General features: G+C 52.4%; 46 protein-coding genes, 1 tRNA gene and 3 rRNA genes (1 of these 50 only partly in view). 23 read left to right on the plus strand and 27 right to left on the minus strand.

The genetic code is table 11. From position 1 onward, the window contains the following. Both RIN69_RS22000 and RIN69_RS22005 read left to right on the plus strand, forming a co-directional pair. Window positions 1-856, plus strand: partial view of a nucleobase:cation symporter-2 family protein gene (locus RIN69_RS22000; RefSeq protein WP_313854598.1) — the 3' portion only. It extends 533 nt beyond the left edge of the window; 856 of the gene's 1,389 nt are visible here — the last part of the coding sequence; the start codon falls outside the window, past its left edge; the stop codon is at window positions 854-856. 142 nt (window positions 857-998) lie between these two features. Next, window positions 999-2,672, plus strand: coding sequence for an AsmA family protein (locus tag RIN69_RS22005; RefSeq protein ID WP_313854599.1), 1,674 nt, complete (start codon window positions 999-1,001; stop codon window positions 2,670-2,672). Window positions 2,673-2,715: 43 nt separating this feature from the next. On the opposite strand, the gene fabY is transcribed toward RIN69_RS22005, so the two are convergent. The 5 genes from fabY to typA form a co-directional block, all read right to left on the minus strand. Further along, the gene (fabY, locus tag RIN69_RS22010; RefSeq protein WP_313854602.1) at window positions 2,716-3,654 is read right to left on the minus strand and encodes a fatty acid biosynthesis protein FabY; all 939 of its coding nucleotides are present in this window, start codon (window positions 3,652-3,654) and stop codon (window positions 2,716-2,718) included. Between the two features lie 56 nt (window positions 3,655-3,710). Continuing rightward, on the minus strand, window positions 3,711-4,148 hold the full coding sequence (dtd, locus tag RIN69_RS22015) for a D-aminoacyl-tRNA deacylase (RefSeq protein ID WP_313854603.1): 438 nt from the start codon (window positions 4,146-4,148) through the stop codon (window positions 3,711-3,713). Further along, complete coding sequence (locus tag RIN69_RS22020; protein WP_313857839.1) at window positions 4,145-4,978, minus strand: virulence factor BrkB family protein; 834 nt, start codon at window positions 4,976-4,978, stop codon at window positions 4,145-4,147. Before RIN69_RS22020 ends, dtd begins: the two co-directional genes overlap by 4 nt. A 41-nt stretch (window positions 4,979-5,019) precedes the next feature. Continuing rightward, window positions 5,020-5,616: a glucose-1-phosphatase gene (yihX, locus tag RIN69_RS22025; protein ID WP_313854604.1), complete on the minus strand. Its 597-nt coding sequence runs from the start codon at window positions 5,614-5,616 to the stop codon at window positions 5,020-5,022. 203 nt (window positions 5,617-5,819) lie between these two features. Next, window positions 5,820-7,643: a ribosome-dependent GTPase TypA gene (gene typA, locus RIN69_RS22030; RefSeq protein WP_313854606.1), complete on the minus strand. Its 1,824-nt coding sequence runs from the start codon at window positions 7,641-7,643 to the stop codon at window positions 5,820-5,822. Window positions 7,644-8,077: 434 nt separating this feature from the next. On the opposite strand from typA, the gene glnA reads away from it, so the two are divergent. From glnA to glnG, 3 genes are all read left to right on the plus strand, one after another. Then, the gene (gene glnA / locus RIN69_RS22035) at window positions 8,078-9,487 is read left to right on the plus strand and encodes a glutamate--ammonia ligase (RefSeq protein WP_052902242.1); all 1,410 of its coding nucleotides are present in this window, start codon (window positions 8,078-8,080) and stop codon (window positions 9,485-9,487) included. A 140-nt stretch (window positions 9,488-9,627) separates the two neighbouring features. Beyond that, entirely contained in the window at window positions 9,628-10,677 is a 1,050-nt protein-coding gene (glnL, locus tag RIN69_RS22040) for a nitrogen regulation protein NR(II) (protein WP_313854610.1), read from the plus strand. 7 nt (window positions 10,678-10,684) lie between these two features. Next, on the plus strand, window positions 10,685-12,094 hold the full coding sequence (glnG, locus tag RIN69_RS22045) for a nitrogen regulation protein NR(I) (protein WP_313854612.1): 1,410 nt from the start codon (window positions 10,685-10,687) through the stop codon (window positions 12,092-12,094). 33 nt (window positions 12,095-12,127) lie between these two features. Here glnG and hemN read toward each other — a convergent pair whose 3' ends face one another. After that, complete coding sequence (gene hemN / locus RIN69_RS22050; protein WP_313854614.1) at window positions 12,128-13,501, minus strand: oxygen-independent coproporphyrinogen III oxidase; 1,374 nt, start codon at window positions 13,499-13,501, stop codon at window positions 12,128-12,130. A gap of 248 nt (window positions 13,502-13,749) precedes the next feature. After that, window positions 13,750-14,277, minus strand: a complete 528-nt coding sequence (gene yihI / locus RIN69_RS22055) for a Der GTPase-activating protein YihI (protein ID WP_313854616.1) — start codon at window positions 14,275-14,277, stop codon at window positions 13,750-13,752. A 553-nt stretch (window positions 14,278-14,830) separates the two neighbouring features. Here yihI and yihA point away from each other — a divergent pair. Continuing rightward, window positions 14,831-15,466 carry a ribosome biogenesis GTP-binding protein YihA/YsxC gene (gene yihA, locus RIN69_RS22060; RefSeq protein WP_313854618.1) on the plus strand — a complete coding sequence of 212 codons (636 nt, stop codon included), beginning with the start codon at window positions 14,831-14,833 and terminating at the stop codon, window positions 15,464-15,466. A 122-nt stretch (window positions 15,467-15,588) separates the two neighbouring features. On the opposite strand, the gene RIN69_RS23060 is transcribed toward yihA, so the two are convergent. The 5 genes from RIN69_RS23060 to RIN69_RS22080 form a co-directional block, all read right to left on the minus strand. After that, entirely contained in the window at window positions 15,589-15,636 is a 48-nt protein-coding gene (locus RIN69_RS23060) for a spot 42 RNA, inhibition of DNA synthesis (RefSeq protein ID WP_071892919.1), read from the minus strand. 265 nt (window positions 15,637-15,901) lie between these two features. Next, window positions 15,902-18,685 carry a DNA polymerase I gene (gene polA, locus RIN69_RS22065; protein WP_313854620.1) on the minus strand — a complete coding sequence of 928 codons (2,784 nt, stop codon included), beginning with the start codon at window positions 18,683-18,685 and terminating at the stop codon, window positions 15,902-15,904. 439 nt (window positions 18,686-19,124) lie between these two features. Further along, window positions 19,125-19,754 carry a thiol:disulfide interchange protein DsbA gene (gene dsbA / locus RIN69_RS22070; RefSeq protein ID WP_313854622.1) on the minus strand — a complete coding sequence of 210 codons (630 nt, stop codon included), beginning with the start codon at window positions 19,752-19,754 and terminating at the stop codon, window positions 19,125-19,127. A gap of 26 nt (window positions 19,755-19,780) precedes the next feature. Further along, the gene (locus RIN69_RS22075) at window positions 19,781-20,767 is read right to left on the minus strand and encodes a serine/threonine protein kinase (RefSeq protein WP_313854624.1); all 987 of its coding nucleotides are present in this window, start codon (window positions 20,765-20,767) and stop codon (window positions 19,781-19,783) included. Window positions 20,768-20,848: 81 nt separating this feature from the next. After that, complete coding sequence (locus tag RIN69_RS22080; RefSeq protein WP_313854626.1) at window positions 20,849-21,118, minus strand: YihD family protein; 270 nt, start codon at window positions 21,116-21,118, stop codon at window positions 20,849-20,851. A gap of 76 nt (window positions 21,119-21,194) precedes the next feature. Here RIN69_RS22080 and mobA point away from each other — a divergent pair, with 76 nt between their 5' ends. Both mobA and mobB read left to right on the plus strand, forming a co-directional pair. Further along, window positions 21,195-21,791 carry a molybdenum cofactor guanylyltransferase MobA gene (mobA, locus tag RIN69_RS22085; protein WP_313854629.1) on the plus strand — a complete coding sequence of 199 codons (597 nt, stop codon included), beginning with the start codon at window positions 21,195-21,197 and terminating at the stop codon, window positions 21,789-21,791. 4 nt (window positions 21,792-21,795) lie between these two features. Beyond that, window positions 21,796-22,308: a molybdopterin-guanine dinucleotide biosynthesis protein MobB gene (gene mobB, locus RIN69_RS22090; RefSeq protein WP_313854631.1), complete on the plus strand. Its 513-nt coding sequence runs from the start codon at window positions 21,796-21,798 to the stop codon at window positions 22,306-22,308. A gap of 53 nt (window positions 22,309-22,361) precedes the next feature. On the opposite strand, the gene rrf is transcribed toward mobB, so the two are convergent. The 4 genes from rrf to RIN69_RS22110 all read right to left on the minus strand — a co-directional run bounded on the left by rrf (window position 22,362) and on the right by RIN69_RS22110 (window position 27,411). Continuing rightward, window positions 22,362-22,477: ribosomal RNA gene (gene rrf, locus RIN69_RS22095) — 5S ribosomal RNA — on the minus strand. Window positions 22,478-22,587: 110 nt separating this feature from the next. After that, window positions 22,588-25,496, minus strand: a 23S ribosomal RNA gene (locus RIN69_RS22100). A 209-nt stretch (window positions 25,497-25,705) separates the two neighbouring features. Then, window positions 25,706-25,780 (minus strand) — tRNA-Glu (locus RIN69_RS22105). Window positions 25,781-25,868: 88 nt separating this feature from the next. Beyond that, window positions 25,869-27,411: ribosomal RNA gene (locus RIN69_RS22110) — 16S ribosomal RNA — on the minus strand. Together the 16S, 23S and 5S rRNA genes with 1 tRNA gene alongside form the textbook arrangement of a ribosomal RNA operon. 548 nt (window positions 27,412-27,959) lie before the next feature. Here RIN69_RS22110 and mdtD point away from each other — a divergent pair. Continuing rightward, complete coding sequence (gene mdtD, locus RIN69_RS22115; protein ID WP_313854633.1) at window positions 27,960-29,363, plus strand: multidrug transporter subunit MdtD; 1,404 nt, start codon at window positions 27,960-27,962, stop codon at window positions 29,361-29,363. Here the strand turns inward: mdtD and rbsR are convergent. The 8 genes from rbsR to budA form a co-directional block, all read right to left on the minus strand. Further along, entirely contained in the window at window positions 29,360-30,361 is a 1,002-nt protein-coding gene (rbsR, locus tag RIN69_RS22120; RefSeq protein ID WP_313854636.1) for a ribose operon transcriptional repressor RbsR, read from the minus strand. The two genes, mdtD and rbsR, sit on opposite strands and share 4 nt — an antisense overlap. Window positions 30,362-30,366: 5 nt before the next feature. Further along, window positions 30,367-31,296: a ribokinase gene (rbsK, locus tag RIN69_RS22125; protein WP_313854638.1), complete on the minus strand. Its 930-nt coding sequence runs from the start codon at window positions 31,294-31,296 to the stop codon at window positions 30,367-30,369. A 63-nt stretch (window positions 31,297-31,359) separates the two neighbouring features. Continuing rightward, the gene (gene rbsB, locus RIN69_RS22130; protein ID WP_313854639.1) at window positions 31,360-32,241 is read right to left on the minus strand and encodes a ribose ABC transporter substrate-binding protein RbsB; all 882 of its coding nucleotides are present in this window, start codon (window positions 32,239-32,241) and stop codon (window positions 31,360-31,362) included. A 29-nt stretch (window positions 32,242-32,270) separates the two neighbouring features. Beyond that, window positions 32,271-33,242: a ribose ABC transporter permease gene (rbsC, locus tag RIN69_RS22135; RefSeq protein ID WP_313854640.1), complete on the minus strand. Its 972-nt coding sequence runs from the start codon at window positions 33,240-33,242 to the stop codon at window positions 32,271-32,273. Then, window positions 33,239-34,750, minus strand: coding sequence for a ribose ABC transporter ATP-binding protein RbsA (rbsA, locus tag RIN69_RS22140; protein WP_313854641.1), 1,512 nt, complete (start codon window positions 34,748-34,750; stop codon window positions 33,239-33,241). Before rbsA ends, rbsC begins: the two co-directional genes overlap by 4 nt. 7 nt (window positions 34,751-34,757) lie before the next feature. Further along, complete coding sequence (gene rbsD, locus RIN69_RS22145; protein WP_313854642.1) at window positions 34,758-35,177, minus strand: D-ribose pyranase; 420 nt, start codon at window positions 35,175-35,177, stop codon at window positions 34,758-34,760. A 160-nt stretch (window positions 35,178-35,337) separates the two neighbouring features. Then, window positions 35,338-37,017 (minus strand): acetolactate synthase AlsS, encoded by a 1,680-nt coding sequence (alsS, locus tag RIN69_RS22150; protein WP_313854644.1) that lies wholly within the window; start codon window positions 37,015-37,017, stop codon window positions 35,338-35,340. Between the two features lie 20 nt (window positions 37,018-37,037). Next, window positions 37,038-37,820 carry an acetolactate decarboxylase gene (budA, locus tag RIN69_RS22155; RefSeq protein WP_313854646.1) on the minus strand — a complete coding sequence of 261 codons (783 nt, stop codon included), beginning with the start codon at window positions 37,818-37,820 and terminating at the stop codon, window positions 37,038-37,040. A 104-nt stretch (window positions 37,821-37,924) separates the two neighbouring features. On the opposite strand from budA, the gene RIN69_RS22160 reads away from it, so the two are divergent. After that, entirely contained in the window at window positions 37,925-38,818 is an 894-nt protein-coding gene (locus RIN69_RS22160; RefSeq protein WP_313854648.1) for a LysR family transcriptional regulator, read from the plus strand. A 25-nt stretch (window positions 38,819-38,843) separates the two neighbouring features. Here the strand turns inward: RIN69_RS22160 and RIN69_RS22165 are convergent, their stop codons facing one another. Further along, complete coding sequence (locus tag RIN69_RS22165; RefSeq protein WP_313854650.1) at window positions 38,844-39,239, minus strand: YgiW/YdeI family stress tolerance OB fold protein; 396 nt, start codon at window positions 39,237-39,239, stop codon at window positions 38,844-38,846. Between the two features lie 226 nt (window positions 39,240-39,465). Here RIN69_RS22165 and qseB point away from each other — a divergent pair, with 226 nt between their 5' ends. After that, window positions 39,466-40,128, plus strand: coding sequence for a quorum sensing response regulator transcription factor QseB (qseB, locus tag RIN69_RS22170; RefSeq protein ID WP_313854651.1), 663 nt, complete (start codon window positions 39,466-39,468; stop codon window positions 40,126-40,128). After that, window positions 40,125-41,477, plus strand: a complete 1,353-nt coding sequence (gene qseC, locus RIN69_RS22175; RefSeq protein WP_313854652.1) for a quorum sensing histidine kinase QseC — start codon at window positions 40,125-40,127, stop codon at window positions 41,475-41,477. Before qseB ends, qseC begins: the two co-directional genes overlap by 4 nt. A 43-nt stretch (window positions 41,478-41,520) precedes the next feature. Here the strand turns inward: qseC and kup are convergent, their stop codons facing one another. Continuing rightward, entirely contained in the window at window positions 41,521-43,389 is a 1,869-nt protein-coding gene (kup, locus tag RIN69_RS22180; protein WP_313854653.1) for a low affinity potassium transporter Kup, read from the minus strand. Between the two features lie 255 nt (window positions 43,390-43,644). Between kup and ravA the strand changes: the two genes are divergently transcribed. The 4 genes from ravA (at window position 43,645) to asnC (ending at window position 49,400) form a co-directional block, all read left to right on the plus strand. Continuing rightward, window positions 43,645-45,138, plus strand: coding sequence for an ATPase RavA (gene ravA / locus RIN69_RS22185; protein WP_313854654.1), 1,494 nt, complete (start codon window positions 43,645-43,647; stop codon window positions 45,136-45,138). Next, window positions 45,135-46,595: an ATPase RavA stimulator ViaA gene (gene viaA / locus RIN69_RS22190; protein WP_313854655.1), complete on the plus strand. Its 1,461-nt coding sequence runs from the start codon at window positions 45,135-45,137 to the stop codon at window positions 46,593-46,595. Before ravA ends, viaA begins: the two co-directional genes overlap by 4 nt. Window positions 46,596-46,669: 74 nt before the next feature. After that, window positions 46,670-48,814, plus strand: a complete 2,145-nt coding sequence (gene ovoA, locus RIN69_RS22195) for a 5-histidylcysteine sulfoxide synthase (RefSeq protein WP_313854656.1) — start codon at window positions 46,670-46,672, stop codon at window positions 48,812-48,814. A gap of 124 nt (window positions 48,815-48,938) precedes the next feature. Then, a complete protein-coding gene (gene asnC / locus RIN69_RS22200; protein ID WP_313854657.1) occupies window positions 48,939-49,400 on the plus strand; it encodes a transcriptional regulator AsnC in 462 nt (153 codons plus the stop codon). A gap of 76 nt (window positions 49,401-49,476) precedes the next feature. Here asnC and RIN69_RS22205 read toward each other — a convergent pair whose 3' ends face one another. Then, the gene (locus tag RIN69_RS22205; RefSeq protein WP_313854658.1) at window positions 49,477-51,117 is read right to left on the minus strand and encodes a glycosyl hydrolase family 18 protein; all 1,641 of its coding nucleotides are present in this window, start codon (window positions 51,115-51,117) and stop codon (window positions 49,477-49,479) included. Between the two features lie 279 nt (window positions 51,118-51,396). On the opposite strand from RIN69_RS22205, the gene mioC reads away from it, so the two are divergent. The 7 genes from mioC (at window position 51,397) to atpF (ending at window position 57,670) form a co-directional block, all read left to right on the plus strand. Continuing rightward, window positions 51,397-51,837 carry an FMN-binding protein MioC gene (gene mioC / locus RIN69_RS22210; RefSeq protein WP_313854659.1) on the plus strand — a complete coding sequence of 147 codons (441 nt, stop codon included), beginning with the start codon at window positions 51,397-51,399 and terminating at the stop codon, window positions 51,835-51,837. A gap of 461 nt (window positions 51,838-52,298) precedes the next feature. After that, the gene (mnmG, locus tag RIN69_RS22215; protein ID WP_313854660.1) at window positions 52,299-54,188 is read left to right on the plus strand and encodes a tRNA uridine-5-carboxymethylaminomethyl(34) synthesis enzyme MnmG; all 1,890 of its coding nucleotides are present in this window, start codon (window positions 52,299-52,301) and stop codon (window positions 54,186-54,188) included. 78 nt (window positions 54,189-54,266) lie between these two features. Then, on the plus strand, window positions 54,267-54,884 hold the full coding sequence (gene rsmG / locus RIN69_RS22220) for a 16S rRNA (guanine(527)-N(7))-methyltransferase RsmG (protein WP_313854662.1): 618 nt from the start codon (window positions 54,267-54,269) through the stop codon (window positions 54,882-54,884). 711 nt (window positions 54,885-55,595) lie between these two features. Beyond that, complete coding sequence (gene atpI, locus RIN69_RS22225) at window positions 55,596-55,976, plus strand: F0F1 ATP synthase subunit I (protein ID WP_313854663.1); 381 nt, start codon at window positions 55,596-55,598, stop codon at window positions 55,974-55,976. Between the two features lie 8 nt (window positions 55,977-55,984). Continuing rightward, on the plus strand, window positions 55,985-56,803 hold the full coding sequence (gene atpB / locus RIN69_RS22230; RefSeq protein ID WP_313854664.1) for a F0F1 ATP synthase subunit A: 819 nt from the start codon (window positions 55,985-55,987) through the stop codon (window positions 56,801-56,803). A 49-nt stretch (window positions 56,804-56,852) separates the two neighbouring features. Then, on the plus strand, window positions 56,853-57,092 hold the full coding sequence (gene atpE, locus RIN69_RS22235; protein ID WP_003849523.1) for a F0F1 ATP synthase subunit C: 240 nt from the start codon (window positions 56,853-56,855) through the stop codon (window positions 57,090-57,092). Window positions 57,093-57,199: 107 nt separating this feature from the next. Continuing rightward, complete coding sequence (gene atpF, locus RIN69_RS22240; RefSeq protein WP_313854665.1) at window positions 57,200-57,670, plus strand: F0F1 ATP synthase subunit B; 471 nt, start codon at window positions 57,200-57,202, stop codon at window positions 57,668-57,670. The last annotated feature ends 1 nt before the right edge of the window (window position 57,671 follow it).

Consider the following 57,671-nt stretch of genomic DNA (forward strand, 5'->3'; position numbering starts at 1 on the left):
GACGTCTATCGGCGGTGGCTTTGCCGCGATGAACGATCACACTTTCGGCGCGCCTAAAAATCTGCTGCTGGCCGGTGCGGTGCTGGCGGTTATTATCCTGCTGAATCGCCAGCGCAATGCTTATCTGCGCGTCGCCTCACTGGTAATCGCCATGGCGGTCGGCTATCTGCTGGCCTGGGCGCTCGGCATGTTGCCGCAGAATATTGCGGCAACCGAAAGTCCGGTGGTGGCGATACCGACTCCGCTTTATTACGGCCTCGGCTTTGACTGGAATCTGCTGATTCCGTTAATTCTGGTGTTTATGGTGACCTCGCTGGAAACCATCGGCGATATTACCGCTACCTCCGATGTGTCCGAGCAGCCGGTAAGCGGCCCGCTGTATATGAAGCGTCTGAAAGGTGGCGTGCTGGCAAATGGCCTCAACTCCTTTGTCTCGGCACTGTTTAATACCTTCCCCAACTCCTGCTTTGGTCAGAACAACGGTGTAATCCAGCTTACCGGCGTCGCCAGTCGCTATGTCGGATTTGTCGTCGCACTGATGCTGATCGTACTCGGTCTGTTTCCGGCGGTGAGCGGTTTCGTGCAGCATATCCCGGAACCGGTACTGGGCGGCGCGACTATCGTGATGTTTGGTACCATCGCCGCATCCGGCATACGCATCGTTTCGCGCGAACCGTTAAACCGCCGCGCGATAATGATTATTGCCTTATCTCTGGCAGTGGGCCTTGGCGTTTCGCAACAACCGCTGATTCTGCAATTCGCCCCTGACTGGCTGAAAACCCTGCTCTCTTCCGGTATCGCCGCAGGCGGTATTACCGCCATTATGCTGAATCTGATTTTCCCGCAAGAGAAGTAACCCCGCCCGGGCGAGGCTGACCTCGCCCACAATTCTTATCGACTTTTCATTGAGTTTGTCTGACTTTACACCCAGGATGTTGAGCTGGGTGAGTAATTCAGGCATAACAAACGGATACCGGAAATTCATAGGGAAAGGTGCGATGAAATTTATCGGAAAATTTTTTCTGACGCTGCTGTTACTGGTGCTGTTAGTGCTGATAACACTGTTTTTACTGCTGCAGACCCGTTGGGGTGCTGACTGGACCAGTCGCTGGATAAGCGATCGTACCGACTATCACTTGTCTGTGGCTAAAGTTGATTATCAGTTATCTTCGCCTTCGCATCTGATACTGAATAACGTTACCTTTGGCCATGATGGCCAGCCTGCGGTACTGGTAGCCGAACGCGTAGATCTCGGCTTTGCGCTGCGCCAGTTTAGCGAGCCGCTGCATTTTGATAGCGTTGAGCTTAACGATGGCACCATGAACGTTTCCGACAGCAGCGTCGCATGGCCAATGCAGGCTAACCGTCTGCAGCTAAACAATATGGCGATCGCCAGCCCACATAGCGTGCTGCCAGTCAGCGCAGAGCGGGTTAACGGCGGCGTAATGCCGTGGCAGCCAAAAGTCGGTAATGTGCTGGGCGATACCACCAGCTTCCAGCTGAGCGCCGGCTCGATGGCGCTCAATGGCGTTACCGGTAATAACGTTTTACTACAGGGGCGCATCGACAATAAGCGTCTGGTGTTCAGCAATATCGGTGCAGACCTGTCGCGCGGTTCAATGACCGGAAACGCCGAGCGCGATGAGCAAGGTAATTGGCGCATCGCCAATCTGCGGCTGAATGATATTCGTCTGCAATCCAGCCAGTCGTTAACTGCGTTTCTCGCCCCGCTGCTCGCTCTGCCCTCGGTGCATTTTGAGCGGGTTGATATCACCAATGCTCGGGTGCAGGGGCCAGACTGGGCGGTTACCGATCTCGGCCTGTCGCTGAAAAACCTGACTCTGCGCGACGGCGACTGGGAGAGCAATGGTGGTTCGCTGTCGATGAACGCCAGCAGCTTTATCAATGGTCAGCTGCAATTCGATGATCCGATTGCTAACCTCGAATTTTCACCGCAGGGCATCCGCATTTCCCAGTTCAGCTCCCGCTGGGCAAAAGGTTTAATCCGCACGCAGGGCGAGTGGGATCGCAGCCAGAAACGGCTGGCGCTGGATGAACTGGTGATTGCCGGGCTGGAGTATACCTTGCCAGACAACTGGCGCGACCGCTGGATGCAGCAGCTTCCCGACTGGTTAAGTAGCGTTACGGTTGATCGCCTTTCCGCCAGCCGTAATCTGATTATTGATATCAATCCTGCCTTCCCTTTCCAGATGACCTCGCTGGATGGCAACGGCAGTGACCTGATGCTGGCGCGCAATCATCAATGGGGCGTCTGGTCCGGAAAACTTAATCTTAATGCGGCAGAAGCCACCTTTAACCGCAGCGATGTGCGTCACCCTTCACTGGCGTTAACCGCCGATGATAAGCAGATTAACGTCACTGAAATGAGCGCCTTTGCCGGTGAAGGTATGGTGGAAGGCACTGCCACAGTATCGCAGCAGCCAGCGCGTGCGCTGTCGTTGACTCTGAATGCGCGCTCGGTTGCCACGGATATGCTGCATAACTGGGGCTGGCCAGCGGTTCCGCTGGAAGGCAAAGGCAATATGCAGCTGAAACTGAATGCCAGCCTGGCTGCCGGTACGCCGTTGCGACAGAGCGCCAGCGGCACCCTTTCAGTAACGGCTAATGAGCAAAATGTGCAGCAGACGATGGTTCATGGCGAGGTTGATTAATCCTTAGTGCCGGGCGGTGTTGACACCGCCCGCAGAGATAAGCTCAGGAGCCGGAGCCACCCTCTTCCAGCGGCCCGTCGGGATCGGCGGGCAGCACGATAAACACCCCTTCAAAAACCGCCCCCAGCAGATCGTTACCGAACAATTCAACTTCAAGCTGCACGCGTGCTTTACGTCCACGCGCCAGTCGATCGAGATCGCCACTTAGCGATCCAAGATTTGCCACCGCTCCCGGTTTACCGGTAATCGCGTGGCTGTAACGAATATGCGCATCGGCAAGGATAATCGTTCCCCCCAGATGGCGTTCGCGCAGCAGCAACCAGATCAAGCCCCATCCGGTCAGCGTCGCCAGCGAGAACAGGCTGCCGGCAAACAGCGTGTGGTGTGGATTCTGGTTGCCGGTCTCCGGCATGGTAGTGATAAATTTCTGCCCGGTGTACTGAGTAATACGCACACCCATTTTTTCGCTTAACGGAATATGTTCGTACCACGCTTGCTGCAACTGACCGCACCAGTCGGCGCGATGCAAAATATCATCCAGTGTCACAACCGGTTTGATCATCAGAAAGTGGCGCACCGGTGTGGTCTGTGGCGCAGTAATTTCACCCTGATTGATGTAACCCAGCTTGGCGAAGAACTCCACCGCATCCTCACGCGCGCTGCATACCACGCGCTTAACGCCTTCCTGCCGCGCCACCGACTCCAGCGTCATCGCCACCAGCGTGCCGAGTCCCTTCCCTTGCACTGAAGGATGCACCGCCATAAAGCGTATCGCTGCTTCGTTATCGCCATTGATATAGAGGCGACCAATGGCTACCGGTTTTCCCTGCTCATCGACCACCATCTGATGGTGCGCCATCGCGTCCCATGCATCGCGTTCAGAACCCTGCGGCTGGTGCAGTGGCTTGCGCAGCATCTCCCAACGAAACTGATAATAGATATCCAGCTCTTCTGCTGTTTCAGGTACACGGAGGTGATACATAAAGTGATTCTCTCTTTCAGAGCTCGCCGCTGTCCATTGCCGCTCGGCTAATTGCTTCACACCTGTAACCAAAAGGTGACCGGGCCGTCATTCACCAGCGAGACTTTCATATCCGCCGCGAAGCGGCCAGTTTCCGTTGCGATGCCTTTTTCCCGGCAGCATCCGACGAAATAGTTGTACAGCCGCTCAGCCTCAGCGGGATCGGCTCCGCCGGAAAAGCTGGGGCGCATACCTTTGTTAGTGTCGGCGGCGAGGGTGAATTGCGAAACCACCAGCACACTGCCACCCGCCTGCTGAACGTTAAGATTCATCTTGTCGTTTTCATCGCCGAAGATGCGATAGCCTAAAACGCGTTCACACAGACGCACAGCTTGCTGTTCAGTATCGCCTTTTTCCACACCCAGTAAGATCAGCAGTCCCGGTCCGATTTCACCGGTGGTCTCTCCCGCCACCGTGACGCTGGCGCTCAACGCCCGCTGTATTAACGCAATCATGGTTCCTCGCCTGCCTGTTCTTGTTCTTTCCGTCGCAGCTGGCGGTATTCATCCAGCGATACGGTAATCTCTGCCCCCAAAAGCACGATACACCAGGTCCAGTAAACCCATAAAAAAAGAATGGGAATAACCGCCAGCACACCGTAAATCAATTGGTACGATGGAAACATCGTAACATAGAGCGCGAAGCCTTTTTTACCCAGCTCAAAAAGTAGCCCGGCGACCAGTGCACCAATTAGCGCATCACGTGGCGGCACCCTGGTGGTCGGCACCGTGCTGTAAAGCAGCCAGAACGCCAGCCACGACAGTAACAGTGGGAAAATACGCAGCAGTTGATCTACCAGCGTTGTCACGCCGGTCACCTCTACCCAGCGCATCGACAGCAGATAAGAGCTGATCGCCAGACTGGCTCCCGCCAGCAGCGGTCCGAGCGTCAGAATCATCCAGTACACGGCAAAAGAGTAAACCAGCGAGCGCTTTTTGCTGCTGCGCCAGATGGCGTTAAGCGCGGTATCGACCGAATACATTAACAGCAACGCGGTAACGATCAGCCCTACCGCACCAATCGCCGTCATTTTATTGACGTTAGCAACAAACTGCTCAAGATAGCGCTGAATGGTGTTCCCGGCCGCCGGCACAAAGTTAGAGAAGATAAAATTCTTTAACTGAATGCTGATATCAGAGAACACAGGGAAAGCGGCGAACAGCGCAAATATCACCGCAATCAGCGGCACCAGCGCCAGCAGCGAAACGTAGGCAAGATTACCGGCGTGGGTTGTCATGCCATCATTCTCTATGCGCCGCCACAAGAGTTTCAGCCAGGCCATCATCACCCGTGCGCCATAACGCGTGCGTTTAGTCACAACCGACCTCAGCGCTGCTGAGCAAAGTAGGCAGGAATTATGCTCGCATCCGTCACATGGATGCTGGTAATCCCCAGCGCGCGCGCCGCTTCAATATTTGGCAGATTATCATCGAAGAATATCGCCTGGTCAGCGGGAATACCTTCCTGTTGCAGCAACTGCTGATAGATAGCCGCCTCTGGCTTGCGCGCACCCATCTCTTGCGACAGATAGAGACGATCGGCAGCCTGCTGCACCTGCGGATACTGCCCCGGCCAGTAGAGACAATGTAAACGGTTAGTATTCGACAGGATTACCACCCGATGCCCCTGCTGACGCAGCTGATGCATCAGCGTCAATACCTCAGGGCGAACACTGACAAATACCGCCTGCCAGCCAGCTGCAAACTGTTCGAAACTCAGCGCGATATCCAGCTCATCACAGATGGCTTCAGCGAACTGCTCATCACTGATTTCCCCGCGTTCATGCTGTTCAAAGCTTTCGCCCATACGGAAGCGGCTCTGCAATGTCGCCAGCGGCACACGCCCGAGATCACTCCATACGCCCAGCACACGGTTGAAATCAATATCAACAATGACGTTACCTAAATCAAAGATATACAGCATGGCCATCTCCTTTTGTTCCGGTGAGCTATTCACTCTAGCGGTAAAAATCGACACTGAACAGCCAGCATGAGACAGGAAGTGCAAAATCGGTATCGGCAGCAAAAAATTTGCGCGCGCAGTGGGGCGAACTTAGAGGTGGAAGATAAGCAGATAAAAAAATGGCCCCGGTAACGGAGCCATTTATTGTTCACGCTAAGCGAGAATTAAACGTCTTTGCTTCCACGAGAAGCACGCTTACGATCGTTCTCAGTCAGGTGACGTTTACGGATACGTACGGAGGTAGGGGTAACTTCTACCAGTTCGTCGTCATCGATAAACTCCAGCGCCTGCTCCAGTGACATTTTCACTGGTGGAACCAGGGTGGTGGCTTCATCCGTACCAGAAGCACGCATGTTGGTCAGTTTCTTACCGGTCAGACAGTTAACAGTCAGGTCGTTAGAACGACTGTGAATACCGATGATCTGGCCTTCGTAAACTTCTGCACCGTGACCCAGGAACAGCTTACCGCGGTCCTGCAGGCTGAACAGAGCAAATGCCACTGCTTTACCCTGGCCGTTAGAGATCAGCACGCCGTTCTGACGCTGGCCGATTTCGCCCGGACGCACGTCGTCGTAGTGGCTGAAGGTGGAGTACAGCAGACCGGTACCGGAAGTCATGGTCATGAATTCGGTACGGAAGCCGATCAGGCCACGTGCCGGGATCAGGTAATCGAGACGAATACGACCTTTGCCATCTGGCACCATGTCTTTAACGTCACCTTTACGCTCACCCATCGCCTGCATCACAGCACCCTGGTGCTGTTCTTCGATGTCCAGCGTCACGTTCTCGAACGGTTCCTGGTTGCGACCGTCGATAACACGGTTGATAACTTTCGGGCGCGATACTGCCAGCTCGAAGCCTTCACGACGCATGTTTTCGATCAGTACAGACAGGTGCAGCTCACCACGACCAGAAACACGGAATGCATCCGCATCTTCAGTTTCGTCAACGCGCAGTGCCACGTTGTGCACCAGCTCTTTGTTCAGACGGTCAAGGATCTGACGTGAAGTCACATACTTACCTTCTTTACCACAGAATGGCGAGGTGTTGACGTTGAAGAACATGGTAACGGTTGGCTCATCAACGCTCAGGGCTGGCAGCGCTTCCACATTCTGCGGGTCGCAGATGGTGTCAGAGATGTTCAGCTCACCCAGACCGGTGATAGCAATGATATCGCCAGCTTCAGCAACGGTCGCTTCGATACGCTCCAGACCCATGTGGGTCAGTACTTTACCGACTTTACCGTTACGGGTTTTGCCTTCGCTATCAATGATAGTGACTTGCTGGTTAGGTTTAACCACACCGCGCTTGATACGACCGATGCCGATAACGCCAACGTAGTTGTTGTAGTCCAGCTGAGAAATCTGCATCTGGAATGGCGCTTCCATTTCTACCTGTGGAGGAGAAACGTGGTCAACGATAGCCTGATACAGCGGGGTCATGTCATCAGCCATATCGGTATGGTCAACACCGGCAATACCGTTCAGGGCTGATGCATAAATAATTGGGAAATCCAGCTGCTCGTCGGTCGCGTCGAGGTTAACGAACAGGTCAAATACCTGGTCGACAACCCAATCTGGACGTGCGCCCGGACGGTCAACTTTGTTGATAACAACAATTGGCTTCAGACCATTAGCAAAAGCTTTCTTGGTCACGAAACGAGTTTGCGGCATCGGGCCATCCATTGCGTCGACAACCAGCAGAACTGAGTCAACCATTGACATCACACGCTCAACCTCGCCGCCGAAATCGGCGTGTCCTGGGGTATCCACGATGTTGATGCGGTAGTCTTTCCAGTTAATGGCGGTGTTTTTGGCGAGGATGGTAATCCCACGCTCTTTCTCCAAATCGTTGGAGTCCATTACGCGTTCGGTTGCTTCGGTGCGGGCATCAAAGGTCCCGGACTGCTGCAGCAACTTATCAACCAGGGTAGTTTTACCGTGGTCAACGTGGGCAATAATGGCGATGTTACGCAAATTTTCGATCACAGCTTTGCCTCAGGCATTAGAAATAGCGCGCTATTGTACACGGATTAATCGAAGGACTGAACAGGATCACAAATTTCATATAAAGATTACTGTCAGGATTGCTTTTGCAGGCATTTACAGTGCAAAGATTGCACTCCGTCGAGAATTTGCACCAAAATAGTGCCCATTAATCATTCAAAAGCACCAAAATGGTGCGCGACATCCATCATGGTGCATCTCTCGTCTCACGAGAGAGCGCATAATAGCGCCTTTTTACCCAAATAAAAAAGTTGGCATAGATTTCGCTTTAGTCTGACTAAGCGAAAACGGCAGTTTCCACAACGGTTGATAGCTTGTCTGAGATCTTTATTATCAGGTGTACGCGACAATTTACGCGTACCGAACGATGAAGTTCTCGAACCACGACAACAATGAAAATTCCAGGAGAGTTAAGTATGTCCGCTGAACACGTTCTGTCGATGATTAACGAGCATGAAGTGAAATTTGTTGATCTGCGTTTTACCGATACCAAAGGTAAAGAACAACACATCACTATCCCAGCTCACCAGGTAAATGCTGACTTCTTCGAAGAAGGCAAAATGTTCGATGGCTCCTCCATCGGCGGATGGAAAGGTATCAATGAATCAGATATGGTTCTGATGCCAGATGTCAGCACTGCTGTTCTGGACCCATTCTTCGCAGACCCAACTCTGATCATCCGTTGTGACATCCTTGAGCCAGGCACCATGCAGGGCTATGACCGTGACCCACGTTCAATCGCCAAGCGTGCAGAAGATTTCCTGCGCTCTTCCGGTATCGCAGATACCGTGCTGTTTGGACCAGAACCAGAATTCTTCCTGTTTGACGACATCCGTTTCGGCAGCAGCACTTCCGGCTCGCATGTTGCTATCGACGATATCGAAGCAGCGTGGAACACCGGTAAAGAATACGAAGGCGGTAACAAAGGCCATCGTCCAGGTCTGAAAGGCGGTTACTTCCCGGTGCCACCAGTCGATTCAGCACAGGACATTCGTTCTGCCATGTGTCTGACCATGGAGCAGATGGGCCTGGTCGTCGAAGCGCATCACCACGAAGTGGCTACCGCTGGTCAGAACGAAGTGGCTACCCGCTTCAACACCATGACCAAAAAAGCTGACGAAATTCAGATCTACAAATACGTCGTGCACAACATTGCTCACGCCTGGGGCAAAACTGCCACCTTTATGCCAAAACCAATGTTCGGTGACAACGGTTCAGGTATGCACTGCCATATGTCCCTGTCCAAAGGCGGCACCAACCTGTTCGCTGGCGACAAATACGGCGGCCTGTCCGATATAGCTCTGTACTACATCGGCGGTGTTATCAAGCACGCTAAAGCGATTAACGCCCTGGCGAACCCAACCACCAACTCTTACAAGCGTCTGGTTCCGGGTTATGAAGCTCCAGTTATGCTGGCTTACTCTGCGCGTAACCGCTCTGCTTCAATCCGTATCCCAGTTGTTGCCAGCCCGAAAGCACGTCGTATCGAAGCTCGCTTCCCGGATCCAGCGGCTAACCCATACCTGGCATTCTCTGCGCTGCTGATGGCTGGCCTCGACGGCATCATCAACAAGATCCATCCTGGCGATGCGATGGATAAGAACCTGTATGACCTGCCGCCGGAAGAAGAAGCTGAGATTCCAAAAGTAGCGGGCTCTCTGGAAGAAGCGCTGAATGCACTGAACGAAGACCGTGAGTTCCTGACTCGTGGCGGCGTATTCACCGACGACACTATCGATGCTTACATCGAACTGCGTAAGTCTGAAATGGACCGCGTTCGTATGACTCCGCATCCGGTAGAGTTCGAGCTGTACTACAGCGTTTAATAAGTTTGACGTTTTTTGTTGCCGTGGAAACTTTCAGCCCATCTTCGGATGGGCTTTTTTCTCCACTCATTCACCGTGCGGACTAACGCGTAACCGGCTCCGGGACTATAATGCACTAAAATAGTGCAGGGGAACGCTGTATGGTAACTGGCACGCTGCCCGATGCTGGGCAGATTCTCAACTCTCTGATTAACAGTATTTTGCTGGTCGATGACGAACTGGTGGTGCATTACGCCAATCCGGCAGCACAGCAGCTACTGGCGCAAAGCTCTCGAAAGTTATTTGGCACACCGCTGCCGGACTTAATGGGCTATTTCTCGCTGAATATCGACGTGATGCGGGAAAGCCTTGATGCGGGTCAGGGGTTTACCGACAGTGAAGTGACGCTGGTGGTCGACAGCCGCGCGCATATTATGTCGCTGACGGCACAACGTCTGCCAGAAGGTTTAATCCTGCTGGAGATGGCGCCGATGGATAATCAACGCCGCCTCAGTCAGGAACAGATTCAACACGCTCAGCAGGTTGCCGCGCGTGATTTAGTACGCGGTCTGGCACATGAAATAAAAAATCCGCTGGGTGGATTACGCGGTGCGGCGCAGCTACTGGCGAAAGCCCTGCCCGACCCGGCATTAACCGAATACACCAAAGTGATCATTGAGCAGGCTGATCGGCTGCGCAATTTAGTTGATCGCCTGTTAGGGCCGCAACAGCCCGGAATGCATGTGACGCAAAGCATTCATCAGGTTTCCGAACGGGTGGTGAACCTGGTATCAATGGAATTGCCGGACAACGTGACGCTGGTGCGTGATTACGACCCAAGTTTACCTGAATTAGCGCATGACCCCGATCAGCTTGAGCAGGTGCTGCTGAATGTGGTGCGCAACGCGCTACAGGCGCTGGGTGAAACTGGTGGAACCATCACTTTACGTACGCGCACAGCCTTTCAGCTGACACTGCATGGCGTACGTTATCGCCTGGTGGCACGCATCGATATTCAGGATGACGGCCCCGGCATTCCGGCACAACTACAGGATACGCTGTTCTATCCGATGGTCAGCGGGCGCGAGGGTGGCACCGGTTTGGGATTATCCATTGCCCGTAGCCTGATCGATCAGCACTCAGGAAAAATCGAATTTAACAGTTGGCCTGGTCATACCGAATTTTCGGTTTATCTGCCTATTCGCCAGTGAGGTTTCTATGCAACGAGGGATAGTCTGGATCGTCGATGACGATAGCTCCATCCGCTGGGTGCTTGAACGTGCGCTCACTGGAGCCGGTTTAAGCTGCGCGACGTTTGAAAGCGGCAACGAGGTGCTGGATGCGCTCGCAACCAAAACCCCGGACGTTTTATTATCTGATATTCGCATGCCAGGCATGGATGGTCTGGCGCTACTTAAGCAGATCAAACAGCGCCACCCGATGCTTCCGGTCATCATAATGACCGCGCACTCCGATCTGGATGCCGCCGTCAGCGCCTACCAACAGGGTGCATTTGACTATCTGCCGAAACCGTTTGATATCGACGAAGCGGTCGCGCTGGTTGAGCGCGCTATCAGCCACTATCAGGAACAACAGCAACCGCGTAATCAGCCGGTTAATGGCCCGACTACCGATATTATCGGTGAAGCGCCAGCCATGCAGGATGTGTTTCGTATTATTGGCCGCCTGTCGCGCTCCTCGATTAGCGTGCTGATTAACGGCGAATCCGGCACCGGTAAAGAGCTGGTAGCGCATGCCCTGCATCGCCACAGCCCACGCGCCAAATCGCCGTTTATCGCGCTGAATATGGCGGCAATTCCCAAGGATTTGATTGAGTCAGAACTGTTTGGCCATGAGAAAGGGGCTTTTACCGGCGCGAATCAGATCCGCCAGGGCCGCTTTGAACAGGCCGATGGCGGCACGCTGTTTCTCGACGAAATTGGCGATATGCCACTCGACGTGCAAACCCGCCTGCTGCGCGTACTGGCTGATGGTCAGTTCTACCGCGTCGGCGGCTATGCGCCGGTTAAAGTGGATGTGCGCATCATTGCCGCTACCCACCAGAATCTTGAGCTGCGCGTGCAGGAAGGTAAGTTCCGTGAGGATCTGTTCCACCGCCTGAATGTTATCCGCGTTCATCTGCCGCCGCTACGTGAACGTCGTGAAGATATTCCGCGTCTGGCACGCTACTTCCTGCAGGTTGCGGCGCGTGAGTTAGGCGTTGAAGCGAAAATTCTGCATCCGGAAACCGAAACCGCATTAACCCGCCTGCACTGGTCAGGTAACGTGCGCCAGCTGGAAAATACCTGCCGCTGGTTAACGGTGATGGCCGCAGGCCAGGAAGTATTGATTCAGGACTTGCCGCCGGAGCTGTTTGAAACCTCGACGCCGGACAGCCCGGTGCACTCGCTACCGGACAGCTGGGCAACACTGTTAGCGCAGTGGGCCGATCGTGCCTTGCGTTCCGGTCATCAAAACCTGTTATCCGAAGCGCAACCGGAAATGGAAAGAACGCTGCTGACCACTGCTCTGCGCCATACGCAGGGGCACAAGCAGGAAGCCGCACGATTGCTCGGTTGGGGCCGGAATACCCTGACGCGTAAGTTGAAAGAGCTGGGAATGGAATAATACGCCGCGGGCGGCGTCTTGCCGCCCGATATTTCAGATTACCCGTGAAAATTGCTGCATACGCGCCTTCTGACGCAGATAGCTGTCAAAGCACATGCAGATATTCCTGATCAGTAATCGTCCTTTAGCGGTGACCTGAAGGCCCTTCTGATGGCGATCCACCAGCCCGTCGTTAATCAGCGGCTGCAATAATGCTAAATCCTGCGCAAAGTAGTGCTCAAAATCGATCTGCCAGGCCTGTTCAATCGGTTCAAAATCGAGAGCAAAATGACAAATCAGCGTTTTGATAACGTCACGACGCAGGCAGTCATCCGCAGTTAACGCCAGCCCGCGCCATAGCGCATGCCCCTGCTGACTGACGCTGTCAGTGTAATCCTTCATCACTTTCTGATTCTGAGCATAACTGTCGCCGATCATACTAATCGCCGAAACGCCCATTCCCAGTAAATCGCTGTCGCCCTGCGTGGTATAGCCCTGGAAATTGCGGTGCAGTTTGCCGTCCCGCTGAGCTATCGCCAGTTCATCGCCTGGCCGGGCAAAGTGGTCCATACCAATAAACTGATAGCCTGCGCGGGTCAGGGTATTGATGGTTTGCTGCAATATCTCAAGTTTTTGCCGCGCATCCGGCAGTTCCTGCTGTTTGATTTTACGCTGAGCGGCAAACAGCGTCGGCAGATGCGCATAGTTAAATACGCTAAGTCGGTCGGGATTCAGCTCCGCCACCCGCTCTAAGGTGAACGCAAAGCTTTCTGGCGTCTGCAGCGGCAGACCATAGATCAAATCAATATTGGTGGAGGTAAAACCCAGTTCACGCGCACGTTGCATCAGCGAAAAGATAAACGCTTCATCCTGTACGCGGTTTACCTTCTCCTGAACCTGCTTATTAAAATCCTGCACGCCCATACTCAGGCGGTTAAACCCGGCGGCGCGCAGATGGTCCAGCACGTCCAGCTCAATTTCGCGCGGATCAACTTCTATCGACTGCTCAGCATCAGCGCTAAAGTTAAAACTGGCGCGCAGCAGATCGTTCAGCCGGGTAATTTGCTGTTTATCAAGGAAGGTTGGCGTACCGCCGCCCCAGTGCATTTGCCCTACGATGCGACCAGAGAATAGCGGCGCACGCGCCCGAATCTCCTGCTCCAGCACATCGAGGTAGTGATCGGCTTTGTGCTGCTGGCGCGTGACGATTTTATTGCAGCCGCAGAAGTAGCACAGGCGATGACAGAAAGGGATGTGGATATAGAGCGACAGCGGGCGTTCGGGATAACGTTGCGCCGCCAGCTGAAAGGAGGCCTCGGTATAGTTCTGATTAAACTCAAGCGCGGTCGGATAGGAGGTATAGCGTGGCCCGGAATAGTTATATTTCTCAATCAGGGCCAGATCCCATTCAATCGTTGGCGTGGACATGATCACTCCTTCCAGTTACGTCGGTTGGTTGACCGTCGCGAGGGAGGACGCTGTCTCAGCTGCCGTTTGACGGTATCGCGGCGCAACCGGGATTTCAGTCGCGTCAGACGCCGTAGTTTAACGAATAACCAGATCAGATAACATGTAAGAAGAAAGGCGAAAATTGATCCAGGCCAAAGCATCGGCTTAAACCTCTTAACCCGGCACTCCGCAAAGGGAATGCCGGAGCAGACATCAGCAAAAAGCGATCAATTGCCGCCTTTCAGCAGGCGATACATATCTTCTTCTGCTTCATCACCGTCTTCATCGTCACCAAGCTCAATGCCCAGTTGCTCCATCAGCACGTCGATGCGATCAAGCGTTTGATCAAGCCATGCCTGCTCTTCAGCAGACAACACTTCACCATTTTCCAGGCGATCCAGCAGCGCATCGAGACGCTCATTGTTTTCCAACGCCGACAGCTCTTCTTGCGGGCTAAGCTTCGGCTGTTTCTCAGCCGCAACTTTCTTCACTTTCGCCGGTTTGGGTTGGCTCTGCTGGCCTTCAACACCCAGCGGAATCGGTTTTTTGCTGCCGATACGCGGGTCTTTAGCCTGATTGTCATTGCCTTTGTTCTGATTTGGCGCGACGGGATTGGCGCGGCTGCCGGAAGCATTGCCACGATGTTTTTTCTCGTTTTTGCGGTCGCGCGCTTTTTGGTTCAGATCTTCGCGTGACTTACGTTTGTCTTTTGGCGCTTTGGTTTTACTCTGCGGCGCACGTGCAGGTTGCTTCATAATAGTGTCTGCTCTCTGGAATTATCTATTCAGTATAGAATTGCGGCGAAATCTAGCAGAAAGCGGACAAAGAAAAAAGGCGGCAGGTCACCCTGTCGCCTTTTTTCGCACCTTCCGTAGAAGGACAGTCTTCCTTTACATCCATTTATGCAATCAACATCCCGGTTTTTCCTTGTGCCGTCCACTCATCCCGAGTGCTTCCCTTTCCATTAGGGTTCTGGTCCACTGAACCTGATTCCTTCATTCCCTCACTCTTTGTCATCCTGACATTCCCTGAGCGCTTCATCCTGAAGTAAGTCATCCAGACTCTGTGCACTACTTTAGACTAAATCGTCAAACTGACAAGGTAAGGGAAAAAATAGTTATACTTTTGTTCAGGGGTGCATATTTAACAGATTGATTTAAATGACAATAAAATTTTCTGTTTTTTGCAAAAATCGTTAATCGCTGCCAGTAATTATGGCAGATATCTTACAAAATCAGCTGTCGGGCGCTTTGGACGTTTTACAGGTATAATCACGCCATCGCCACATTGTCCTTCGGAGTTTCTATTTTGTCTGGCTGGAATTATCACGTAACGCATTTTGTCACCAGCGCCCCCGACATTCGTCACCTTCCTGCCGATACCGGCATTGAAGTTGCGTTTGCTGGCCGTTCTAACGCCGGTAAGTCCAGCGCGCTGAATACTCTCACCAATCAGAAAAGCCTTGCCCGTACCAGTAAGACGCCCGGGCGTACGCAGCTGATTAACCTGTTTGAAGTTGAAGAAGGCATTCGCCTCGTCGACTTACCGGGCTATGGCTATGCCCAGGTTCCGGAAGAGATGAAGAAGAAATGGCAGCGCTCGCTGGCAGAGTATCTGCGCATGCGCCAGTGTCTGAAAGGACTGGTGGTACTGATGGATATTCGCCACCCGCTGAAAGATCTCGATCAGTCGATGGTGCAGTGGGCAGTTGAAAGCTCGATTCCGGTGCTTATCCTGCTGACTAAAGCCGATAAACTGGCCTCCGGTGCGCGTAAAGCCCAGCTGAATATGGTGCGCGAAGCCTCGATGGCATTTATGGGCGATGTCCAGGTTGAGATGTTCTCATCGCTGAAAAAGATTGGCGTCGATAAGCTACGTCAGAAACTGGATTACTGGTACAGCGAGATTCCACCCGCGACTGAAGACGATATCGCGGAAGAATAAACCACCGGCCGTAAGGGCGGCGTTCTCGCCGCACCTGCAGGATGGGCGAAAAATCCGGCAAAATCCTGACTCGCGCCCAATAAAAAACGCCCCAGTCATAAATGACTGGGGCGGCTAAATATTCAGCCAAATCCGATTACGTGAAGTAAAAGGTCTGAAAGATAGAACATCTTACCTCTGTACCCTACGTCTTGAACTCTACATGATTTTTTCTGACCAAAAAAGCGTTTTTTGTAGTTAATTTTCATAAATCTACATTGATTTGCCAACACTCGTCACAAAAAAAGGCCAACTCTGTAGCTTAATTACAAAGAAAATGCTTAGCCGATAGAAACTTAGCTGAATATCTCACTGACATCCTTGTCAGTTCAGGTGCTGAAGCGATTAACCCAAGATCTTCATTAATCGCTACACTATCGGACCACTGAGTAAGGATTAGTGAGCCTGATCCCAGTTATCGCCAACCCCAACATCAACACGCAATGGCACGTCCAGCGCCATGCTGTTTTCCATCAGCTCACGGATCTTTTTGCTGGCGCTCTCAACGGCATCTTCCTGCACCTCAAACACCAGTTCATCGTGTACCTGCATAATCATCTTCACGTCTGGAGAGTTTTGCGCCAGCAACCACTCGTCTACCGCAATCATTGCACGCTTAATGATATCCGCAGCCGTACCCTGCATCGGGGCGTTGATAGCCGCACGTTCGGCAGCTTTACGGCGTATTGCGTTGCTGGACTGGATATCCGGCAGATAGAGACGACGGCCATCCAGCGTCGAAATATAGCCTTGTTCTGAGGCCTGCTGACGGGTACTTTCCATATATTGCAGCACGCCAGGATAACGCTCAAAGTAGAGATCCATATACTTCTTCGCTTCGCCGGCACCGATATTCAGCTGTCGCGACAGACCAAATGCGCTCATGCCATAGATCAGACCAAAGTTTATCGCTTTGGCGCTGCGGCGCTGCTCGCTGGTCACTTTGTCCAGCGGCGTACTGAATACTTCTGCTGCGGTGGCTCGGTGAATATCCTGACCTTCAGCAAACGCTTTCAGTAGCCCTTTATCCTGCGACAGGTGCGCCATAATGCGCAGCTCGATTTGAGAATAGTCAGCGGCGACGATGCGATGGCCCGCAGGCGCGACAAATGCCTGACGGATTCGACGCCCCTCCTCATTACGCACCGGAATATTTTGCAGGTTTGGATCGCTGGAAGACAGACGCCCGGTTGCGGTCACCGCCTGATGATAGGAGGTATGAACGCGCCCGCTGTGCGGATTGATCATCAGCGGTAACTTATCGGTGTAAGTTGATTTCAGCTTCGACAGACCACGATGCTCAAGAATAATCTTCGGCAATGGGTAGTCGAGTGCCAGTTCTGCCAGCACTTCTTCACTGGTCGACGGCGCACCGCCCGGTGTCTTCTTGGTCGGTTTGATACCCTGCTTTTCAAACAAGATGGTTTGTAGCTGTTTGGTCGACGAGAGGTTAAACGGTTCGCCTGCCAGCTCATGCGCTTTCAGCTCCAGTTCGGCCAGGCGGGAAGTCAGCTCTTTCGAGTGGGCTGCCAGAATGCTCTGATCGATAAGTACGCCGTTACGCTCCACGCGGGAAATCACCGTAACCAGCGGCATTTCGATAGTTTCGAAGACGTTTTTCGGCCCGGCCTGTTGTTCCAGCTCAGGCCACATCTTCTGATGCAGTTGCAGAGTCACATCCGCATCTTCAGCGGCATAATGAGCCGCCTGCTCCAGCGCAATCTGGTTAAAGGTCAGCTGATTTTTACCTTTACCGGCAATTTCGGTAAAGGTCACCGTTTTATGATTCAGCCAGCGCGATGCCAGCGTATCCATATCATGCTTGCCAGCCACGCTGTTCAGCATGTAAGACTCGAGCATCGTGTCGAACTTGATGCCCTGTAGCTCGATACCATAGTTCTTCAGCACGCCGCGATCGAACTTAAGGTTTTGCCCTACTTTCAGCGCTTTTTCGTCTTCCAGCAGCGGCTTCAGGCGCGCCAGAACCGCATCACGGTCAAGCTGTGGCGGCGCATCAAGATAATCATGAGCAACCGGCAGATAAGCCGCATCGCCCGCTGATACCGCAAATGAGAGGCCGATAATATTGGCACTGAGGGTATCCAGCGCGTCGGTTTCCAGATCAAAGGCAAAAACGTCACTGGCCTGCAATTTCTTCAGCCACTGTTCGAAGGTTTCTTCATCCAGAATAGTGACGTAGCCATCGGCTGACAGCACACTGGCGACGTCCGGCTGTTCCGTTTTTTCAACCACTGCTTTCTGTGCCGCAGGATGACTTTTTTTACCCTGCAACCAGACGCCTTCTTCCAGATCGCTAATCCAGCGCTTAAATTCGTAATGCCTGAACAGGCCAAGCAACTCTTCCACTTGTGGTTCATTGACGTTCAACTGGTCGTAAGTCACTTCCAGCTCAACGTCGGTTTTAATCGTTGCCAGCTGATAAGAGAGGAAGGCCACCTCTTTATTTTGCTCCAGCTTGGCCGACATGGTTTTGGCACCGCGGAATGACAGGTCAGCCACTTTATCCAGATTGTCATAGATGGTCTTTATGCCACCCAGCCCCTGCAGCAACGCCTGCGCGGTTTTCTCACCGACACCCGGCACGCCGGGAATGTTGTCCGACGAATCGCCCATCAGCGCAAGGAAATCGATAATCAGCTCGGGCGGAATACCATACTTGTCATTGACCTCTTCCGGCCCAAGGATGGCGTTATTCATGGTATTGATTAACGTTACGTTAGGCGTCACCAGCTGGGCCATATCTTTGTCGCCGGTGCTGATCAACACCGGGCGGCCGACTTTCTCCGCCTGCAATGCCAGCGTGCCAATCACGTCATCAGCCTCTACGCCACTGACTGCCAACAGCGGTAAACCCATGGCTTTCACCATTTGATGCAGCGGTTCGATCTGCGCACGCAGATCGTCCGGCATCGGTGGACGATGAGATTTGTAGTGTTCAAATAACTCGTCGCGGAAGGTTTTACCTTTGGCATCGAAAACCACCGCAACATGGCTCGGCTTATATTGCAGCAGCAGGCTGCGCAGCATATTGAGCACGCCATACATCGCACCGGTCGGTTCACCGACGCTATTGGTCAGCGGGGGAAATGCGTGATAAGCGCGATAGAGATAAGAGGAACCATCTACCAGAATCAGCGGATTTTCTGCAATTTGTGCCATAGGTTGTCACATTCTTCGTTAGTCATTTGAATGGGCTTAAGGATGCCACAGCTCGGGCATAAAGTTGAAATAACTCAGCCGATAAAGCAGTAAAGATTTCTGAATTGAGGAGTCGCTTCCAGCAAACAAGCTGTGGATAAGTTTGTGTGTAAGTTTGCTAACTTATTGTTATTTACAATAAACGACAATAAAATACAGTATAAAAGACATATATTTCAGTCAGTTAACAGTTAATCATCGATAATCTTTTTAAATATCGAAAAAATATTTAGTGTGGATACAAATATTTCCGCTTCGTCATTAATCCTTACTCGGTGGCCAGATTGTGGGAGTAATCAAAGCTAATTATTCTTTGCGGAAAAAGGGGAGATTTAAACAAGGATCGGTGGCGGGAAAATAAAAAAACGCCGGAGAAACCGGCGTTTAAGATTAGCGTAAGTTACTTTTTGCTGACGAGGAATTTAACGACGTTAGCGTATTGCTGTACGAAGTTTTCCATTGAGCTGGTATCCAGACCGCCGTTGTTAACCATATATTTGCCGTTAACAAATATCGCCGGAACACCGCGCAAATCTAAATCAGCTGCGGCTTTTTCCTGCTGTGCTACCAGCGATTTGACCACAAAGCTGTTCCAGGCAGCATCATACTCATCTGGAGTGATGCCCGCTGCTTTAACAAAAACGTCTTTCAGATTGGCCGGAGTATTGATGGTCTGAGTTTTCTGAATACCTTCAAAAATCGGTGCGGTGACTTTATCTTCAACGCCCAGCGCCATTGCCACTGCCCATGCCTGAGTGACCGCTTTACCCATCTCGCCGCCTAAAAACTCGACGTGATATTTGGTGACTTTAACGTTTTCTGGCAGGTTTTTCTTAACCGCTTCGCTAACGTGATAAACACGTTCAAACTGATAGCAGTGTGGGCAGTAGAATGAGAAAAACTCAAGAACCTGAGGCTCACCGGCAGCCGGCTTATCAAGCGTGACATACTGCTGACCATCAGTAAACTGCGCAGCGGATGCGCTGAATGCCATAACCAGGCCGACGAGCGCGAACCAAATCTTTTTCATGTTAACTATTTCTCCTGAATACAACCTCAAAACGCAGGCATTAACTGCAGCGGTGGCTCCTGCAACAGCTTGTCCTGCTCATCAAAAATCGATATCTGTCTGTGCCAGAAATCTTCATCCGTCATCCACGGAAAACTTCTCGGAAAAGCAGGATCCTGCCAACGGCGAACAATCCATGCCAGATAATAAACCATCCGCATAGCGCGTAAAGGTTCAATCAGTGACAATTCGTGTGAATCAAAGTCGCTGAACTCACTATAGGCTTCCAACAGAATATCCCACTGGATGCGCTGTTCCTGACGATCGCCGTTTACCAGCATCCATAAATCCTGTACCGCCGGGCCATTGCGCGCGTCATCGAGATCGACAAACAGTGGGCCGTCACGCCACAGAATATTACCCGGATGGCAATCACCATGCAGACGCAAACTGGTCCAGTCATTGTGCCAGCGCCCTTGTAAGGTATTGCTCATCCGATCGAGGCTTTGCAACAATCTGATCTTAAGCTTTGCCGGGATAAGGTTAGTCTCTTCCAGCACCTGCCGTGGCTCTACGATATATTCCTGCAGGCCAATGGTCGGACGCTCGGTAAACAGCTTTTTTTTGCCGGTCTGATGAATACGGCCAAGAAACCGCCCCACCCACTCCATATGATCGTAATTATCAGTTTCGTACTGGCGACCACCGAGACTCGGGAATACCGCAAAATAAAAGCCATCATGCTGATGTAACATCTTATTCTGCAACACCAGCGGCGCAGCTATCGGTACTTCATCAGACAGCAGTTCGACAGCAAACTGATGCTCTTCATCTATTTGCGCCGCCGTCCAGCGCTGAGGGCGATAGAACTTCACCACATAACGCTTTTTGTCTTCGTCTGAGAACTGATACACCCGGTTCTCGTAACTGTTTAAAGCCGTCAGGCCGGACTCTACACGCAAGCCGGTATCCCAAAGCGCATCAACTATTGAATCGGGATTTAACGTCTGGAAGTTAAAGGCTGCCTGGTTCATAGTGCAGATTCGCTATTTCGCTGTGAGTAAGCGGCAAAGAATATCATTAAAAGACAGGCACTTTGGCCAAAGGTTCAGATTTTAATCTTTAATCACACCACGAGCGCGCAGTAATGCGGTCTTAAAATCCACTTCATAATCTTTTTTAATGCCGGGAATCACTGCACTTTTATCTGTATCGCGCATTTTCAGGTGATAAATCAGAATATCGTCAGTGAGCTGCTCAATTGGCCCAGTGAAACCTGACTCCTCGGCCAGTTTCTGCAAGAATTGCAGTAGATTCAGATCGGGTTCCTGTTGCCATGCAGGCTGTAATAGTGAAATCAGTTCATTAACACGATGACATTTCATAGCAGTTTGTCCTTAACGGTTTGTATTCCGCTACGTTAACAGGGTTATTCCCACAATAAAAGAGAGGTCAAAACCGATGCAGCAGCAAATGACCATACCGCGCGCTGAGGTCACCGGAGTCGTTCTTGCCGGAGGACGCGGCAGCCGTATGGGGGGCGAAGATAAAGGGCTGATGGTACTCAACGATCTTCCACTTTATCAGCACGTTCTGCAGCGCTTGCAGCCACAGGTTTCGGATCTTTGCATTAGCGCTAATCGCAACCTCGCACGCTATCAGCATAGCGGCTATCCGGTAATCAGCGATACCTTTAGCAATTTTGCAGGTCCACTGGCGGGTATGCTGGCTGCGCTCCGTGCAATTGATAGCCCGTGGGCGGCTTTCGTCTCATGCGACACGCCTTTTATCCCGTCCAATCTGGTTGCTCATTTATGGCAAAACCGTGGGACAGATGACGCCGTTTGGGTACGTAGCGGAGAACGAGATCATCCCACCCTTGCTTTGATTCATCGGCGCGTTGCCGATCGACTTGAAAAGTTTTTAAATCGTGGCGATCGCAAACTGATGCTATTTATGCAGGAGATAGACTCACATTCCGTCCCTTTTACAGAGGATCGGCCATTTTTTATCAATATAAATACACCAGAAGATCTGCGCAACTGGCATGAGGTTTAGTCATATGCTTCCACTTATCGCCTTTGCCGCCTGGAGCGGTACCGGTAAAACTACGCTGCTTAAGCAGCTTATTCCGTTGCTGAAGCAGCGAAATATACGGCCCGGGCTGATCAAGCATACTCATCACCGTATGGATATCGACACGCCCGGCAAAGACAGTTATCAACTGCGCAAAGCCGGCGCGGATCAGGTATTGGTAGCCAGTCAGCAGCGCTGGGCACTAATGACCGAGACGCCGGATAATGCTGCCAGCCCCGATCTTTATTTTCTCGCCAGCCGGATGGACGCATCTTCACTGGATGTCATTCTGGTTGAAGGCTTTAAAGACGAATCCGTGCCGAAAATAATTGTCTGGCGCGAGGCAACGGGTGGAAAACTTAGCGAGTTACTCGATAAAGATGTAATTGCGGTGGCCAGTGACAGGCCCTTAGCGGTGGAAATGCCTTGCCTGGATTTAAATCAGCCGGAGCAAATCGCAGATTTTGTAATCGACTGGCTGAAGAATGGAAAAATATAATAGCCTTAACGCAAAAAACCCCCAGCTTACGCTGGGGGTTATCGCAATTTGATGCCTGGCAGTTCCCTACTCTCGCATGGGGAGACCCCACACTACCATCGGCGCTACGGCGTTTCACTTCTGAGTTCGGCATGGGGTCAGGTGGGACCACCGCGCTAAAGCCGCCAGGCAAATTCTGTTATCCGCGCCGCCCTGCGGGCCACGCGAATCAATCCGTTTCGAACAAGCTGAAATTGATGGTTCTCTCACACACAACCACCAAAACACTTCTGGCGTTGTAAGGTTAAGCCTCACGGGTCATTAGTACCGGTTAGCTCAACGCATCGCTGCGCTTACACACCCGGCCTATCAACGTCGTAGTCTTCAACGTCCCTTCAGGACCCTCAAGGAGTCAGGGAGAATTCATCTCGAGGCAAGTTTCGCGCTTAGATGCTTTCAGCGCTTATCTTTTCCGCATTTAGCTACCGGGCAATGCCATTGGCATGACAACCCGAACACCAGTGATGCGTCCACTCCGGTCCTCTCGTACTAGGAGCAGCCCCTCTCAATTCTCCAGCGCCCACGGCAGATAGGGACCGAACTGTCTCACGACGTTCTAAACCCAGCTCGCGTACCACTTTAAACGGCGAACAGCCGTACCCTTGGGACCTACTTCAGCCCCAGGATGTGATGAGCCGACATCGAGGTGCCAAACACCGCCGTCGATATGAACTCTTGGGCGGTATCAGCCTGTTATCCCCGGAGTACCTTTTATCCGTTGAGCGATGGCCCTTCCATTCAGAACCACCGGATCACTATGACCTGCTTTCGCACCTGCTCGAGCCGTCACTCTCGCAGTCAAGCCAGCTTATGCCATTGCACTAACCTCACGATGTCCGACCGTGATTAGCTGACCTTCGTGCTCCTCCGTTACTCTTTAGGAGGAGACCGCCCCAGTCAAACTACCCACCAGACACTGTCCCCACGCCGGATTACGGCGCCAGGTTAGAACATCAAACATTAAAGGGTGGTATTTCAAGGTTGGCTCCACGCAGACTGGCGTCCACGCTTCGAAGCCTCCCACCTATCCTACACATCAAGGCTCAATGTTCAGTGTCAAGCTGTAGTAAAGGTTCACGGGGTCTTTCCGTCTTGCCGCGGGTACACTGCATCTTCACAGCGAGTTCAATTTCACTGAGTCTCGGGTGGAGACAGCCTGGCCATCATTACGCCATTCGTGCAGGTCGGAACTTACCCGACAAGGAATTTCGCTACCTTAGGACCGTTATAGTTACGGCCGCCGTTTACCGGGGCTTCGATCAAGAGCTTCTCCTTGCGGATAACCCCATCAATTAACCTTCCGGCACCGGGCAGGCGTCACACCGTATACGTCCACTTTCGTGTTTGCACAGTGCTGTGTTTTTAATAAACAGTTGCAGCCAGCTGGTATCTTCGACTGGCTTCAGCTCCGGGAGCAAGTCCCTTCACCTACGCGCCAGCGTGCCTTCTCCCGAAGTTACGGCACCATTTTGCCTAGTTCCTTCACCCGAGTTCTCTCAAGCGCCTTGGTATTCTCTACCTGACCACCTGTGTCGGTTTGGGGTACGATTTCGTGTTACCTGGAGCTTAGAGGCTTTTCCTGGAAGCATGGCATCAGTTACTTCACCACCGTAGTGGCTCGTCATCACGCCTCAGCCTTAGAGCATTCCGGATTTGCCTGGAATGCAAGCCTACACGCTTAAACCGGGACAACCGTCGCCCGGATAACCTAGCCTTCTCCGTCCCCCCTTCGCAGTAACACCAAGTACAGGAATATTAACCTGTTTCCCATCGACTACGCTTTTCAGCCTCGCCTTAGGGGTCGACTCACCCTGCCCCGATTAACGTTGGACAGGAACCCTTGGTCTTCCGGCGAGCGGGCTTTTCACCCGCTTTATCGTTACTTATGTCAGCATTCGCACTTCTGATACCTCCAGCAGACCTCACAGTCCACCTTCGACGGCTTACAGAACGCTCCCCTACCCAACAACACATAGTGTCGCTGCCGCAGCTTCGGTGCATGGTTTAGCCCCGTTACATCTTCCGCGCAGGCCGACTCGACCAGTGAGCTATTACGCTTTCTTTAAATGATGGCTGCTTCTAAGCCAACATCCTGGCTGTCTGTGCCTTCCCACATCGTTTCCCACTTAACCATGACTTTGGGACCTTAGCTGGCGGTCTGGGTTGTTTCCCTCTTCACGACGGACGTTAGCACCCGCCGTGTGTCTCCCGTGATAACATTCTCCGGTATTCGCAGTTTGCATCGGGTTGGTAAGCCGGGATGGCCCCCTAGCCGAAACAGTGCTCTACCCCCGGAGATGAGTTCACGAGGCGCTACCTAAATAGCTTTCGGGGAGAACCAGCTATCTCCCGGTTTGATTGGCCTTTCACCCCCAGCCACAAGTCATCCGCTAATTTTTCAACATTAGTCGGTTCGGTCCTCCAGTTAGTGTTACCCAACCTTCAACCTGCCCATGGCTAGATCACCGGGTTTCGGGTCTATACCCTGCAACTTAACGCCCAGTTAAGACTCGGTTTCCCTGCGGCTCCCCTATACGGTTAACCTTGCTACAGAATATAAGTCGCTGACCCATTATACAAAAGGTACGCAGTCACCCTGATAAATCAAGGCTCCCACTGCTTGTACGTACACGGTTTCAGGTTCTGTTTCACTCCCCTCGCCGGGGTTCTTTTCGCCTTTCCCTCACGGTACTGGTTCACTATCGGTCAGTCAGGAGTATTTAGCCTTGGAGGATGGTCCCCCCATATTCAGACAGGATGTCACGTGTCCCGCCCTACTCATCGAACTCACAGCAAGTGCAGCTTCGTGTACGGGGCTATCACCCTGTATCGCGCCACTTTCCAGAGGCTTCCACTGCTGCACAAACTGATTCAGGTTCTGGGCTGTTCCCCGTTCGCTCGCCGCTACTGGGGGAATCTCGGTTGATTTCTTTTCCTCTGGGTACTTAGATGTTTCAGTTCCCCAGGTTCGCCTCATTAAGCTATGTATTCACTTAATGATAATGCAACGAATTGCATTGGGTTTCCCCATTCGGGTATCGACGGTTGTAGCGCCTCATATCGGCTTACCGTCGCTTATCGCAGATTAGCACGCCCTTCATCGCCTCTGACTGCCAGGGCATCCACCGTGTACGCTTAGTCGCTTAACCTCACAACCCACAAGTGTTTCCACTGCGGTTGCAAGCATTTGAGAGACTCGAACACATCGCGATTCATTTCTTATTACGGAGAAATGAGACGACGCGTCGTTTCAATTTTCAGCTTGTTCCGGATTGTTAAAGAGCAATATCTTAAAACCTGACTCGAAAGTCAGCTTTAAGATATTTTCAGCGACACCTTTCACCTGTCACCAAGCAAGTGGCGTCCCCTAGGGGATTCGAACCCCTGTTGCCGCCGTGAAAGGGCGGAGTCCTAACCGCTAGACGAAGGGGACACGGGGTGTCGCGACTTCGCAGGCGCCTTGCTCATTACTTTTTCATCAGACAATCTGTGTGGGCACTACGCGGGTATCTTCACATAGGTAAGGAGGTGATCCAACCGCAGGTTCCCCTACGGTTACCTTGTTACGACTTCACCCCAGTCATGAATCACAAAGTGGTAAGCGCCCTCCCGAAGGTTAAGCTACCTACTTCTTTTGCAACCCACTCCCATGGTGTGACGGGCGGTGTGTACAAGGCCCGGGAACGTATTCACCGTAGCATTCTGATCTACGATTACTAGCGATTCCGACTTCACGGAGTCGAGTTGCAGACTCCGATCCGGACTACGACGCACTTTATGAGGTCCGCTTGCTCTCGCGAGGTCGCTTCTCTTTGTATGCGCCATTGTAGCACGTGTGTAGCCCTGGCCGTAAGGGCCATGATGACTTGACGTCATCCCCACCTTCCTCCGGTTTATCACCGGCAGTCTCCTTTGAGTTCCCGACATGACTCGCTGGCAACAAAGGATAAGGGTTGCGCTCGTTGCGGGACTTAACCCAACATTTCACAACACGAGCTGACGACAGCCATGCAGCACCTGTCTCACGGTTCCCGAAGGCACTAAGGCATCTCTGCCGAATTCCGTGGATGTCAAGGCCAGGTAAGGTTCTTCGCGTTGCATCGAATTAAACCACATGCTCCACCGCTTGTGCGGGCCCCCGTCAATTCATTTGAGTTTTAACCTTGCGGCCGTACTCCCCAGGCGGTCGACTTAACGCGTTAGCTCCGGAAGCCACGCCTCAAGGGCACAACCTCCAAGTCGACATCGTTTACGGCGTGGACTACCAGGGTATCTAATCCTGTTTGCTCCCCACGCTTTCGCACCTGAGCGTCAGTCTTCGTCCAGGGGGCCGCCTTCGCCACCGGTATTCCTCCAGATCTCTACGCATTTCACCGCTACACCTGGAATTCTACCCCCCTCTACGAGACTCAAGCTTGCCAGTTTCAAATGCAGTTCCCAGGTTGAGCCCGGGGATTTCACATCTGACTTAACAAACCGCCTGCGTGCGCTTTACGCCCAGTAATTCCGATTAACGCTTGCACCCTCCGTATTACCGCGGCTGCTGGCACGGAGTTAGCCGGTGCTTCTTCTGCGGGTAACGTCAATGACGAAGGTTATTAACCCTCATCCCTTCCTCCCCGCTGAAAGTACTTTACAACCCGAAGGCCTTCTTCATACACGCGGCATGGCTGCATCAGGCTTGCGCCCATTGTGCAATATTCCCCACTGCTGCCTCCCGTAGGAGTCTGGACCGTGTCTCAGTTCCAGTGTGGCTGGTCATCCTCTCAGACCAGCTAGGGATCGTCGCCTAGGTGAGCCGTTACCCCACCTACTAGCTAATCCCATCTGGGTTCATCCGATGGTGTGAGGCCCGAAGGTCCCCCACTTTGGTCTTGCGACGTTATGCGGTATTAGCTACCGTTTCCAGTAGTTATCCCCCTCCATCGGGCAGATCCCCAGACATTACTCACCCGTCCGCCACTCGTCACCCGGGGAGCAAGCTCCCCTGTGCTACCGTTCGACTTGCATGTGTTAGGCCTGCCGCCAGCGTTCAATCTGAGCCATGATCAAACTCTTCAATTAAAAAGCTTGATGCTCAAAGAATTAAAACTGTTATTCGTAATGAATATAGTAGTCACTCTTGAGACTTGATATTTCAAATTTTTTCCATCCGAGGATGGTTTGCGATATCAACCCTGCGAGTGCCCACACAGATTGTCTGATAAATTGTTAAAGAGCAGTGCAATCAGCGATTTGGCTTGCTGTTGCGAGGTGGCGTATATTACGCTTTCCTCCTTCAGAGTCAACCTCTTTTTCAGAAGTTTTTCTCCGGCGGTCCATCTTACCGAACCTTCTGACCCGGTGGCCTGTAAGCCGTTGTTCCGTGTCAGTGGAGGCGCATTATAGGGAGTTTCTGACGGGTGACAAGTGTTTATTGAAAAAAACTTTCTGACTGATTTAATTTCCATCAAACGCTGTAAAAACGCGCTATTCCAAACTAATAATCAACCAATATACTGTTTGATGCAGAGAATTACGGACAATAATGCCGAAAAGTAAGATGCTATTCTTAATAATATGACTGATATCCCAGCCCCTGATGCTTTATATAGAAAGAATAAGGATGATCAATGATCAAATCCGCGCGCAGTATGGCCGGCCTTCCCTGGATTGCCGCAATGGCATTCTTTATGCAGGCACTGGATGCCACTATCCTGAACACTGCCCTACCGGATATCGCGCGGAGCCTTAATCGTTCTCCGCTGGCAATGCAGTCTGCCGTTATCAGCTATACGCTGACGGTAGCCATGTTAATCCCGGTCAGCGGCTGGCTTGCCGACCGTTACGGTACGCGCAAAGTATTTATCGTCGCGGTCTCTCTGTTTACTTTAGGGTCGCTGTCCTGCGCGCTGTCAGGCTCGTTGAGTATGTTGGTGGTTTCCCGCGTGGTGCAGGGCATCGGCGGGGCGATGATGATGCCAGTCGCCCGACTCGCACTGTTACGGGCTTATCCGCGTAGTGAACTGCTGCCAGTGCTCAACTTTGTTACGATGCCGGGTCTGGTCGGGCCAATTCTTGGGCCGTTACTTGGCGGCTTGCTGGTGACTTACGCCACCTGGCACTGGATTTTCCTGATTAATATTCCGATTGGTATCGCCGGCATTATCTGTGCTCGCAAATATATGCCGGACTTCACCACCCCCCGCCGTCGTTTCGACCTTCTCGGTTTCTTCCTGTTCGGTTTAGGTCTGGTGCTGATCACCAGCGGAATCGAGCTACTGGGTGAGAGGATTGTCGCCGGATGGATTGCGGCATTGGTGCTGGTGAGTGGTATTTTACTGCTTCTCTTCTATATACAGCATGCGCGTCGCCATCCGATGCCGCTGATTGGTCTGCCGATGTTTAAAACCCGCACTTTCTCGGTCGGTATCATCGGCAACATCGCCTCGCGGCTGGGGACCGGCTGTATCCCGTTTCTGATGCCACTGATGCTGCAAGTCGGTTTTGGCTATTCGGCTATTCTGGCGGGTTGCATGATGGCCCCCACCGCGATCGGCTCAATAATAGCGAAATCTACCGTTACCCAAGTCTTGCGCTGGTTTGGCTATCGCAAGACGTTGGTTACCATCACCGTTATCATTGGCCTGCTGATTACCACTTTCTCGCTGCAGACTCCGGGAATGGGGATACTGATGTTAGTCATACCACTGTTTGTCTTAGGTATGGCGATGTCGACACAGTTCACCGCAATGAACACCATCACCCTGGCAGATCTGACCGATGAGAATGCCAGTAGCGGCAACAGCATGCTGGCGGTAACTCAGCAGCTGGCGATCGGCTTTGGCGTTGCAGTCAGCGCTGCGGTATTGCGGATGTATGAAAGTTTTGGCGATTCCACCGTGCAAAACTTCCATTATACCTTCGTGACTATGGGTGTGGTGACCGTACTGTCGGCGCTGGTCTTTATGTTGCTGAAGCCCGGCGATGGCCGCCATCTGATTGCCGATCGTGAAAAACGCAGCAAAAAAGCTTAACGCTCAGCAACCGAGGCACGCTCAACCAGTTCCGGCGTCAGCACCAGCATTTGCTGACTGGCGTCGGGATCGGCAAGCCGGTGAATCAGCGTATCAATAGCCAGTTCACCCAATTCATCTTTAGGCTGATGAATTGTCGTTAGCGGCGGCGTCAGATAGCGCGCCAGTTCAATATCATCGTAACCGATGACTGCCACATCTTGCGGCACTGATAATCCAGCCTGATACAACGCATGATAAACCCCGACGGCCATCGCATCGTTGCTGGTAAATACCGCCTGTGGCACTTCATTCAGCGTCAGTAACTGATTCATGGCGTTATAGCCGCCCTGAAACTCAAAATCACTGTCGACGATATAACCCGGCAGAATCGGTAGCCCTGCGGCCGCCATTGCCCGCTTATAGCCTTCAAGACGCAATCGCGCCGGGGTTTTGTCCAGTGGACCCACAATGCAGGCAATACGGGTATAGCCGCGTGAGATCAGATAGTCGGTGGCCATTTCGCCGCCCAACAGCGAGTTATCCTGAATAATATCGCTGCTGCCTTCAAACGGTGCCCAGTCCATCATCACAGAGGGTATGGTCGGATAGCGATTCAGGATCTCAGCGGAAGGGAGATGACTTTCTGTACACATAATCAGCAGGCCATCGACGCGCTTTTGCAGCAATGTTTCCAGGCTACGGTTCATCCGCTCTTCGTCGCCCGCGGTATTACACAGCACCAGGCTATAGCCGCGCTCGTAGCAACTATTTTCTACCCCTCGCACCACTTCGGCATAAAAAGGGTTACTACTGGCGGTCAGTAACATGCCGATGGTACGGGTTTGATTGAGCTTCAGGCTGCGCGCCAGCGCCGAAGGCGCATAGTTCAGTTGCCTGATAGCGGCATCAATTTTTTCGCGAACCGCGTCACTAACAAAACGATTGTTATTAATGACGTGAGATACCGTGGAGGTAGAAACGCCCGCTAAGCGAGCGACATCTTTCATCGTGGCCAACGAGCTTACCCCTGCTGCTGCAAGAAGCTGTCGATCTCTTCACGCCATGGAACGGAAGGCTGTGCGCCATGACGCGTAACCGCAATCGCTGCCGCTGCATGGGCAAAACGCACGGCTTTTGCCATCGGCTGCTGTTCCAGTAGCGCGGTAATCAACGCGCCATTAAAGGTATCGCCTGCGGCAATGGTATCCACGGCTTTTACCCGGAAGCCTTCAATACGCTGACCCTGCCGGTTATCACTTAACCAGACTCCGCGACTTCCCAGCGTAATCAGCACGTTACTGATACCTTTATCGTGGAGTACCGCAGCGGCACGCGCGGCATCATCGTCAGTGCTGATATGAATACCAGTAAGAATCTCGGCTTCAGTTTCATTCGGCGTGATCATATCGACCAGCGACAACAACTCATCCGAAAGCTGAGTAGCCGGCGCAGGATTCAGAATAACCTGCGTCTGATGCTGTCGCGCAATACGGGCTGCCGCCAGCACGCTTTCCAGCGGCGACTCCAGCTGCATCAGCAAAGCCGATGCATCGGCAATGGTTTGCTGATGGCGCGTGACATATTCAGGAGTTAACGCGGCATTGGCGCCAGCATGAATGGCAATCGAGTTTTCACCTTCACCATTAACGAAAATCAGTGCCACCCCGGTAGCCGTACCTGCTACCGCTTCAACCGGCGTGATATCAATGCGGTCATCTTCAAGCTGCTTTCGCACACGCTCACCAATATCATCTTCGCCAACGCAGGCAATAAAAGCGATATCCGCGCCGCTGCGACCGGCAGCAACCGCCTGATTCGCGCCTTTACCGCCAAAAGCGACCTGATACTGCGTACCGACAACCGTTTCACCCGGACGAGGAAACTGCGCCAGATTAAGGATGTGATCCGCATTGATGCTGCCAAGAACAGCCAGTTTACCGGTTTTCGTCATAACTCAATCGTCCCAAAAGTGCGCCACCTTTAAAGGTGGCGCAGTGCCCTGCTTTTCTTTGATTTATTTGGTAACCAGCTTCAGGTCTACCGGATTGATCGCCTGTACTTTCTCGCCTTTCAGCACTTTATCGGCAGTTTGCACGCCAATAACGCCAATCTGCTCCGGCATCTGAGCAACGGTTGCGGCCAGTTTACCGCCTTCAACGGCTTTTACACCGTCATCGGTGCCGTCGAAGCCCACTACCACCACATCAGATTTACCGGCAGTTTGCAATGCACGTAATGCACCCAGTGCCATTTCATCATTCTGTGCGAAGACTGCCTGCACATCCGGATGGGCTGTCAGCAGGTTCTGCATCACGTTCAGACCTTTGGTTCTGTCGAAGTCAGCAGGCTGGCTGGCAAGGATGGCAAATTTGTGCGCATCGGCGGCCTGTTTAAAGCCCTCGCCGCGCTCACGCGCCGCAGAAGTGCCGGCAATACCTTGCAGTTCAATAATTTTGGCGCTTTCACCCACTTTCTTCGCGATAAAGTCACCGGCCATTTTGCCACCGAAGCGGTTATCAGAAGCGACGTGACTGACAACCTTGCCCTGCGACGCTACGCGGTCAAGCGTGATCACCGGGATATTAGCCTGATTTGCCATTTTGACGGCGTTACCCACGGCATCAGAATCGGTTGGGTTGATCAGCAGCAGTTTGGTGCCACGCACGGTGAGATCCTGCACGTTAGCCAGCTCTTTTGCCGGATTATTCTGTGAATCCAGCACCACCAGGTTATAGCCCAGTTTATCGGCTTCTTTCTGCGCGCCATCTTTTAATGAAACAAAGAACGGATTATTTAAGGTGGAAACCACCAGCGCAATGGTGTCTTTTGCCAGCGCGTTGGCACTGAGGGTGGCGCTGAGCAGTACGGCAAGTGCAGTCAGTTTTTTCATTTTCATTATGTTATTTCCTGTCCAGGTAGAGAGGGTTATTTGCTGCTTTTGTTATCCACCAGCACCGCCAGCAAAATTACCGCTGCTTTAACGATCATCTGGTAGTAGGAAGAAACACCTAATAGATTCAGCCCGTTGTTCAGGAAGCCAAGGATCAGTGCGCCAATCAGCGTACCGATAATTCTTCCTTTGCCGCCTGCCAGACTGGTACCGCCCAGCACCACTGCCGCAATCGCATCCAGCTCGTAACCAGTACCGGCGGTGGGTTGTGCGGAAGAGAGGCGCGCGACTTCAATGCTGCCCGCCAGTGCCGCCAGCATGCCGCACAGCGAATAAACGATGATTTTCACCCGTTTAACATTAATGCCGGAGAGCTGAGTCGCGGCTTCATTCCCGCCTAAGGCATAGATGTAGCGACCTAAACGGGTGTGATGCAGCATGTACCACGCCAGCAAAAATACGCCAGCCATCAGCCAGATTGGTGTTGGGATGCCCAGCGGGCGGCCAATACCAAACCAGCCAAACAGATCGGCGTTATCATTAAAACCAGTATTTACCGGGCTGCCGTTGGTATAAACCATAGTGACGCCGCGCAGCAGTAGCATCATCACCAGCGTGGCAATAAACGCCTGCACTTTGCCTATAGCAACAATGGTGCCGGTAATCGCGCCAATAAAAGCCCCCAGCGCCAGCGAAGCCGCCACGGCCACAAGCGCATTCACTTCCAGCCCGACCAGCGAAGCGGCAACCGCACCGGTCAGCGCCAGCAGCGAGCCGACCGACAGATCGATACCGGAAGTCAGGATCACCAGCGTCATGCCAACCGCCATAATGGCGTTGACGGAAGTCTGCTGCAGAATGTTAAACAGGTTATTTACGGTAAAAAAGTTCGGGCTGAGGCTGGAAACGATAGCAATCAGCACCAGCAGAGCAATCAGCGACTTCTGCTCAAGCAGCCACGCTTTGCTGAAAAAGCGGCGACGTGCCGATAACGTTTGAGTACTCATAGATGTGCTAACTCCTCGCTGTGTTGCTTGCCCACAGCGGCCGCCATAAGGGCTTCCTGCGTGGCTTGTTCAATCGGGAAATTGCCGCTGAGGCGGCCTTCATGCATCACCAGAATCCGGTCGCTCATGCCAAGAACTTCCGGCATTTCGGACGACACCAGAATGATGCTCAGCCCTTCGTCTTTAAACTGGTTGATAAGCTGATAAATCTCTTTCTTCGCCCCGACATCAACGCCACGCGTTGGCTCGTCGAGAATTAACACATCCGGGCGGGTCATCAGGCCACGGGCAATCGCCACTTTCTGCTGGTTACCGCCGGAAAGCAGGCCAATCGGCTGTTCCATCGACGGCGTTTTCACCTTAAACAGGCGAATAAAATCACCCACCGCCAGTTCCTCTTCCGCGTGCTTAAGACGTCCACCGGCATGGCTGAAATAGCGCAGCGCCGTCAGCGACATGTTCTCTTTCACTGACATGCCCAACACCAGCCCATCGCGTTTACGATCTTCCGATATATAGACAATGCCATTGGCCAGGCCCTGTTGCGGCGAGCGCGTTTGCACGTCGCGACCATCCAGCATCACCTTACCGCCGGTACGCGGCAGCGCGCCGTAAAGCACTTTCATCAGTTCAGTCCGGCCCGCGCCCATCAGGCCGGCGATTCCCAGAATTTCGCCCTTACGCAGGGAAAAGCTGACGTCATCAACTCCCGGCCCGCTAAGATTTTCCACCTTCAGACGCACTTCGCCGGGTGCCTTATCAAGACGTGGATATTGATCTTCCAGCTTGCGGCCTACCATCATCTCGATCAGCGACTCTTCACTCAGGCTTTCAACCGTGCGTTCAGCAATAAACTGGCCGTCGCGAAATACCGTTACGTCATCGCAAATCTCAAAGATCTCTTTCATGCGATGCGAGATATAGACAATGCCGCAGCCCTGCGCTTTCAGTTCGTTAATCACGCGGAACAGCGAGACGGTTTCGGTATCAGTCAGCGCATCGGTCGGCTCGTCCATCACGATCACTTTCGACTCAAAACTGAGAACTTTGGCGATCTCCACCATCTGCTGATCGCCAATCGATAAATCACCGACCAGCTTATGGCTGTCAAAGCGCAGATTCAGGCGTTGCAGTAGCGCATCGGCAGCGGCGTACATTTTCTTCCACTGAATGCCGCCAAAGCGGTTAACGAATTCGCGACCGAGGAAAATATTCTCCGCGATGCTAAGCTGAGGTATCAGGTTAAGTTCCTGATGTATAATGCCAATCCCGGCTTCCTGCGATGCCTTCGGCCCGCTGAAACTGGTCTCTTTACCCAGCCATTGCAGCGAACCGGCATCACGGGCATAAATTCCGGTCAGCACTTTCATCATGGTGGATTTCCCGGCGCCGTTTTCACCGACCAGCGCCATCACGCGGCCAGCGTAGACCGACAGCGCAGCACCGGAGAGTGCCTTCACGCCGGGGAAAGATTTATCAATGCCTTTCAGTTGCAATAACGGTTGCATGCCAGCCTCAGAAGGTCACGCCAGCGCACAGGATGACATTCGCATAGGGAGAACACTCCCCAGTGCGAATGACCGCCTGACTACGCTGAGTCTGTTGTTTGAACTGTTCATGACTGGTGTAACTAACGGTGATGATATTTCCCTGAAGTTGTTGCAAGGATTCGAGCAGTGCGATCAGTTCGCTATGAAGCTGCGGATTATGCTGCTTAATCTCTTCCGCGATGATGGCGCTTTCTACCTGCATCTCTTTCGTTACGGCTTCCGTGACCTGGATAAAACCGGGAATACCGTGCGTCAGCGCCAGATCGATGCGTTGCGGGCCAGCCGGAACAGGCAGACCGGCATCACAGATTACCAGGCTATCGGTATGCCCCATCCGGGACACCACGTAAGAAATATCAGAATTCAGTAAGCTGCCTTTTTTCATTTTTCACTCCAGAGCGAAACGTTTCGCTGATCGGGAGTTTAAAAAAAGCACAGCGGAAAACAACGGGGAGATAATAGAAGTGTGATCGCCATCGAAACGTTTCGCTGGCGGCGGGAAAAATTTGCCTTAGGCAGTAAACCTAAGGCATCAACAGTGGTGATTACAGAATTTGACTCAGGTGCAACTGCCCCATTAACAGGTGATTGTCGGCATAGTCGACCGGTATTGCGACTACCGCCGGGCCGGCGACATCCATTGCTTTACACAACGTCGGCTCCAGCGCATCAGCACTTTCTACCGCAAAGCCTGCGGCACCAAACGCTTCGGCATAGGCTTTGAAATCAATGGCACCAAACTTCACTCCAGAAACCCGCTGATATTTCTGCTCTTCCTGCATCGCCACCATATTGTAGGCATCATCGACCCAGATAATATGCAGAATATTGGCTTTCAGTCGTACTGCGGTTTCCAGCTCCATGCTGGACTGCATAAAGCCGCCATCGCCCGAAACCGACACCACTTTGCGGCTCGGATCGACCAGCCAGGCGCCAATCGCCCACGGCAACGCCACACCCATCGTTTGCTGCCCGTTAGAGATCATGATCTGCCGCGCGCGGAAGCTATACAGATAACGCGCTATCCAGATATGAAAACTGCCCATATCGACGGTCAGCGTGACATCACTGTTAATAATATCCTGCATCGCCCGCACGATACGCAGTGGATGCAGGGCAAACTGATTGAGTTGATGACCACGCAGCGCGAGAAGCTGACGCTGAGTTTGTCGATCCTGCAGGATTTCCGCCGATGCACTGCTCAGTTGCAACGGTGCGCTGATAAGCCGCGCCAGCTTATCAAGCGTCGCGGCAATATCACCCACCAGCTCAGCATCGGGCAAATAGCAGTTGTCCGTTTCTGCTGGCATCACATCAATATGCACCAGCATGGCAGTGCCGCTGTTCCACATCGCCGGCTCGTACTCTACCGGGCTGTAGCCGACGGTAATAATCAGATCCGCCTGGCGCAGTAAACGATCACCCGCCTGGTTATTAAATAAACCGACCCGACCGGCAAAGCGTGAAAAGTGTGACTGGCTGACCGCGCCAGCCGCCTGATAGGTGCTGGTCACCGGAATATGGCTGCGCTCAAGCAAGCGATGCAGCGCCGCGGCGTTATCAGGCTGGCTGGCCATTAATCCCAACAGAATGATCGGATTTTTGGCTTCTGCGATCTTATGGGCTACCGCTTCAATGGCGTGGTCCGGCGCCGGGCCAGCCAACACGTTGCCGCGATGATTAAGCACATTGCCGCGCACCGGCTGATTAACAATATCCTGCGGCAGACTGATAAAGGCACCGCCAGGACGCCCCAGTTCGGCACGGCGAAAGGCATTAGAGATCACTTCGCCCAGCGCATCCGGCGAGGTGACTTCAACCGCGTATTTGGTCACCGGCTGGAACATGCCGACGGTATCCATACTTTGGTGCACCTGCTTGGCGCTGTCCGCCCGTTTTACCGCACCGCCGATGGCCACCAGCGGATCGCCCTCCGACGTGGCGGTCGCCATTCCGGTGATCAGATTGGAACAGCCCGGGCCAGAAGTAACCAGCGCCACACCGGCTTTACCGGTCAGACGCCCCACCGCTGCGGCCATAAAGGCGGCATTGGCTTCGTGGCGTACCGGAATGGTTTCAATGCTGGAATCCACCAGCGAATCAAATACTTTATCGATTTTCGCACCCGGAATGCCGAATACCTGCTTCACCCCCTGGGCCTCAAGCTGCGCCACCACCAGATCCGCGCCGTGGGCCCACTGCCGGATATCATTCGCCGTTTTCATATGCTCTCCGTTTCTGGTCATTAGCTCTCAACGCTGCGGATAGCATCGTCAAGGTCGTCGGGATTAAGGTTGGCTTGCAGGAAATCAGCATCCTCAGGCAGGTCAATCACCAGCTTGCTGATCTCGCCAAAGGTCAGAACGCCCTGCTGCAGCTGATAATCAAGCACGTGGCCGCCGCCCTGGCGATCGTCAGTAATAAAGTGCTCGTGGTAACCCGCGACATTGATACCCTGCATATATTGCGGCGTGCGAAAACCGATCAGCACCCCGCTGCGCTGATTAAAATGAAAGGTAGGTTGCTGCTCAACTGCCTGCATCATCGGCTTGTAGGGGCGATGCTGGCAGGGCACGGTACGGGTATCCACTTGCGAAAAGTGGCCTTCAAGACGCAGCGCACAGAATTGGTTATCAGACTTAACCTGCTGATTAATGACCTGATGCACCGCTTCGCGATCGGCGGGCTGCGAAAACTGGTGGCGATACTGCGGACGGAAGAAGGTCATCACCGCAAACGGTGTTTTTTGATGGTGATCGGCCTCACTGGCCGACCCGTCAGCCCGTAGCTGATAGACTTCACGATCGAAGGCAATCAGTTCACCATCGAGACGATTAAAAGTACCGAGGCCAAAATCACCCTTTTTCAGTAAATCGCCAATCGTTGTACTGCCTTCATACACGCCACTGAGCAGAGCGCTCATCAATGAAGTCTGATAGATAACACTTTCTGGCCTTTGTTGTTGTAGCGCTGTGACGGTTGAACTCAGCTCATCAGCACAGAAACAATCAGTTAGATGATGCTCCATTGTTTCTCTCCCGCAATAAATATTAGCAAACGTTAACTGAATCTTGACTCGATTCAGCGCTACATTCCAATATAGAACCCCCGTGACTTTGAGACGTTTTCGATATGGAACTACGATATCTGCGTTATTTTGTAGCGGTAGCGCAAACGCGCAACTTCACCCGAGCCGCTGAAATGTTAGGTATTTCACAGCCTCCGTTGAGTCAGCAAATATTACGTCTGGAGCGTGAAATTGGCACGCCGTTGCTGAAGCGACTGACGCGTGGCGTGGAGTTAACCGAAGCGGGTGAGGTATTTTACGAGGATGCCTGTCAGATCCTGGAACTGACTGGCAATGCGCTGGAGAAAGCAAAAGGTATCGCCCGTGGCGAGTCGGGGCAGCTTTCGCTTGGATTTGCCTGTTCAATCGCCTTTCACTCGGCAATCTTTAATCTGTTACAGCAATTTCAGACGCGCTATCCGGCCATGACGCTACTGCCACGTGAAGCCAATATGTCGACGCTGATGCATGATTTACAGGAAGGTTTGCTGGATGCAGCCTTTGTACGCCTGCCGTGTGAAAGCAGCAAAGCGTTTAATCTGAAGATTATCGCCAGTGAGGCAATGCGCATTGTGCTGCCCGCGTCGCATGCGCTAAATCAGCAGGCCACGCTCTCTCTGGCGCAGCTGACGGATACGCCAATGGTAACCTTTCCTCGCGAACTGGCACCCAGTCTGTATGAATCGATCATCAGTGCCTGCCTGCGCAGCGGTTTTCAGCCGCAAACCGGGCCGCAGTCGCCACAAATATCTTCCGCCATCGGAATGGTGGCCGCAGGTTTTGGCTTCGCCGTGGTACCGGCGTCACTGTGCTGCATCAATTTTCCAGGCGTCACCTTTCATCACTGCGACGATCCGGCGCTGACGACCGATATCGCGCTGGCGTGGCGTAAATGGGATCGCTCAGCATCGGTACTGCATCTGGTGCAAACGCTGGACGCGCAAAACCGGGCGGGCTAATGCCAGCCCGGCGCATTCAGGATGATTACTGAATTTTACGAATCTGCTTCACGTCCAGATCAACGGAGTTGAAATCTTTGTCCAGTTCGCCCTGGATTTCGACTTTATCGCCCGGTGCGACGGTCAGTCCATTCCAGCGCTTATCGTCGATCTCAACTTTCATCGTGCCGGTGGCATCACGGAAGATGTAATCTTCGTTGCCCACACGTTTTTCGATATTACCGCGCAAGGTTATCCAGCTGTCATCCTTCATATCCTGCGCTTGTTTTACCGTTACTACGCTACCGTTCGGGCCGCTAAAGCCACCTTTCTGTACGGAAGCGGTTGGCGCATTAGGGTCAACAAAACCCCCACTTTGCGCAGCAAGAACCGGAGTGGAAACCAGAGCGGCGATAGCTAATAAAGCGGCTGACTTTTTCATATTATTCACCTCTAATCCATTTTGAGTTTGCAGCGTTTTGCTGCGCGGTAAGTTGTCTTCGGAAGCTATTAAAGCAAAAGGTTCTTAACAGGATCTTAAGAACCCTGACCTCGACACTAAATTTTTTCATATTGAAGTAAATAGCCGATTTTAGGCGATCCTGCCTGTACAAGCCGCCCTGCATTTACGTATAAAGCCCTAAATAACGCGATGCAAAGAGATGCCGATGAGAATTTTATTAATCGAGGATGATCGCCTGATTGGCGACGGTATTAAAGCCGGCCTGGTCAAAATGGGGTTTAGCGTCGACTGGTTTTTATCCGGCAACGACGGACTACAGGCGCTGGATGCCGCCCCCTATGATGCGGTGATACTGGATCTCAGTCTGCCACAAATGGACGGGCTGGATATTTTGCGCCAGTGGCGTAAAAACGGGCAGGATGTGCCGGTACTTATTCTTACCGCGCGCGACGCGCTGGAACAGCGGGTGGCCGGTTTGCAGCAAGGCGCGGATGACTATCTGTGTAAGCCTTTCGCCCTGAGTGAAGTGGCGGCACGATTGCAGGCGCTGATTCGACGTCGCCACGGTCAGCTGCAACCGACATTGCAGCACGGCGGCGTCACGCTGGAGCCCGGCGCACGCAGCGTGACGCTGCACGGTGAGCCGCTGGTACTGAAATCCCGCGAGCTGGCGATCCTTGAGTTATTTCTGCTGAATCCAGGCCGGGTGCTGACGCGCGCCCAGCTGGAAGAGAAGTTATACAGCTGGGATGAAGATGTCTCCAGTAACGCGGTTGAAGTCCATATTCATCATCTGCGTAAAAAGTTGGGTAGCGAATTTATTCGTACCGTGCACGGCGTAGGCTACACGCTGGGAGCCGCGACATGAGTCGCATCAGCCTGCGTTTACGCTTAATCCTCGGCTTTATACTGCTGACGCTACTGTGCTGGGGTGCAGCCAGTGTTGAATCCTGGTATCAGACCCGGCATAAAATCAATGAGTTGTTTGATACGCAGCAGATGCTGTTTGCCAAGCGGCTTGCCACCATGAATCCGGAAGATCTCAGCCAGCAATCGCACTCACTGCCGAAAACCAAAAATATGGTACGTCACCATCGCGGCGAACAGGAAGATGATGCGCTGGCTTTTGCAGTATTTACCCGTGACGGCAAAATGGTGCTGAACGACGGCGATAACGGCAAGGATTTCCTGTTTAACTATCAGCAAAACGGTTTTACCGACGGCCAGCTGCGCGGCGATGATGATTTATGGCGCATGGTGTGGCTGGCAACGCCCGATCAGCGATATGTGGTTGTGGTCGGCCAGGAGTGGGAATACCGCGATGATATGACGCGCGATATTGTGCAGGCGAACCTGACGCCGTGGCTGTTTGCGCTGCCAGTGATGCTGATCCTGCTGTTCTGGCTGGTGACGCGCGAACTGGCGCCGCTGAAGCGCATCGCGTCGCAGTTACAGCAACGCTCACCGGATGACGGCTCGCCCCTTACCACCCCGCACCTGCCGCAGGAAGTCAGGCCAATTGTCGATGCACTGAATGCTCTGTTTGCGCGCATCAATCAGATGCTGCTGCGCGAGCGTCGTTTCACCTCGGATGCCGCACATGAGTTGCGCAGCCCGCTGGCGGCGCTGAAAGTCCAAACCGAAGTGGTGCAACTGGCGCATGATGATCCACAGATGCGTCATCACGCGCTGCAAAACCTGGATGCCGGCATCGATCGCGCTACCCGGCTGGTGGATCAGTTACTGACCTTATCGCGTCTGGATGCTGAAGCGACGCTGGAAAACAGTCAGCGCATCGACTTTCAGCAGTTATTACAACAGGCGGTTATTGATCACTACGCTAAAGCGCAGCAATCTGGCGTCGAGTTAAAACTGCATCTGCCGTCTGAAGCGGTGGAACGTGACGGCCATCTGTTGCTACTTACGCTGATGACTCGCAATTTGCTGGATAACGCCATTCGTTACAGCCGCACCGGCAGTACGGTGGATATCACCCTGCGCAGAAACGGATTTGAGGTGGCCGATAACGGTCCGGGAGTCAGTGAAGAGGATCTGGCACGGATTGGCGAACGTTTCTGGCGACCACCGGGACAGGAGAAATCCGGCAGCGGTCTCGGATTATCCATTGTCGATAATATTGCTCAGCTGCACGGCATGCAGGTGCGATTTGCTAATCGTGCTGAGGGGGGATTTGTCGCGGTAATTAGCTGGCGTTAAAGACATAGTTTATGGGCGGCATTTCGCCGCCCATAAAAAAATGCTAAATCTCGACCTGCGTCCCCAGTTCAATCACCCGGTTAGGCGGAATCTCAAACTGATCCGGCGCTCGCAGCGCATTGCGTTGCAGGGCGAGGAACAGTTTGCCGCGCAAACGCAAATACCATGGACGATCACCGATAATCAGCGACTCATGTGACATAAAGAACGACGTTTCCATCATCCTGCAGCTCAGCCCTTCCAGCCCGCAACGGTGGAAAATCTCTTCGACATTTGGCGTTTCACGCCAGCCGTAGCTTGCCACCACCCGCCAGAAGGTCGGCGAAAGCTGTTCAATCGTTACACGGCGAATATTGTGCACGTATGGCGCATCTTCGTTACGTAACGTCAGTAACACCACCCTTTCGTGCAACACCTTGTTATGCTTGAGATTATGTAACATGGCAAACGGAATCACATTCAGCGCACGCGACATATACACTGCGGTGCCCGGCACGCGCACCGGTGGTGATTTTTCCAGCGAGGCAATCAACGCTTCCAGTGAATTTCCATGCTCATGCATCCGACGCAGCAGGCGGAAGCGCTCGCTTTTCCAGGTGGTCATAATCACAAACATCACCAGTGCCAGGCAGAGCGGCAACCAGCCGCCGGAGAAAATTTTCACCAGGTTGGCCGTGAACAGTGGCACATCAATGCACAGCATCGCCACCAGGATCAGCCCCACAACATAACGGTTCCAGTGCCAGTTTTTGATCGCCACCGTACAGCTGAGAATGGAGGTCAGTACCATGGTGCCGGTCACCGCAATACCATAAGCCGCCGCCAGGTTGCTGGAGTGCTCAAAGCTGATAATTACAATCACTACGGCAAAGAACAGCAGCCAGTTAATCACCGGAATATAGATCTGGCCGGATTCGTTCTCAGAAGTGTGAATAATACGCATCGGCGGCAGATAGCCTAAACGAACCGCCTGGCGCGTCAGTGAGAACACCCCGGAAATCACCGCCTGCGAGGCAATCACCGTTGCCAGCGTCGCGAGAATCAGCATCGGGATCAGCGCCCATTCGGGAGCCAGCAGGAAAAAGGGATTTTTAATCGCCTCAGGATGCTTCAGCAGCAACGCGCCCTGACCAAAGTAGTTCAGCGCCAGCGACGGCACCACCACGGTAAACCACGCCAGGCGGATCGGGAATTTGCCGAAGTGGCCCATATCGGCATACAGCGCTTCCACCCCGGTGATCGCCAGTACCACTGCGCCAAGAGCAAAAAACGAAACCTGTTTATATTCAACAAAGAAGTGAATCGCCCATGAGGGATTCAGCGCCTGCAACACCTCGGGATTACCGAGAATTCCGCGTACACCCAGAACCGCCAGCACGATAAACCACAGCAGCATCACCGGAGCGAACAGCTTACCGACAATGCCGGTGCCGTGTTTCTGGATCACAAACAGCAGCGTCAGTACCGCAATCGACAGCGGCACGATATAGGGATCAAGTGAAGGCGCCGCGATTTCCAGCCCTTCAATCGCCGACATCACCGAAATTGCCGGGGTGATCACCACCTCGCCATAGAAAAAACTGCCGCCAATCAGCCCGATAATCACCAGAAATGCGGTAGCCCGGCCACCGGTATTACGGCCCGCCAGCGACATAAGGGTCAAAATCCCCCCTTCACCGGCGTTATCGGCACGCATCACATAGCTGAGATACTTCAGTGAAACCACCAGCACCAGCAGCCAGAAAATCAGCGAGAGAAAACCAAATACCGCATCGCGTTCAACGCCAAATCCAAACTGGCCGGACAGGCATTCACGCAAGGTATACAGCGGACTGGTACCAATATCGCCATACACAACACCAATCGCCGCCAGCGTTACGGCACCAAGGGACTGCTTCTTGTCAGAACTCATAGTTTCATCTTTTGTTGAAGCGGAGTGACGCGGGAATGCGCACGGCCCAAACCATCAAAAACCGCACAGTATGCACGAAATACCATAAAAACCTACCTCTGGTATCAGTCTTTAAATTTCAAATAATGTGCATCTTCACCCTTTCACGATAAAAAAGCTGACTGCTATCAATTCTTTCAAGCATGATAGCCAGTAGTGTTTGCACTCGTCTTAAAGACGACGCACAGCCCGGACATAAAGGATGATTTACTGATTATGGCTCAACCTCATTTACTGGCAGAGAGAATTTCACGCCTCAGCAATGCGTTAGAGAAAGGATTGTATGAGCGTCACCACGCCATACGTCTCTGCCTGCTGGCCGCATTAAGCGGTGAAAGTGTGTTTCTGCTCGGGCCGCCCGGCATTGCCAAAAGCCTGATTGCCCGCCGGCTAAAATACGCCTTTCAGCATGCCCGCGCCTTCGAATATCTGATGACGCGCTTTTCCACTCCGGAAGAAGTGTTTGGTCCGCTGTCGATTCAGGCACTGAAAGATGAAGGACGCTACCAGCGTCTGACTAAAGGCTATCTGCCCGATGCTGAAATTGTCTTTCTTGATGAGATCTGGAAGGCCGGACCGGCAATCCTCAACACGCTGTTAACCGCAATAAACGAACGACGTTTCCGTAACGGCGACAAAGAAGATGCCATCCCGATGCGTCTGCTGGTCACCGCATCTAACGAATTGCCGGAAGCGGACAGCGGCCTGGAAGCGCTGTACGACCGCATGCTGATTCGCCTGTGGCTGGATAACGTGCACGAAAAACAGAACTTCCGCAGCATGCTGACCCACCAGCAGGATGAAAACGCCAACCCGGTGGCCGAAAACCTCTGCATCAGCGATGAGGAATACCGCGAATGGCTGCAAGGTATCAGCCAGGTGTCGCTGCCTGACAATGTGTTTGAGTTGATCTATCAGCTACGTCAGCAGCTGGAAAACCTGCCGGATGCACCTTACATCTCCGACCGTCGCTGGAAAAAAGCGATTCATCTGTTGCAGGCCTGCGCTTTTTACAGCGGACGTAACTCGATTGCCCCTATCGATCTGATTTTGCTGAAAGACTGTCTGTGGCATGACGTTGAATCAATGAAATTACTCGATCGCGAAATCGATACGCTGATCACGCAATATGCCTGGCAGCAGCAGCCGCTACTGATCAAATTACAGCAAATTGCCGCCCGCCGACTGGCGTTGCAACAGCAGCAAAGTATTGAGCAGGCGATCAAACTGGAAAAACACGGCGGTATGTTCAGCCGCAAGCCACACTACGAGCTACCCGCCACGCTCAGCGACGATCAGTTAACCCTGATGCTGCAAAAACCGCTGATGCTGCACGATATGCAAGTCACCCACGTGGTTATCGCCCGAGAAGCGCTGCATCACTGGTTGCAAAAATCGGGTGAGATTCGCGGCAAACTCAACGGTATCGGCTTTGCCCAGACGCTGGATATGCAGGTGGATGGTAATGACTGCCTGACACTGCGCGACGTCAGTCTGCAAGCCTCCCGCCTGATGCTGCCCGGTAAACAACAGACCGCGATGCCGGAAGAAATCGCGCAAGCGCTGGATGAGCTGGATAACCAGCTGCGCGGACAGCGCACGCTGTTCAGCCAGCATCAGCGCTGCCTGTTTATCAGCGACGACTGGTTGGCGCGCATCGAAACCAGCCTGCAGGACGTGGCGGAACAGCTGAAACAGGCGCGTAAATGATCTCGCTGGAGACGCTCAGCACCCTGCTGTCGATCGGTGAAGGTGAACTGATTGAAGAGCTAATCCTGGTTCTGCTGGCGTCGCCACAGCTGGCGCTGTTTTTCGAAAAATTTCCACGGATGAAAAAAGCGCTGCTGCGCGATCTGCCGCGCTGGAAGGCAGAGATTCTGGAAAACCTGAAAACCACGCCGGTGCCGGAAGCGCTGGCGAAAGAGTTCGCGCTGTTTCAGCAGTATCAGACCTTCAGTAACTCAATTTTCAGCCAGCAGCTGGCAGCACTGCTGGCGGAACTGGACAGCTTACAGTCTCCCTTTACCGAACAGGCGAATGAACTGATTTCCCACAGTGAAATCGGTAATCTCAGCCAGGCGCAGCACACGCTGTTTTTACAACGCTGGCGCTTAAACCTCACCCTGCAAACCCTGACGCTGAATCAGCAACTGCTGGAACAGGAGCGCGAGAAACTGCTGGCGGAGCTGCAACAGCGGCTGGCGATCAGCGGCCAGCTGGCTCCGGTACTGGCGGATGATGATGAAGCCGCCGCCGGGCGTTTATGGGATATGAGCGCCAGCAAGTTGCAGTACGGTGACTATAAACTGATCGTGCAATATGGTGACTTTCTCGCTCAGCAGCCGGAATTATTGAAGCTGGCCGAACAGCTGGGCCGCAGCCGTGAAGCCAAATCGGTGCCGTCGCAGGATGCTCCAATGGAAACCTTTCATCAGCTGGTGCATCAGCCTGATAACGTGCCGGAAGAGGTCAGCGGCCTGCATCAGAGTGACGACGTGCTGCGTCTGCTGCCACCGGAGCTGGCGACGCTCGGCATCAGCGAACTGGAGATCGAGTTTTATCGTCGGCTGGTAGAAAAACGCCTGATGACTTATCGCCTGCAGGGCGATGCCTGGCATGAAAAAATTACCCAGCGTCCGGTCACCCACCAGCAGCATGAAGATCAGCCGCGTGGGCCGTTTATCGTTTGTGTCGATACCTCCGGCTCAATGGGTGGATTTAATGAGCGTTGTGCTAAAGCGTTCTGCCTGGCGCTGTTGAAGGTGGCGCTGGCCGATAAACGCCGCTGCTACATAATGCTGTTTGCCCACGACGTGGTGGGCTATGAACTGACCGGCGATGATGGCATCGCGCAGGCGATTCGTTTTCTCAGTCAGCGCTTTCGCGGCGGTACCGATCTGGCGGCGTGCCTCGACGCCGTGGTTAAACGAATGGAAGGCAGCATCTGGCAGGAAGCCGATGCGGTGATAGTGTCAGACTTTATCGCCCAGCGATTGCCGGATACGCTAATCAAAACCATTAAACAGCGGCAGGTACAGCAGCAACAGCGCTTCCATGCGGTAGCGATGTCAGCCCATGGCAAGCCGGGTATTCTGCGTATTTTCGATCATATCTGGCGTTTCGATACCGGGCTGAAGAGCCGCCTGCTGCGCCGCTGGAAACGTTAAGAAACATTCCGGCAAAGCTTATTTGCTATAGTCATAAATTATCCTTGTGCCAGTTGGCAGCCCGGGAGCAAAAAGTGACTCAGCAACAACACAACAACAATGCAGGCTTACCGTTACCCACCCGCACATTACTTTTGAGCGGCAGCAATCCCGAACAGAAGCGTCAGGAGATCCTTGATTACTTCAGCCAGACCTGGCAGCTGTATGAGGATCTTTTCGACTGCCTCGCCGATCGGCGCGCCTGGTTTACTAAAGCAATCTCATTACGCCATCCGTTAATCTTCTATTTTGGCCATACCGCCACCTTTTACATCAATAAACTGATGGCCGGTCAGTACCTTAATCAGCGTGTTGATGACGGTATCGAAGCGATGATGGCGATCGGCGTCGACGAAATGAGCTGGGACGATCTTGATACCAGCCACTATCAGTGGCCGTCAGTGGAAGAGCTGCGCGACTATCGCGGTAAAGTCAAAACCACGGTCAGCGAATTTATCAAAACCATGCCGCTCACTTTGCCAATAGACTGGAACAGCCCGGCGTGGGTGATTTTAATGGGCATCGAACACGAGCGAATCCATCTGGAAACCTCCAGCGTGCTGATACGTCAGCTGCCGGTGGAATGGGTCACGCCGCAGCCACACTGGCCGGTGTGCCAGCAGGCACGCCATAATCGCCACGAAGTGCCGCAAAACAGTCTGCTGTCGGTAGCGGCGGGTTCGGTTACCCAAGGTAAGCGCGATGATACCTACGGCTGGGATAACGAGTACGGCACGCTGCACAGTGAAGTCAACGCGTTTAAAGCCAGTCAGATGCTGGTCAGTAATGCTGAATTTTTTGAATTTATCGCTGCTGGCGGTTATCTGCAGCAGCAGTGGTGGGATGACGAAGGCTGGCGCTGGCGTGAGTTTGCCACGGCGGATAAACCCACTTTCTGGGTCGGTGATATTACGCAACCCGATCGGCTAAAACTGCGCCTGATGACTGAAGAAGTGGCAATGCCATGGGACTGGCCAGCTGAAGTTAACCAGCTGGAAGCCGCGGCGTTTTGCCGCTGGAAGGCCGGTGAAACCGGCAAATCCATTCAGCTGCCCAGCGAAGCGGAATGGTATCTGCTGCGTGAGCAACTGGCAGGCGATCAGCCGGACTGGCAACAGGCACCGGGCAATATCAATCTTGAGTACTGGGCCTCATCCTGCCCGGTGGATTGTTTTGCCCAGGGTGAATTCTTCGACCTGATTGGTAATGTCTGGCAATGGACCACCACGCCGACTAACGGTCTGGAAGGCTTTAAAGTCCATCCGCTTTACGACGACTTCTCGACGCCAACCTTTGATGGTAAACACTCACTGATTAAAGGTGGCAGCTGGATTTCTACCGGCAACGAAGCGCTGAAGTCATCACGTTATGCCTTCCGTCGCCATTTCTTCCAGCACGCCGGTTTCCGCTACGTGGTTTCCTCGCATCAGGAAAAAATGACGCTGAATCCTTATGAAACCGACAGCATGGTGTCGCAGTACCTCGATTTTCAGTACGGTCCGCAATACTTTGGCGTAGAGAACTATGGCAAAGCGCTGGTGGATATTGCCTGTCAGCTGACCGACAAACGCGGCCGGGCGTTGGATATTGGCTGCGCTACCGGCCGCGCCAGCTTCGAACTGGCTCGTCACTTCGATCAGGTCGTCGGCATGGATTACTCAGCGCGCTTTATCGACGTGGCGTTACAGCTCACCAGCGGAGAAGATTTCCGTTACGTCACTCAGGAAGAGGGTGAACTGGTGGAATACCGTCAGGTTCGGTTAAAAGATTTCGATCTCGGCGCTGAGCAGGCTGCCCGCATTCAGTTTGTGCAGGGCGATGCCTGCAATCTTAAGCCGCAGCCGGATCATTACGATCTGGTACTGGCATCCAATCTGATCGACCGCCTGCGCCAGCCTGCACGTTTTCTGCAGGACGTCACCACCATGCTGCGTTCCGGTGGGGTGCTAATGCTGTCATCGCCTTACACCTGGCTGGAAGAGTTCACGCCGAAAGAGAACTGGCTGGGCGGCATTCGCGAAAACGGTGAGGCGCTCACCACTTATCAGGCGCTGCAACGCCTGCTGGCCGCTGATTTTGAAGAAATCGCCCCGGCGCAGGATGTACCGTTTGTTATTCGTGAAACCGCACGTAAATACCAGCACAGCGTGGCGCAGCTAAGCGTCTGGCGTAAACGTTAATCCCCCGGTCACGGCCTGCAACTGCGGGCTGTGATCCCTTCCCCTTCGCGACAGCAACTAACCTGTGATTAAATGGCCGCTAATTCATTAACGGGCCTTTGTGTCACCCTCACCGGAGTAGAACGTGGCGGACAATCTGCAAATAGACAACCTCGATCGCGGCATTCTCAATGCGCTGATGGATAATGCGCGTTCTGCCTATGCCGAGCTGGCAAAACAATTTAACGTCAGTCCAGGCACTATCCACGTGCGGGTAGAGAAGATGAAGCAGGCGGGAATTATCAAAGGCACGCGGCTGGAGATCGACCCTAAGCATCTGGGATACGACGTCTGCTGCTTTATTGGCATCATCCTGAAAAGCGCTAAGGATTATCCGTCCGCGCTGGCCCGGCTGGAGAGTCTTGATGAAGTGGTGGAAGCCTACTATACCACCGGCCACTACAGCATCTTTATTAAGGTGATGTGCCGGTCAATTGATGCACTGCAACAGGTGTTGATCAATAAGATCCAGACCATCGATGAGATACAGTCCACCGAAACCCTGATCTCGTTGCAAAACCCAATTATGCGCACCATTAAGCCGTGATCTGTGGATAAAGTTATTCACTAAAAATAAACCCGGTGACCGAGTGACCGGTCACCATTATTCAGCAGCTTTATAATTATTTAACTGGATTCCACAGCGCCTGAACAGCAGCCGGACTCCAGTGCTGCATCGCTGAGTGTGCCTGCAGGCAGCGATATTCTTTGCCCTGATATTTTACCGTATCGCCTGCTTTATAATTCACGCCGACTTGCCACTCCTTAACAGACGGATCCGTTGGGTCTACTGGCTCCACTGGGTCGACAGGGATAACCGGGTCAACGGGTTCAACAGGAACAACGGGGTCGATGGGATCAATTACTTCCTGCGGAATTTTTGCCTCTACCGTATTACTGGCCGGTGAAACATTGCCGGCCGCGTCTACCGCCATAACGTAGTAGCTGTATTCAACCTCTGGTTGCGCCGTACGATCCAGCCAGCCGGTCGTGGTGGTCACATCAACACGGATGCTATTTCGATAGATCCAGTAACCAGTGACGCCGACATTATCTTCTGAACGCTGCCAGCTGAGACGAATATTCTCACCCTGCACACTGGCATTCAGATCCGCTGGCGCAGAAGGCGCAATATCGTCCTCTCCAGGTTTGCCCGGCTCACCCATCGCATTATCCGCTGCGGTTTTCATTTCGTTGATATAATCGACCTGATCTTCCATATTCATCTGCTCAGTGCTGGCACCAAGCGTCCAGACAAAGAAGCCGCCATAATTGTTTTCCGCCTGCCATTCAGCACGCGCAATATTATTCTGCCTGCTTTCAACAAAGTTACCTTCCGCGGCCCATTGTTTATTGATAGTGGCACCAACAACAATTTTAGACGCATCGCCAACTGCTCTGGCATAGTTTGCCATGGCAACTTTATATCTGAAGTTACGACCAGCGTCATAAGTCATGACATTGAAAAAGTCGTAAACATCCTTACTTTTTGCTAACAGTGATAAGACTTCACCGTGGTGCGAAGAGCGTTTATCTTCAACGTAAGAACAATCCTTCTCGACAGTATTATTCATACATTCGACAGGATCGGCCCCCACATGATAAGTCGTTAAGCTCAATAGTTTTTTAGAATCAGGCCCCAACAGTTCACGCACACGCTGCGACAACTTCAACAGGTTATCATTCTCTTCCTCGGTCAGACGTGCCTCTTTCTCGAAATCAAAATCGATTCCGTCCAGATAGACCGTTCCTGCACGCTGATAAGCCCCCATATTACAGGAGCCGTCCCAGTTCTGGGACTGACACTCCCCAACCAGCTCTTCAGGCTTGAGATTTTTTTTATACACCGGGAACGGCGTGTTCAGTTTCTTCACCAGCCCTTTTGCTACTTTTTCCCGGCCAGCTTCGCTATTAAGATGAGACCAGATTTCTTCATAAGTCTGACCGCCAAAAGCGATCATCATTTTCTTTTGCGGCTGTGCCAGTTTAACCTGAGTCCAGGTTGAATAAGCAACAGGCATCCAGTACCCATCATAAGCAGGAACCGAGGCGATATTATCGGAGGTTTCGATATTACCTTCACTATCCCATTTACCGAATGATAATAAGAAAGTATCAACCTTAGAGCTTTTAATAACATCGGCGTCATCATTATGAAGACCCCACGATGTTAAATAACTGATAGTACGATTTTGTTCTGATGCCGATACAGTTTGAGCAAACAGAGTCACACCAATAATCAGAGAAAAAGGTATCTTTTTCATAATATATCCAGATGATAAACAATAATAATGTCTGAATATCATACTGAGTTTTGACTGAAGAATTTTCTGTTAATAAATAAGAAGCCTGGAAAAAAATTAAAATACGCAATTAAAATAAGAGCTAATCAAACTATCTTAATAACGTCACGTTTAACCTGGGTTGAAATCTGAAAGAGGGAAAAGTGATAGATCTCGCTGCAATATCCTTACTTTTCCACAGGTAGATCACAGCGTGATCACAGCGTACAATGCTCTCCTTTATTGTTCAGGGATCGCATCATGGCCGACATTACCTTAATCAGTGGCAGCACCTTAGGCAGCGCAGAGTACGTTGCTGAGCATCTGGCAGAAAAGCTGGAAGAGGCAGGCTTTACTACCGAGACCTTTCACGGCCCGGAATTAGAAGAACTGCCACAGCAAGGTGTCTGGCTGGTCGTGACGTCAACCCATGGTGCAGGCGACTTGCCTGACAATCTGCAATCGCTGTTTGATGAGATAACTGAACAGCAGCCCGATCTGTCAGCGCTGCGTTATGGTGCCGTTGGAATTGGCAATCGCGAATACGATCTGTTTTGTGGTGCTATAGATAAGATGGACAGCTTATTAACTGCACGGGGTGCAAAACGAATCGGTGATCGTCTGGATATCGACGTGATGGAACATGAGATCCCTGAAGATCCGGCAGAGGTATGGGTAGAGAGCTGGAAATCGCTGGTTTAATCATCAGGAAGAGGTTCGACTGAGCCTCTTTTTACCGCAGCAGAGACTTTTTTTTACCGGATCCGCGTTTTTTTATACTTATTTTGTGCAATTTAACCGCGATCGTTTGTGGATAACTACTGTATTGACCCCCTAATAACCGGTTGTTATCCCAAGAACAAAGCTGGTCACTCCTTGAGCCTGTGTATAACCTGCCATTTAGATCCCAGCTTATACTGAAAAGGATCACCGATCATTCACAGCATTGGATCCTCACTAATTGGTTGATCGCCTTGATCAAAAAACGCTTATCCACAGAGATCGTCGATCCTAATAAGAGATCTAATAAAGAGATCCTTAAATAAAAAAGATCTTTCTTTTTAAACCCTGACGATCCCGGTGCTTTCGCCATCGGCTAAAGTTGAGTAGAATCCACGGCCCAGGGAAATCTCCCTGACCGTCCAATCGCGAGGTGCAGTACCATGTTCTATCCAGATCCTTTTGACGTCATCGTAATCGGTGGTGGTCATGCGGGAACAGAAGCCGCGATGGCTGCTGCCCGAATGGGTCAACAAACCCTGTTGTTAACCCACAACATCGACACGCTGGGGCAAATGTCCTGTAATCCGGCGATCGGTGGCATCGGTAAGGGACATCTGGTTAAAGAAGTGGATGCACTGGGTGGCCTGATGGCAACCGCAATCGATCAGGCAGGCATTCAGTTTAGGATACTAAACGCCAGCAAAGGCCCGGCGGTGCGTGCAACCCGTGCCCAGGCTGACCGCGTGCTGTATCGCCAGGCGGTTCGCACCGCGCTGGAAAACCAGCCTAATCTGATGATCTTCCAGCAGGCAGTAGAAGATCTGATTGTCGAAAACGATCGGGTGGTCGGCGCTGTGACCCAAATGGGTCTGAAATTCCGTGCGAAAGCCGTAGTGCTGACGGTCGGCACTTTCCTCGACGGAAAAATTCATATCGGACTGGATAACTACAGCGGTGGCCGTGCTGGCGATCCGCCATCCATTCCGCTGGCACGCCGTCTGCGTGAGTTACCGCTGCGCGTTAGCCGCCTGAAAACCGGTACTCCACCGCGTATCGACGCGCGTACTATCGATTTCAGCGTACTGGCACCGCAACACGGTGATAATCCCATGCCGGTATTCTCGTTTATGGGCAATGTGTCTCAGCATCCACAACAAGTGCCTTGCTACATCACCTATACCAACGAAAAAACCCATGACGTGATCCGTAATAACCTCGATCGCAGCCCGATGTATGCTGGTGTTATCGAAGGAATTGGCCCACGTTACTGTCCGTCGATCGAAGATAAAGTGATGCGCTTTGCCGATCGTAACGCGCACCAGATTTTCCTTGAGCCTGAAGGCTTAACCAGCAACGAGATCTATCCGAACGGCATCTCCACCAGTCTGCCATTTGACGTCCAGATGCAGATCGTCCGGTCAATGCAGGGCATGGAAAACGCGCGTATTGTCCGTCCCGGTTATGCGATCGAGTATGATTTCTTCGATCCGCGCGATCTGAAACCGACGCTGGAAAGTAAATATATCAACGGTTTGTTCTTTGCCGGTCAGATCAACGGTACTACCGGTTACGAAGAGGCTGCGGCTCAGGGACTGCTGGCCGGTCTGAATGCTGGTCGTCTCTCCGCCGACAAAGAGAGCTGGGCGCCGCGTCGCGATCAGGCATACCTTGGCGTGCTGGTGGACGATCTTTGCACCCTTGGTACAAAAGAACCGTACCGCATGTTCACTTCACGTGCCGAATATCGTCTGATGCTACGTGAAGACAACGCCGATCTACGTCTGACGGAAGCCGGTCGCGAGCTCGGCCTGGTCGATGATGCCCGTTGGGCGCGTTATAACCAGAAACTCGAGAGCATCGAACTGGAGCGTCAGCGTCTGCGTGATATCTGGGTACATCCGAAATCAGCCAGCGTCGATGAGATTAACAGCGTGCTGAGCGCCGGTCTGACCAAGGAAGCCAGTGGTGAAGATTTACTGCGCCGTCCGGAAATGACTTACGAAAAACTGATGAGCCTGAGCCTGTTTGCACCGGCACTGAGCGATGCTCAGGCTGCCGAACAGGTTGAGATTCAGGTGAAGTATGAAGGTTACATCGCGCGCCAGCAGGAAGAGATCGATCGCCAGCAGCGCAATGAAAACACGCTGCTGCCTGCGACGCTCGACTATCATCAGGTAACAGGTCTGTCGAACGAAGTGATCGCCAAACTTAACGATCATAAACCAGGTTCGATCGGCCAGGCATCGCGTATTTCTGGTGTCACACCGGCCGCGATCTCGATTCTGCTGATTTATCTCAAGAAACAGGGTCTGTTACGTAAAAGCGCCTGATACTCTGTTATCAACGGGAGCCGTAAGCGGCTCCCCCTGCACCACCCGTTACAGACCACAAAATTTACGGAACCTGCTGTGATTAACCAACTCTCTTCCCTGCTTAAAGCCGCCAACATTTCTCTGTCCGATCAGCAAAAGCAACAGCTGGTGGGCTACGTTGAAATGCTGCACAAGTGGAACAAAGCCTATAACCTGACTTCAGTGCGTGAGCCTGAACAGATGCTGGTGCGCCATATTCTCGACAGCATCGTGGTTGAGCCGCATTTGCAGGGTAGTCGGTTTATTGATGTCGGAACCGGGCCTGGGCTGCCTGGCGTGCCGCTGGCTATCGTGCGTCCTGACGCTCATTTTACCCTGCTGGATAGTCTGGGTAAGCGTGTACGTTTCCTTCGTCAGGTACAGCATGAACTGAAGCTGGAGAACATTGAGCCGGTACAGAGTCGGGTGGAAGAGTTCCCTTCCGAGCCGCCTTTTGATGGCGTGATCAGCCGCGCATTTGCTTCACTCAATGATATGTTGAGCTGGTGTCATCATCTGCCGGGCAAAAACGGCGCATTTTATGCGCTGAAAGGCGTGCTGCCGGCCGATGAAATTGCGGCCCTGCCAGACGGTTTTAGCGTGAAAGAGACCATTCGTCTCAGCGTTCCGCAGCTGGAAGGTGAGCGTCACCTGGTGATTATCAAGGCAAATTAACCCTTTTCATAGTCAGGACATTGCATTGTGCCTTGTTGCACATAATGCGCATGCTGTACAAGAAATCGCCGGTTATGCGTTTTAGGCAGCACGTTTTTGTCAATGATGATGTTTTGTTCAGGTTAAATCGTCAGGCGGAAATTATCGGACATGATTAGTAACATTTAACGTTAATGTCACATTCCATTATCATGCTTATCACTTTTACCGGGTTGTTAAAGTGATTCAATAGTCACGGATGAAAATATATCTTCATTATAAGTTGGCGTGAGTAATGTAATTATTGCCATTAAAAGTTTGCTGACGATGTCAATATAGGCTTTTAATTGATGTTAATTGTCATTTTCACATTAATTTTTAGTATGTGTATGTTTTTTAATGGTTTTATTTTTCATTTTTCCACGAAATCAGTAAAGGTTCAGTATGATATTTCGCCATTACATTACTGATTTGTGATCTGAAGCACGCTTTATGAGCAAGCTATCGCGCTTATTACGGTAAATTTACTTCGGTTTACCGTTCTTTGCGCTTTTGAAAAATAGCCCCTCAGAAAGAAATTTAAATAATTGTTCACCTTTTCTCTACTTATCGATTGAAATCGCAGGTGCGCCCCGTATAATTTGCTCGTTTTTTGCTGCTTGACTCAAATGAGTAAAGGCAGTTTTATACGGCACGGGACATACCCCGAACGGGGCAGGAGAGTTAAGCGTCATGTCAGTGTCTCTTTACAGTGTGAAATTTGCCCGAACCGTGCTGCTTATTCAGCTGGTGACTTTTGTCGTAATCGGATTGCTGTTTACTCTGAAAGATATCACGTGGGGCGCATCTGCTATCGCCGGTGGACTGGCAGCCTGGCTGCCTAACGTGTTTTTTATGATTTTAGCCTGGCGCCTTCAGGCGCAATCACCCGCGAAAGGCCGTGTTGCCTGGAGCTTCGTCATCGGCGAAGTGTTGAAGGTGTTTGCCACGATTATTCTCATTATCGTGGCGCTGGGTGTGTTCGGCGCGGTATTTATGCCGCTCGGGCTGACGTGGTTATCGGTGCTGGTTGTGCAGATACTGGCACCGGCTGTAATTAACAACAAAGGGTAAGAGGCATCATGGCTGCAGGAGAAATCTCTACTCCGCAAGATTACATAGGTCACCACCTGAATAACCTTCAGCTGGACCTGCGTACTTTCGAGTTAGTGAACCCGCACGACGCGCCCGCGTCTTTCTGGGTATTAAATATCGATTCCATGTTTTTCTCCGTGGTGCTGGGCCTGCTGTTCCTGGTACTGTTCCGTAAAGTGGCGAAAGCAGCCACCAGCGGCGTTCCGGGGAAATTCCAGACGGCTATTGAACTGGTGGTAGGTTTTGTCGACGGTAACGTTCGCGACATGTACCACGGTAAAAGCAAGCTTATCGCTCCGCTGGCCCTGACGATTTTCGTCTGGGTGTTCCTGATGAACTTCATGGATCTGCTGCCTATCGACCTGCTGCCGTATATCGGTGAGCATGTGTTCGGTCTGCCAGCACTGCGCGTTGTCCCTACAGCTGACGTTAACGTCACCCTGTCGATGGCACTGGGCGTATTTATTTTGATTCTGTTCTACAGCATCAAGATGAAAGGCATCGGCGGCTTTACAAAAGAGCTGACCCTGCAACCCTTTAATCACCCGATCTTCATCCCTATCAACCTGATTCTTGAAGGTGTGAGCCTGCTGTCCAAACCGGTTTCTCTTGGTCTGCGACTGTTCGGCAACATGTATGCGGGTGAATTGATTTTTATCCTGATTGCCGGTCTGCTGCCGTGGTGGTCACAGTGGGTTCTGAGTGTGCCTTGGGCCATTTTCCACATCCTGATCATTTCGCTGCAGGCTTTCATTTTCATGGTCTTAACGATTGTCTATCTGTCGATGGCATCTGAAGAACATTGATTTTTTCTCAACACTACTGCGTTATAACTGAAACAAACTGGAGACTGTCATGGAAAACCTGAATATGGATCTGCTGTACATGGCTGCCGCTGTGATGATGGGCCTGGCGGCAATCGGTGCTGCGATCGGTATCGGCATCCTCGGAGGTAAATTCCTGGAAGGCGCTGCGCGTCAACCGGATCTGATTCCTCTGCTGCGTACGCAGTTCTTTGTTGTCATGGGTCTGGTGGATGCAATCCCGATGATCGCTGTTGGTCTGGGTCTGTACGTGATGTTTGCTGTCGCGTAGTAACAGATTGTTCATCGGCAACACGGTAAATGTTGAGCGATGAACGGATTCTGCAGGTTGTCTATGATGACGGCAGATAAAGTTAACTTAACAAGAGGCATTGTGCTGTGAACCTTAACGCAACAATCCTCGGCCAGGCTATCGCGTTCGTCCTGTTTGTCCTGTTCTGCATGAAGTACGTATGGCCGCCGATTATGGCTGCCATCGAAAAGCGCCAGAAAGAAATTGCTGAAGGCCTTGCTTCCGCTGAACGTGCCAAAAAAGATTTGGATCTCGCGCAGGCTAATGCGACCGACCAGCTGAAAAAAGCGAAAGAAGAAGCTCAGGTAATCATTGAACAGGCTAATAAGCGCCGTTCACAGATCCTGGACGAAGCTAAAGCTGAGGCTGAGCAGGAACGTAGCAAGATCGTGAACCAAGCGCAGGCAGAAATTGATGCTGAGCGTAAACGTGCACGTGAAGAGTTGCGTAAGCAAGTCGCGATGCTGGCTGTTGCCGGCGCCGAGAAGATCATTGAACGTTCCGTGGATGAAGCTGCTAACAGCGACATCGTAGATAAACTGGTCGCTGAACTGTAAG

It is taken from the genome of Winslowiella toletana (assembly GCF_032164335.1).
In the GTDB taxonomy this organism is placed as follows: domain Bacteria; phylum Pseudomonadota; class Gammaproteobacteria; order Enterobacterales; family Enterobacteriaceae; genus Erwinia; species Erwinia toletana_A.

Bases quoted from the DNA above. Each gene is read 5' to 3' on its own strand.
- kup (WP_313854653.1), bottom strand. From the start codon at position 43,389: ATGAGTTCTGACAAGAAGCAGTCCCTTGGTGCCGTAACGCTGGCGGCG.
- yihX (WP_313854604.1), bottom strand. From the start codon at position 5,616: ATGCTGTATATCTTTGATTTAGGTAACGTCATTGTTGATATTGATTTC.
- mobB (WP_313854631.1), top strand. From the start codon at position 21,796: ATGCTTCCACTTATCGCCTTTGCCGCCTGGAGCGGTACCGGTAAAACT.
- qseB (WP_313854651.1), top strand. From the start codon at position 39,466: ATGAGAATTTTATTAATCGAGGATGATCGCCTGATTGGCGACGGTATT.
- qseC (WP_313854652.1), top strand. From the start codon at position 40,125: ATGAGTCGCATCAGCCTGCGTTTACGCTTAATCCTCGGCTTTATACTG.
- RIN69_RS22005 (WP_313854599.1), top strand. From the start codon at position 999: ATGAAATTTATCGGAAAATTTTTTCTGACGCTGCTGTTACTGGTGCTG.
- glnA (WP_052902242.1), top strand. From the start codon at position 8,078: ATGTCCGCTGAACACGTTCTGTCGATGATTAACGAGCATGAAGTGAAA.
- alsS (WP_313854644.1), bottom strand. From the start codon at position 37,017: ATGAAAACGGCGAATGATATCCGGCAGTGGGCCCACGGCGCGGATCTG.
- atpI (WP_313854663.1), top strand. From the start codon at position 55,596: ATGTCAGTGTCTCTTTACAGTGTGAAATTTGCCCGAACCGTGCTGCTT.
- RIN69_RS22165 (WP_313854650.1), bottom strand. From the start codon at position 39,239: ATGAAAAAGTCAGCCGCTTTATTAGCTATCGCCGCTCTGGTTTCCACT.
- rbsB (WP_313854639.1), bottom strand. From the start codon at position 32,241: ATGAAAATGAAAAAACTGACTGCACTTGCCGTACTGCTCAGCGCCACC.
- rbsC (WP_313854640.1), bottom strand. From the start codon at position 33,242: ATGAGTACTCAAACGTTATCGGCACGTCGCCGCTTTTTCAGCAAAGCG.
- rbsD (WP_313854642.1), bottom strand. From the start codon at position 35,177: ATGAAAAAAGGCAGCTTACTGAATTCTGATATTTCTTACGTGGTGTCC.
- mdtD (WP_313854633.1), top strand. From the start codon at position 27,960: ATGATCAAATCCGCGCGCAGTATGGCCGGCCTTCCCTGGATTGCCGCA.
- atpB (WP_313854664.1), top strand. From the start codon at position 55,985: ATGGCTGCAGGAGAAATCTCTACTCCGCAAGATTACATAGGTCACCAC.
- RIN69_RS22205 (WP_313854658.1), bottom strand. From the start codon at position 51,117: ATGAAAAAGATACCTTTTTCTCTGATTATTGGTGTGACTCTGTTTGCT.
- dsbA (WP_313854622.1), bottom strand. From the start codon at position 19,754: ATGAAAAAGATTTGGTTCGCGCTCGTCGGCCTGGTTATGGCATTCAGC.
- yihI (WP_313854616.1), bottom strand. From the start codon at position 14,277: ATGAAGCAACCTGCACGTGCGCCGCAGAGTAAAACCAAAGCGCCAAAA.
- RIN69_RS22080 (WP_313854626.1), bottom strand. From the start codon at position 21,118: ATGAAATGTCATCGTGTTAATGAACTGATTTCACTATTACAGCCTGCA.
- dtd (WP_313854603.1), bottom strand. From the start codon at position 4,148: ATGATTGCGTTAATACAGCGGGCGTTGAGCGCCAGCGTCACGGTGGCG.
- RIN69_RS22020 (WP_313857839.1), bottom strand. From the start codon at position 4,978: ATGATGGCCTGGCTGAAACTCTTGTGGCGGCGCATAGAGAATGATGGC.
- RIN69_RS22075 (WP_313854624.1), bottom strand. From the start codon at position 20,767: ATGAACCAGGCAGCCTTTAACTTCCAGACGTTAAATCCCGATTCAATA.
- hemN (WP_313854614.1), bottom strand. From the start codon at position 13,501: ATGTCCACGCCAACGATTGAATGGGATCTGGCCCTGATTGAGAAATAT.
- glnG (WP_313854612.1), top strand. From the start codon at position 10,685: ATGCAACGAGGGATAGTCTGGATCGTCGATGACGATAGCTCCATCCGC.
- rbsK (WP_313854638.1), bottom strand. From the start codon at position 31,296: ATGACGAAAACCGGTAAACTGGCTGTTCTTGGCAGCATCAATGCGGAT.
- viaA (WP_313854655.1), top strand. From the start codon at position 45,135: ATGATCTCGCTGGAGACGCTCAGCACCCTGCTGTCGATCGGTGAAGGT.
- ravA (WP_313854654.1), top strand. From the start codon at position 43,645: ATGGCTCAACCTCATTTACTGGCAGAGAGAATTTCACGCCTCAGCAAT.
- mobA (WP_313854629.1), top strand. From the start codon at position 21,195: ATGCAGCAGCAAATGACCATACCGCGCGCTGAGGTCACCGGAGTCGTT.
- polA (WP_313854620.1), bottom strand. From the start codon at position 18,685: ATGGCACAAATTGCAGAAAATCCGCTGATTCTGGTAGATGGTTCCTCT.
- mnmG (WP_313854660.1), top strand. From the start codon at position 52,299: ATGTTCTATCCAGATCCTTTTGACGTCATCGTAATCGGTGGTGGTCAT.
- mioC (WP_313854659.1), top strand. From the start codon at position 51,397: ATGGCCGACATTACCTTAATCAGTGGCAGCACCTTAGGCAGCGCAGAG.
- fabY (WP_313854602.1), bottom strand. From the start codon at position 3,654: ATGTATCACCTCCGTGTACCTGAAACAGCAGAAGAGCTGGATATCTAT.
- RIN69_RS22160 (WP_313854648.1), top strand. From the start codon at position 37,925: ATGGAACTACGATATCTGCGTTATTTTGTAGCGGTAGCGCAAACGCGC.
- atpE (WP_003849523.1), top strand. From the start codon at position 56,853: ATGGAAAACCTGAATATGGATCTGCTGTACATGGCTGCCGCTGTGATG.
- budA (WP_313854646.1), bottom strand. From the start codon at position 37,820: ATGGAGCATCATCTAACTGATTGTTTCTGTGCTGATGAGCTGAGTTCA.
- glnL (WP_313854610.1), top strand. From the start codon at position 9,628: ATGGTAACTGGCACGCTGCCCGATGCTGGGCAGATTCTCAACTCTCTG.
- rbsA (WP_313854641.1), bottom strand. From the start codon at position 34,750: ATGCAACCGTTATTGCAACTGAAAGGCATTGATAAATCTTTCCCCGGC.